The organism is Algoriphagus yeomjeoni, from assembly GCF_003259505.1.
Classification (GTDB): domain Bacteria; phylum Bacteroidota; class Bacteroidia; order Cytophagales; family Cyclobacteriaceae; genus Algoriphagus; species Algoriphagus yeomjeoni.
The window spans coordinates 403,701-448,964 of sequence record NZ_QLLK01000003.1 but is presented as its reverse complement, the minus strand read 5'-3'; the positions used below and the strand labels follow the sequence as shown (position 1 = coordinate 448,964).

41 protein-coding genes, 1 pseudogene and 1 riboswitch (1 of these 43 cut by a window edge) are annotated in these 45,264 nt (G+C 40.5%); of the genes and pseudogenes, 18 read left to right on the top strand and 24 right to left on the bottom strand.

Annotation, left to right across the window (positions count from 1 at the left end; all coding sequences use genetic code 11):
• On the bottom strand, positions 1–2,645 hold a 2,645-nt coding region (locus tag LV83_RS07490), incomplete at its 3' end, for a beta strand repeat-containing protein (RefSeq protein ID WP_146613697.1).
• Positions 2,646–3,117: 472 nt separating this feature from the next.
• A complete protein-coding gene (locus tag LV83_RS07485; protein ID WP_111610912.1) occupies positions 3,118–3,564 on the bottom strand; it encodes a helix-turn-helix domain-containing protein in 447 nt (148 codons plus the stop codon).
• A 923-nt stretch (positions 3,565–4,487) separates the two neighbouring features.
• Here LV83_RS07485 and LV83_RS07475 point away from each other — a divergent pair.
• From LV83_RS07475 to LV83_RS07455, 5 genes are all read left to right on the top strand, one after another.
• Complete coding sequence (locus LV83_RS07475; RefSeq protein ID WP_111610910.1) at positions 4,488–5,729, top strand: GAF domain-containing sensor histidine kinase; 1,242 nt, start codon at positions 4,488–4,490, stop codon at positions 5,727–5,729.
• Between the two features lie 254 nt (positions 5,730–5,983).
• Positions 5,984–6,394: a hypothetical protein gene (locus tag LV83_RS07470; RefSeq protein ID WP_111610909.1), complete on the top strand. Its 411-nt coding sequence runs from the start codon at positions 5,984–5,986 to the stop codon at positions 6,392–6,394.
• Positions 6,395–6,669: 275 nt separating this feature from the next.
• Positions 6,670–7,758, top strand: a complete 1,089-nt coding sequence (locus LV83_RS07465; RefSeq protein WP_111610908.1) for an efflux RND transporter periplasmic adaptor subunit — start codon at positions 6,670–6,672, stop codon at positions 7,756–7,758.
• Positions 7,759–7,787: 29 nt separating this feature from the next.
• Positions 7,788–10,955 carry an efflux RND transporter permease subunit gene (locus tag LV83_RS07460; protein ID WP_111610907.1) on the top strand — a complete coding sequence of 1,056 codons (3,168 nt, stop codon included), beginning with the start codon at positions 7,788–7,790 and terminating at the stop codon, positions 10,953–10,955.
• Positions 10,948–12,387: a TolC family protein gene (locus tag LV83_RS07455; protein WP_111610906.1), complete on the top strand. Its 1,440-nt coding sequence runs from the start codon at positions 10,948–10,950 to the stop codon at positions 12,385–12,387. Before LV83_RS07460 ends, LV83_RS07455 begins: the two co-directional genes overlap by 8 nt.
• Positions 12,388–12,475: 88 nt before the next feature.
• Here LV83_RS07455 and LV83_RS07450 read toward each other — a convergent pair whose 3' ends face one another.
• Together LV83_RS07450 and LV83_RS07445 are read right to left on the bottom strand one after the other, a co-directional pair.
• Positions 12,476–13,588, bottom strand: a complete 1,113-nt coding sequence (locus LV83_RS07450) for a Fic family protein (RefSeq protein ID WP_111610905.1) — start codon at positions 13,586–13,588, stop codon at positions 12,476–12,478.
• Between the two features lie 238 nt (positions 13,589–13,826).
• Positions 13,827–14,521 (bottom strand): annotated as a pseudogene (locus tag LV83_RS07445) (ATP-binding cassette domain-containing protein).
• A 300-nt stretch (positions 14,522–14,821) separates the two neighbouring features.
• Between LV83_RS07445 and LV83_RS07440 the strand changes: the two are divergent.
• Positions 14,822–15,223 (top strand): hypothetical protein, encoded by a 402-nt coding sequence (locus LV83_RS07440; RefSeq protein ID WP_111610904.1) that lies wholly within the window; start codon positions 14,822–14,824, stop codon positions 15,221–15,223.
• A gap of 15 nt (positions 15,224–15,238) precedes the next feature.
• Here the strand turns inward: LV83_RS07440 and LV83_RS07435 are convergent, their stop codons facing one another.
• Positions 15,239–15,934, bottom strand: coding sequence for an ABC transporter ATP-binding protein (locus tag LV83_RS07435; protein ID WP_111610903.1), 696 nt, complete (start codon positions 15,932–15,934; stop codon positions 15,239–15,241).
• On the bottom strand, positions 15,931–17,415 hold the full coding sequence (locus tag LV83_RS07430) for a DUF5687 family protein (protein ID WP_111610902.1): 1,485 nt from the start codon (positions 17,413–17,415) through the stop codon (positions 15,931–15,933). Before LV83_RS07430 ends, LV83_RS07435 begins: the two co-directional genes overlap by 4 nt.
• Positions 17,416–17,573: 158 nt before the next feature.
• On the opposite strand from LV83_RS07430, the gene LV83_RS07425 reads away from it, so the two are divergent.
• A complete protein-coding gene (locus LV83_RS07425; protein ID WP_111610939.1) occupies positions 17,574–17,813 on the top strand; it encodes a hypothetical protein in 240 nt (79 codons plus the stop codon).
• A complete protein-coding gene (locus LV83_RS07420; RefSeq protein WP_111610901.1) occupies positions 17,800–18,150 on the top strand; it encodes a type II toxin-antitoxin system PemK/MazF family toxin in 351 nt (116 codons plus the stop codon). Before LV83_RS07425 ends, LV83_RS07420 begins: the two co-directional genes overlap by 14 nt.
• Before the next feature lie 59 nt (positions 18,151–18,209).
• Here LV83_RS07420 and LV83_RS07415 read toward each other — a convergent pair whose 3' ends face one another.
• From LV83_RS07415 to LV83_RS07405, 3 genes are read right to left on the bottom strand one after another with little or no spacing between them, the layout of a single operon-like run.
• Complete coding sequence (locus LV83_RS07415) at positions 18,210–19,181, bottom strand: ABC transporter ATP-binding protein (RefSeq protein ID WP_111610900.1); 972 nt, start codon at positions 19,179–19,181, stop codon at positions 18,210–18,212.
• A 3-nt stretch (positions 19,182–19,184) separates the two neighbouring features.
• Positions 19,185–20,216, bottom strand: coding sequence for an iron ABC transporter permease (locus LV83_RS07410; RefSeq protein WP_111610899.1), 1,032 nt, complete (start codon positions 20,214–20,216; stop codon positions 19,185–19,187).
• Positions 20,203–21,432 carry an ABC transporter substrate-binding protein gene (locus LV83_RS07405; RefSeq protein WP_245947016.1) on the bottom strand — a complete coding sequence of 410 codons (1,230 nt, stop codon included), beginning with the start codon at positions 21,430–21,432 and terminating at the stop codon, positions 20,203–20,205. The genes LV83_RS07410 and LV83_RS07405 overlap by 14 nt, the downstream gene beginning before the upstream one ends.
• Positions 21,433–21,462: 30 nt before the next feature.
• A riboswitch (cobalamin riboswitch) is annotated at positions 21,463–21,676 on the top strand.
• 113 nt (positions 21,677–21,789) lie between these two features.
• Here LV83_RS07405 and LV83_RS07400 point away from each other — a divergent pair.
• From LV83_RS07400 to LV83_RS07390, 3 genes are all read left to right on the top strand, one after another.
• Positions 21,790–23,646: a TonB-dependent receptor gene (locus tag LV83_RS07400; RefSeq protein WP_111610898.1), complete on the top strand. Its 1,857-nt coding sequence runs from the start codon at positions 21,790–21,792 to the stop codon at positions 23,644–23,646.
• The gene (locus tag LV83_RS07395) at positions 23,643–24,692 is read left to right on the top strand and encodes a YncE family protein (RefSeq protein WP_111610897.1); all 1,050 of its coding nucleotides are present in this window, start codon (positions 23,643–23,645) and stop codon (positions 24,690–24,692) included. The genes LV83_RS07400 and LV83_RS07395 overlap by 4 nt, the downstream gene beginning before the upstream one ends.
• A 235-nt stretch (positions 24,693–24,927) precedes the next feature.
• Positions 24,928–26,046 (top strand): ATP-binding protein, encoded by a 1,119-nt coding sequence (locus LV83_RS07390; RefSeq protein WP_111610896.1) that lies wholly within the window; start codon positions 24,928–24,930, stop codon positions 26,044–26,046.
• Positions 26,047–26,053: 7 nt separating this feature from the next.
• Here LV83_RS07390 and LV83_RS07385 read toward each other — a convergent pair whose 3' ends face one another.
• From LV83_RS07385 to LV83_RS07375, 3 genes are read right to left on the bottom strand one after another with little or no spacing between them, the layout of a single operon-like run.
• The gene (locus LV83_RS07385) at positions 26,054–26,803 is read right to left on the bottom strand and encodes a DUF4163 domain-containing protein (RefSeq protein ID WP_111610895.1); all 750 of its coding nucleotides are present in this window, start codon (positions 26,801–26,803) and stop codon (positions 26,054–26,056) included.
• A complete protein-coding gene (gene meaB, locus LV83_RS07380; protein ID WP_111610894.1) occupies positions 26,804–27,802 on the bottom strand; it encodes a methylmalonyl Co-A mutase-associated GTPase MeaB in 999 nt (332 codons plus the stop codon).
• Positions 27,799–28,206 carry a hypothetical protein gene (locus LV83_RS07375; protein WP_111610893.1) on the bottom strand — a complete coding sequence of 136 codons (408 nt, stop codon included), beginning with the start codon at positions 28,204–28,206 and terminating at the stop codon, positions 27,799–27,801. The genes meaB and LV83_RS07375 overlap by 4 nt, the downstream gene beginning before the upstream one ends.
• 53 nt (positions 28,207–28,259) lie before the next feature.
• On the opposite strand from LV83_RS07375, the gene LV83_RS07370 reads away from it, so the two are divergent.
• The 3 genes from LV83_RS07370 to LV83_RS07360 are packed head-to-tail and all read left to right on the top strand — an operon-like array spanning position 28,260 to position 29,889.
• Entirely contained in the window at positions 28,260–28,793 is a 534-nt protein-coding gene (locus LV83_RS07370) for a CopD family protein (protein ID WP_111610892.1), read from the top strand.
• 14 nt (positions 28,794–28,807) lie between these two features.
• Complete coding sequence (locus LV83_RS07365) at positions 28,808–29,449, top strand: SCO family protein (RefSeq protein WP_111610937.1); 642 nt, start codon at positions 28,808–28,810, stop codon at positions 29,447–29,449.
• Positions 29,449–29,889: a c-type cytochrome gene (locus LV83_RS07360; RefSeq protein WP_111610891.1), complete on the top strand. Its 441-nt coding sequence runs from the start codon at positions 29,449–29,451 to the stop codon at positions 29,887–29,889. Before LV83_RS07365 ends, LV83_RS07360 begins: the two co-directional genes overlap by 1 nt.
• On the opposite strand, the gene LV83_RS07355 is transcribed toward LV83_RS07360, so the two are convergent.
• The gene (locus LV83_RS07355; protein WP_111610890.1) at positions 29,890–30,309 is read right to left on the bottom strand and encodes a hypothetical protein; all 420 of its coding nucleotides are present in this window, start codon (positions 30,307–30,309) and stop codon (positions 29,890–29,892) included.
• A gap of 128 nt (positions 30,310–30,437) precedes the next feature.
• Between LV83_RS07355 and LV83_RS07350 the strand changes: the two genes are divergently transcribed.
• Positions 30,438–31,259: an aminotransferase class IV gene (locus LV83_RS07350; protein ID WP_111610889.1), complete on the top strand. Its 822-nt coding sequence runs from the start codon at positions 30,438–30,440 to the stop codon at positions 31,257–31,259.
• A 298-nt stretch (positions 31,260–31,557) separates the two neighbouring features.
• Here LV83_RS07350 and LV83_RS07345 read toward each other — a convergent pair whose 3' ends face one another.
• The 4 genes from LV83_RS07345 to LV83_RS07330 form a co-directional block, all read right to left on the bottom strand.
• Positions 31,558–31,959 (bottom strand): hypothetical protein, encoded by a 402-nt coding sequence (locus LV83_RS07345; RefSeq protein WP_394335795.1) that lies wholly within the window; start codon positions 31,957–31,959, stop codon positions 31,558–31,560.
• Positions 31,960–32,025: 66 nt separating this feature from the next.
• Positions 32,026–33,291, bottom strand: coding sequence for an ABC transporter permease (locus tag LV83_RS07340; protein WP_111610887.1), 1,266 nt, complete (start codon positions 33,289–33,291; stop codon positions 32,026–32,028).
• Positions 33,288–33,920, bottom strand: a complete 633-nt coding sequence (locus tag LV83_RS07335; RefSeq protein WP_111610886.1) for an ABC transporter ATP-binding protein — start codon at positions 33,918–33,920, stop codon at positions 33,288–33,290. The genes LV83_RS07340 and LV83_RS07335 overlap by 4 nt, the downstream gene beginning before the upstream one ends.
• Positions 33,921–33,922: 2 nt before the next feature.
• A complete protein-coding gene (locus tag LV83_RS07330) occupies positions 33,923–35,098 on the bottom strand; it encodes a hybrid sensor histidine kinase/response regulator (RefSeq protein ID WP_111610885.1) in 1,176 nt (391 codons plus the stop codon).
• A 283-nt stretch (positions 35,099–35,381) separates the two neighbouring features.
• On the opposite strand from LV83_RS07330, the gene sucD reads away from it, so the two are divergent.
• Both sucD and LV83_RS07320 read left to right on the top strand, forming a co-directional pair.
• Complete coding sequence (sucD, locus tag LV83_RS07325) at positions 35,382–36,263, top strand: succinate--CoA ligase subunit alpha (RefSeq protein WP_091697283.1); 882 nt, start codon at positions 35,382–35,384, stop codon at positions 36,261–36,263.
• A 257-nt stretch (positions 36,264–36,520) separates the two neighbouring features.
• On the top strand, positions 36,521–38,152 hold the full coding sequence (locus LV83_RS07320) for an ABC-F family ATP-binding cassette domain-containing protein (protein ID WP_111610884.1): 1,632 nt from the start codon (positions 36,521–36,523) through the stop codon (positions 38,150–38,152).
• A gap of 99 nt (positions 38,153–38,251) precedes the next feature.
• Here the strand turns inward: LV83_RS07320 and LV83_RS07315 are convergent, their stop codons facing one another.
• The 5 genes from LV83_RS07315 to LV83_RS07295 form a co-directional block, all read right to left on the bottom strand.
• Positions 38,252–38,584, bottom strand: a complete 333-nt coding sequence (locus tag LV83_RS07315; RefSeq protein WP_111610883.1) for a type II toxin-antitoxin system RelE/ParE family toxin — start codon at positions 38,582–38,584, stop codon at positions 38,252–38,254.
• Positions 38,574–38,780, bottom strand: coding sequence for a hypothetical protein (locus tag LV83_RS07310; protein ID WP_111610882.1), 207 nt, complete (start codon positions 38,778–38,780; stop codon positions 38,574–38,576). The genes LV83_RS07315 and LV83_RS07310 overlap by 11 nt, the downstream gene beginning before the upstream one ends.
• 144 nt (positions 38,781–38,924) lie before the next feature.
• Positions 38,925–40,220 carry a TRAP transporter large permease gene (locus LV83_RS07305; RefSeq protein ID WP_111610881.1) on the bottom strand — a complete coding sequence of 432 codons (1,296 nt, stop codon included), beginning with the start codon at positions 40,218–40,220 and terminating at the stop codon, positions 38,925–38,927.
• The gene (locus tag LV83_RS07300) at positions 40,220–40,708 is read right to left on the bottom strand and encodes a TRAP transporter small permease (protein ID WP_111610880.1); all 489 of its coding nucleotides are present in this window, start codon (positions 40,706–40,708) and stop codon (positions 40,220–40,222) included. The genes LV83_RS07305 and LV83_RS07300 overlap by 1 nt, the downstream gene beginning before the upstream one ends.
• Before the next feature lie 24 nt (positions 40,709–40,732).
• The gene (locus tag LV83_RS07295; RefSeq protein ID WP_111610936.1) at positions 40,733–41,719 is read right to left on the bottom strand and encodes a TRAP transporter substrate-binding protein; all 987 of its coding nucleotides are present in this window, start codon (positions 41,717–41,719) and stop codon (positions 40,733–40,735) included.
• A 293-nt stretch (positions 41,720–42,012) separates the two neighbouring features.
• Between LV83_RS07295 and LV83_RS07290 the strand changes: the two genes are divergently transcribed.
• Complete coding sequence (locus LV83_RS07290) at positions 42,013–43,659, top strand: UxaA family hydrolase (RefSeq protein WP_111610879.1); 1,647 nt, start codon at positions 42,013–42,015, stop codon at positions 43,657–43,659.
• Here LV83_RS07290 and LV83_RS07285 read toward each other — a convergent pair.
• Positions 43,656–44,696 carry a Gfo/Idh/MocA family protein gene (locus LV83_RS07285; RefSeq protein ID WP_111610878.1) on the bottom strand — a complete coding sequence of 347 codons (1,041 nt, stop codon included), beginning with the start codon at positions 44,694–44,696 and terminating at the stop codon, positions 43,656–43,658. The genes LV83_RS07290 and LV83_RS07285 overlap by 4 nt on opposite strands.
• Positions 44,693–45,264, bottom strand: the 3' portion of a protein-coding gene (yiaK, locus tag LV83_RS07280) for a 3-dehydro-L-gulonate 2-dehydrogenase (RefSeq protein WP_111610877.1). Its footprint extends 442 nt past the window's final position; the window shows 572 of its 1,014 coding nt (coding positions 443–1,014); its start codon lies beyond the right edge, outside the window — the gene reads right to left on this strand; it ends in the stop codon at positions 44,693–44,695. Before yiaK ends, LV83_RS07285 begins: the two co-directional genes overlap by 4 nt.

Sequence of the window (45,264 nt, the reverse complement as noted above, 5' to 3'; positions counted from 1 at the left end):
AAGCCGGAAAGACTACCGTTGGCTACCGTTAAATCAGCACTTGAAAATCCTGTAACCGCTTCTGAGAAAGTAATCGTTACCTGGCTCGTTTCACCAGCTGTCAATTGGGTATCGGCAACCACTATTGTCGATGTCGGAAGCTGGTTATCAACTCTGGCATTGCTGGTATCGGCAGTCGTGGTTGCAAGACTTGAATTATTGGTAGCAGTCACACTCACATTACGGTTGAAGGCATCAATCGCACCTGCGGTAATTGTATAAGTGGCTGTCCACGTATCACTACTATTTGTTGCTGCAACCGCAGATCCACCTCCAAATTGCGAAAAGTCTATTGTGACCGAACTGATAACATCACTGTTGTTGTCACCTCCATTAGTATTGTTCCAAGAGGCAGTTACAGTATCACCAATTTTGAAAGCACCGCCTGTGCCTGATGCTCCGGATATACTGATATTCGAATCAGTTACAATAGGACCAGAACTCGCTGTAATAAAACTCTCCACTCCCCCATAGCTAGTTCCCACACTATTTGTTGCATAGGCTTGATAATAGTAAGTCGTGGAAGCTGTTAACCCTGTGATCGCTTCGCTAAATACACCCGTTCCGCTTCCATCACTTACATTAGTCACACCACTTTCACCGATGGTTGGTGTATTATCTGAGGTAGAATAAACAAAACCTCGGGCTGTGACAGCAGCTCCTCCGTCGGCTGTGACGTTACCACCTAAAGTTGATGAAGTTGCTGTGATTGAAGATGCGGCTGAGGTGCTGAGTGTTGGCGCTGTATTGCTAGTTGCCATTGAGGCCCAATTGATATCATCCATGCCTAAGTTGGCAATATCCGTTCCTGTTATTACTACTTTATCAACATCATCAAAACTTGAGTTGGGAGTAAAAATAGAATTCATTCCTGCCACAGAAAAACTTTGGGAACCTGTTGAACTATTGTTTTTAAAGCCTTCAATTGACAGATTGTACGTAAATGCATAGCAATTAAAAAGGTTGTTAAACTTGATGGTTCCAAGGTCAATTTCATTTCCACTTACGATTTCTATTGTCCAGGTAGTGGCTGTATTAATTCCAGCGGTTAGATCACCAAATCCAGTATTGTTACATCCCCATGTATCAGTAGTTCGATATCTATTACTTGTAGGCACTCCTCCTGAAACTGTAAACTTAAATGTTTCACCATTACTGTCGATGGTATAAGGATTGCCAAGATCTTGATTGTCTATATATCCCTTTCCATCAAAGGTGATTATTGCTGAAGAACTTGATTCTGCACTAGTCCCAAAGCTCTCCACTCCCCCATAGCTAGTTCCCACACTATTTGTTGCATAGGCTTGATAATAGTAAGTCGTGGAAGCTGTTAATCCTGTGATTGCTTCGCTAAAGGTCCCCGTCCCGCTTCCATCACTTACATTAGTCACACCACTTTCACCTATTGTCGGCGTATTGTCTGAGATAGAATAAACAAAACCTCGTGCTGACACTGATGCTCCGCCGTCAGCGCTTACATTACCATTTAGGGTAGCTCCGCTCGCAGTGATGGAAGTTGCTGCTGAGGTTGTGAGGGTTGGCGTTACAACTGTAGATGGTATGACATAAGCCACATTATCTAAATAAAAATTTATATCTGCAGCTTCAATCCATACCTCATCAATATTCGAAAAATTAGGGTTTCCAGAGACATCAATACTTCCGTTAAAAGTCACATTTACTGTACTACCAACTTGTGCCCCATTTCTACGTGCTTTTAAAGTCCCACTGGTGCTTGCTCCTACTCCAGCTTCCTGCAAGTATATACTCGATAAGGTAAATTCACTGCCGTCATGCCTGCTTATGGTCCATTTTGTAATACCACCAATATCTTGGTTATTATCATATAACGCACCTGTTCCTCCAGCCCCTTCGTTTGATTTAAAAGTTATCAAATCATTTGTGGCTGCAGAGTTTATTTCAAAATTCAATGGTCCAATAGCAGTAGACTTACCCAAAGTATTAGAAATAGTATTTGTTATTCCTAAAGCATTAAAATTTAGTGTCGCAGGCCCTGAAGGCACTGCTCCTGAAACTATATTGTTTAATGTTATATTTCTTATAGTAAAAGCATCTACAGAAACGGTGCTTGGATTAATTGTTATTTCAATTTCCGAAACTCCTGTTACCGGCAATGAGGCATTATTATCAAAAAAAGCACCTATAGAAACTCCAGACGTTGAAGATGTAAGCGATTTTGTTGCATTTAATGTCATGGTACGGATAATTGTACCTACAGAATTTTTAAAAACAATTTTTGTGTTGGTTGTGTAATCAGCCGCTGAAGCAGGATCTAAAAAATTAAAAATGCTCATATCGTTTACATCAAAAGATATGGAGTTTACCCCATCGGCCTTTAGAGTGATTACATCTGTGCCTCCTGCAGTGGTTAATTTTGAAAAAAGCTCTGACCCCACTACAGAATTCGTAGTTCCTGTAGCATTATTACTGACCACTAGGACAGAATTTGTTGAAATCGTTTTAAATCCAGTCCCAGCGGAATTATCAGATCCCAACCCTCTAAACTGAGTGAAAGACTGAGCATCGATTTGAAATGCAGAAAGATATAAAACAAAAAATATTGAAAGTTGAACAATTTTTTTCATCAGGGTGATTTTTTTTATTGTTGTGATACAGAATGGAGCACTCGTATTTGTATTATAATCCTCGCTACCATTCTCAAGTCCACGGAGCTTGAATTGGGCTATACAAAGTGAACTCAACGGGGACTTTAAATAGCTAGACATGCGATTGGACCAAAGGAAGAATTTCTCCATATTCTGCTGGGTTATTCGATTTTTTGAAATCAGATTAGGATCGAAAAGTACTCGAAAAAGCCACCTTTGCACACAATATCCTGTTGCAAATACCGTTTTTGAAACAAGAACTTAGTGAACCACGATTTAGGGTTTACGAACTACAAAAAGTAGCCGATCAGTGAACTAGACTTTTTTGACTTAAAAATGATTTTTTGGATTTTTTAGAAAAAATGAACCCAACTTTAGTGAGTTTTGTAAGATCTCAAAAAAAAAATCGATCAGAATTCTAAAAAATCATAAACAAAATTCCGACAGTTTATCACACTTCATTTTCCTGAAAGGCGCGCCAAAAGTCCCTTGGACTTTTGTAGTATTTTTTCTTGAAAGCATTAAAAAATGTGGTCCGGCTACTAAAGCCACACCATCCTCCCAAAGCTTCCAAAGTATAGACGTCTAAGTAGCCTTCTTCGATCATCTCTTTGGCTAAACAAACCCGGTAATCATTTAGAAAACTTTTAAAATCAGTCTCAAAAAAATATTTGAAATATTTCGGCAGCTCTCGTACGGAAATTCCTAACTTCTTTGACAAATTACCAACCGTAAGATTTTGAACCTTAAAAATTTGCTCCTTTTCAAAGAGTTTTAAAATCTGTTCCCTAACTGTTTCGTCCAATTGTTCATCCCTACTAAACGCAAACTTGCCTTGGGAACGAAGTGTTTCCGACTGACTGTCAGGCCTAATATTTGATTTTTCGTTACGTGACATTTTAGAATAAGGTAATTCTGATCAAAAAAACCCGATCTAGATTTAAATAATTGTAAATACTGAGTAAACCGCGGCAACTAGGATCAAAACAAAAGAGCAGGGCGGTAATATAAACTAGTGGGCTTCCTGACAGCATTGAATAATCTGCCCCAAGCCCCTTTTCAAACCAATGGACGATAGCCAAGATATAAAGGCTATAAATAAGCAAAGACCAACCCAAGAAATGGTTTCTTATCCCTCCTAGATTCCCTTTACGGATTAGTATAATGGCATTTACTATCAAAAATGAAAGAAAATAGATTTTTAAAAATAAAACTATAAACATAAAGATAAAACGATTATCTTAAAATAATTGGTACTTTAAGCTATCTGCCAATTCTTATTTCCAAAAAATAGCATTTCTATCAAAGAAATACAATTTTGATGATTTGAAAATCATAAATACTTAATTATGCCACGATTTTAATAGAATGGGTAGTTATGCATTTACAGATTTTTAATAAAAAATATTCAACTACTATTTTTCTGTTATTTTAAAAAAACACTAGTGTTATCTGCGTCTATTACGAGACTATTACTTCAAGAATTAGTGCAGGGTTTTTCAAAACAGGCCCCCAAGATTTCTATGTAATTTAATCCCACAGCTATTCGTCTTCACGCTCCTGAACACTAAGCCAAGACTGTATCGGAGACTAAAAATACTTGATAAATTTAGAAATCAAAAGGCAAATTTATGCTTGAATTATTGATTTCAGGCTTATAAATAAACTAAACAAAAAGTATTACAAGGTGTTGTAAATCACTATTCTGCATTTCATACAAGTAAAAATGAAACTTTTAATTTACAGGAAATATTCGATTCTAATTGTTTGGAAACAAGGGTGATTTAATACTTAATTCGCCAAATAAATCGCCCAAATATCATGATCAATCTCCTAGAAAAAAAAGTGACAAATCCCATCCCAGAGAATGAGATGGAAAGGTTGTTAGAGCTAAGTAACCTAGATTTAGATTATACGGATTTGGAAGAATCCCTATCTGATCTTACTAAGCTTGCTGCAAAAATTGCAGGGACAGAAATCTCTCTGGTCAATCTAATCGATACCTACACGCAATGGACAGTTTCTTCCTTCGGAATTGAAATAGCACAAATGCCCCGTGAAGAATCTATCTGCCAATATGTGATCCAAGGTCCTCAGGTAAATGAATTAGAAATAGATGATTTGGCTGAAGACGAGCGATTCAAAGACAAATTCTATGTCGCAAGCGACCCAAACCTCAGGTATTACTATGGGATTCCACTGAAACTTAATGATGAAGTCAGCTTAGGAGCACTGTGTGTGTTAGACACTCATTATAAGGAGATCAGCCCTGAGAAAAAGGAGATGCTTTCAATTATTGCCAAGGAAGTCGTAAACAGACTCAAAATTTATAAAGCTGTAGAAGGGCTTCAGAATAGGGTTCACGAAACTCAGCAAGTGAAAAACAAAGTAGCGCATGATATACGTGGCCCAATTGGAGGAATAATCGGCTTGGCGGAGATCATCCATGCTCAGGGTGATGATAACAAATTGGAAGAAGTATTGGAATTCATAAATCTGATCAGGAAAAGTGGCAAATCCCTTTTGGAATTGGCGGATGAGATTTTGACTCAGGACTATGAAGTAAGCAAAGGCAGAAAAAAAGTGGCCCCTGCTGAGGGTGAGTTTACGCTGAATACAGTGAAAGATAAGATCAAAACCATGTTTGATCCTCAAGCCTTAGTCAAGCAAATCCAATTTGAAATTGAAGTGGATGCTCCTAATGCAGAAGTACCGATTCCTAAGAATAAAATTCTGCAGATTTTAGGGAATTTAGTGTCCAACTCAATGAAATTCACCCCTTATGGAGGTGAAATACAGGTGAAATTAGACCTTTTAATCAATGATGTTGAAAGAAAACTGATTTTTGAAGTAATAGATAGTGGTGCTGGAATGGAGGAAGATAAAATTCAAGAGATACTCAGTGGAAACTCCACCTCTACAGATGGATCCTTGGGAGAAAAAGGCTATGGTTTTGGATTAAACCTTGTTTTTCATCTAGTCAAGTCTCTGAAAGGAAAAGTGGAATTGGAATCCAAATCAGGCTTTGGAACGAGCTTTAAAGTTGAAATTCCATTAAAGTAATAAACTATCAAGAAATCTATAGTCGATTTTGATATACTGACGCGAGTTCGAATTTAATCTATTCAAATTTTCAGTAATAGCCCTGTAAGCAAATTGTTTACAGGGCTTTATCATTATCAGATTAATTCACCTTTTAGTTGGTAGACACAAAAAGTACACAATTAAATTATTGTCAATAAAACCGATGATTGATTGATAATATTTAAGCAATAGCACTTGAATTCGATGAAAACGTTATATAAGTTTGTGACCAAATGGCAACATATTTAGTTAGATTCCTTTTATCGCTGAGTATTCTTATATCGAGTGGCTATAGTTCAATCTATGCCAGTATTGATACTAAAAATACCTTGGATAGCAACGGTCTCTCCTTTGAGAGTAGCCTCGGAGTCAACAATACAGACCAGCATCCTTTATCCTTTTCTACTACCAAAGAGCATGGTACTGATATCTTCACCGTCAACAATTCGAAGATAGAGGAGGAAGACGATGAGCTTGCCAATAACCATAGTTTTTTAGATGGGTCTCAATTCGACGCCGCTTACTTTACGCGGATTTTCAATTTTCTTTTCCGTGATTCTTCACATGACTTGCATTTCAGCAAGTTCATCCCCAATCCAAACAAACATCGTAAACATATTGTAATTCAGGTATTTAGGATATAATACCTTACTTTTTTAGGCAAAGACTCAACTTTGCCAACACTCCCCCATTTCCAGATTACACCTTAGAACCATTAGCCCAAAGCTTATGCAGTTCGACGGATTCTGTGTATTCCCTATACACAACCAACCAAAATCACCCGGAAACTAGTATCGTTTTTATCAAATCAACCTATGAAATCAACCATGGCTTAATCATACACGAGTATGATTTAAAGCAATAAGAGATTCCTCCCGATAGCTATCGGGATGGCCTTCAAAAGACAACTAATAATTATATGAAAAATCAAATTCTCATGCTCTTGAGCCTGTGCGGCTCATTATTGATTGCAAGCTGTAACTCACACAGAGAAGAGCATCATGAGGCCGAAACCACATTTCTGGTTACCAGCCCTTTAATAATGGATACATTAATCACCAAGGATTATGTCTCCCAAATCCATTCTATCCAACATATTGAGCTACGTGCCCAAGAAAGAGGATACTTGCAAAAAATCTATGTAGATGAAGGCCAATTTGTAAAAAAAGGTCAGCTCATGTTCAAGATCATGCCGAAGCTCTATGAAGCTGAGCAGCAAAGTGCCAAAGCAGAAGTGGATTTTGCTGAGATCGAATACCAAAACACCAAAACGCTTGCCAACAGAAATATCGTTGCACCCAATGAATTGGCAATGGCAAAAGCTAAACTAGCTAAAGCTCAAGCAGAACTTGCTCTTGCAGAAGTTCATTTACAGTTTACTGAAATCCGAGCCCCATTTGATGGTATCGTGGGTCGATTCCTTGTAAGAGAGGGAAGTTTACTCGAGGAAGGTGAATTGTTATCTGATTTTTCTGACAACAGCAAAATGTGGGTTTACTACAACGTACCCGAAGCAGAATATCTAGAATACAAAGCGGAAGTAAAAGGTGATGAAGATGTGATTGTCAAGCTATTGATGGCAAATAACAAGCACTTCCCCTACCCTGGAGTGGTCGAGACTATAGAAGCGACCTTCAATAACGAAACTGGCAACATTGCTTTCAGAGCTACTTTCCCAAATCCTGACGGTCTTTTGAGACATGGAGAAACCGGTAATATCGAGATGGGTATTCCTTTGTTAGGCGCTATGTTGATCCCGCAAAAAGCAACTTTTGAAGTACTTGATAAAAAGTATGTTTTCGTGGTGGATGAGGAAAATAAAATCCGATCAAGAGAAGTCAGCATCGCTGCGGAGATTCCACACATTTTTGTGATTTCAGCAGGCTTGGAGAAGACCGACAAAATCCTACTTGAAGGACTACGACTGGTTAGAGAAAATGAAGAGATTCATTATGAATTCGTGCAGCCTCACACAGCATTGTCTCAGCTAGACTTGTATGCAGAGTAGTCCATTATTTCCTAAAACCAGAAAAACTGATGTTTAACACATTCATAAAAAGACCAGTCCTCGCGATTGTGATTTCGATCATAATCGTATTCGTGGGATCGCTGTCTATTAATCAGCTCCCCATATCGCAGTTCCCTCCGATTGCCCCTACTACCGTAAGTATTTTCATAGCCTATCCCGGATCTAGTGCAAACGTACTTGTTGAGTCCACTTTGATCACCTTGGAAAACGCCATTAATGGCGTGCAGGATATGAGATACATGGCAACAGACGCTACCAGCGCCGGTGAAGCAACGATCAACGTTATCTTCGAACCTGGCACCGATCCTAATCAAGCAGTTATTCGAGTCAAGACCAGAGTAGATCAGGTCATGCCTCTTCTTCCGGAATTGGTACAGCGGGAAGGTGTAATTATTACACCTATCCAACCTAGTATGTTGATGTATGTCAACTTGTATTCTACGAGCGAATCTATGGATGAGAAATTCCTGTACAACTACGCTAATGTGAATATGATCCCTGAGATCAACCGGATAAAAGGGGTGGCAAGATCACAAATATTAGGTAGTCGTACCTATGCCATGCGAGTTTGGCTAAATCCAGATCGTATGCGTGCTTACAATATCTCTGTGGATGAGGTAATGGAAGCGATGCAAGAGCAAAGTATAGTGGGAAGACCGGGTCGAATAGGCCAAAGCTCTGGTATAGAAGCGCAATCACTGGAATATGTACTGACCTATAAAGGGCGATTCAGTAAAGCTGAGGAATACGATAACATCATCATCCGAGCAAATTCAGAAGGTGAATCTATCAAACTGAAAGACATTGCACGTACAGAATTGGGGAGTGAATTCTTTGATATTTATTCCAATTTGGATGGCAAGCCATCAGCTGCAATTGTCTTGAAGCAAAACTACGGGAGCAATGCGAGTGATGTAATAGATGAAGTAAAGGCGAAACTGGATGTAATGAAAGAATCATTTCCTCCGGGGATGGATTACAGTATCAGTTATGACGTATCCCGATTCTTGGACGCTTCTACAGAGCAGGTGATCCATACACTTCGAGATGCATTTATCCTGGTCGCCTTAGTCGTATTTATTTTCTTGGGTGATTGGCGATCGACGCTGATTCCTATTATTGCGGTGCCTGTATCACTGATTGGAGCCTTCTTCGTCCTTCAGATGTTTGGTCTCTCGATCAACATTATTACGCTTTTTGCCTTGGTACTTGCCATCGGTATAGTGGTCGATGACGCGATTGTAGTGGTGGAAGCCGTGCATGCCAAGATGGAGGAAATGCCACACTTGTCACCCTATCAGGCTGTAAAAAGAGTGTTGGGAGAAATATCCGGTGCAATCATCGCGATCACTGCGGTAATGGTATCTGTATTCTTGCCTATCTCATTCATGAGCGGACCAGTTGGTACTTTCTACCGTCAGTTCTCCATTACTATGGCGAGCTCCATAGTAATCTCAGCAATCATTGCGTTGACGCTGACCCCTGTACTTTGCGCGATGCTCTTGAAAAATCACCATGGAAAAGAGCGGAAGAGAAATCTATTAACAAAAGCTTTGGATGGCTTCAATAGCGGTTTTGATAAGTTGACTGGAAAATATGTGGGTTTACTTAGAGCTATGGTTAGCCGAAAATGGCTCACTTGGGCAATTCTATTACTCTTTGGAGCTGGTATAATTTTCGAAAATGAGATCCTACCAGCAGGCTTTATCCCAAGTGAAGATCAGGGAACTATCTACGCCATCATCCAAACGCCTCCAGGCTCTACTCTGGAGCGTACCAACCAGGTTTCCCAGAATCTTCAGAAAATATGTGAAGAGATCGATGGGGTAGAATCTGTTTCATCCCTTGCAGGATATGAGATCATGACAGAAGGTCGTGGCTCCAATGCTGGTACTTGTTTGATCAACCTCAAACCTTGGGGAGAACGCAAGCACACCGTAAAAGAAATCATGGAGGAGCTGGAAGAAGAGTCTAAAAACCTAGGAGCTGTTGTAGAATTCTTCGAACCACCAGCTATCCCTGGCTTCGGTTCATCTGGTGGATTCTCCCTACGACTCTTGGACCAGACCACAACTACTGATTATCAGGATTTTGATAAGATCAACCAGAAATTCATGGATGACTTACGTGCTCGTAAAGAGATTACTGGCTTGTTCACATTCTTTGCAGCAAACTATCCTCAATATGAATTGGAGATTGATAACGACAAGGCCATGCAAAAGGGAGTATCTATCGGAAAAGCGATGGAAAACCTTGACATACTCATCGGTAGTACCTATGAGCAGGGCTTTATTCGATTTGGTAGATTCTTTAAAGTATATGTTCAGTCAGATCCTGAGTTTAGAAAACTGCCATCAGATGTCATGAACTTGTTTGTGAAAAATGAGTCAGGAGAAATGGTGCCTTATTCAGCCTTCATGACTATGAAAAAAACTCAAGGCCCGAATGAGATTACCAGATTCAACATGTACAATTCAGCATCTATTCGAGGGCTTCCGGCTCCAGGCTATACCACCGCGGATGCCATTCAGGCAATTAGAGAGGTATCTGCTCAGACTTTGCCTAGAGGATATGACATTGCATGGGAAGGGCTTTCGTATGATGAATCCAATAGAGGTAACGAAGCGCTTTATGTATTCTTGATCGTATTGATCTTCGTGTACTTTGTATTAGCAGCCCAGTATGAGAGCTTTATTATTCCTCTCGCCGTTGTATTCTCACTTCCGGCAGGGGTATTTGGTTCCTTCTTCTTGCTGAAAATGATGGGACTGGATAACGATATTTATGCTCAGATAGGACTTATCATGCTAGTCGGTCTATTGGGTAAAAATGCCGTCCTAATTGTAGAATTTGCGGTGCAAAAGCGCCAAGAAGGTTTATCCATTTTTGAAGCTGCCATTGAAGGTGCTAGAGTTCGATTCCGACCTATCTTGATGACCTCCTTTGCCTTTATCGCAGGTTTGATTCCGTTAATCGTTGCTTCTGGAGCAGGAGCTATTGGCAACCATACAATCGGAGCATCAGCACTTGGAGGCATGCTATTCGGTACCATATTCGGGGTAATCATTGTCCCTGGCTTATACTTCATTTTCGCTAGTTTGGCTGATGGCCGTCACCTGATCAAGAATGAAGATGAGACTCCATTGTCCGAACAAAAACAACATTCACATGCTTAAGAGAATCCTATATATATGCCTAGGGGCAGCATCTTTAACCCTAGCGGTGTCTGGCTGCAAAACCCCGGAGTTAATACAAAAAGACATTAATAATGAAGTACCTGAGAGCTTTGCAAATGGCTCTCAGGACACTACTAATACAGCTTCTAAAGTTATATGGCAGGACTATTTTACTGATCCATATCTGAAAGCCCTGATTGATACTGCTTTGAGCAACAATCAGGAATTGAACATCACCTTGCAGGAAATTCAGATTGCCCAGAATGAAATAAGAGTTCGTAAAGGTGAAATCTTGCCTTCAGTAAATATTGGTGCAGCGGCAGGTATGGACAAAGTAGGGCGATACACTAGTCAAGGCGCTAATGATGCCAATACGGATATCAAGCCTGGTAAAGAAATGCCTGATCCATTGCAAGATTACATGCTTGGAGCCTACGCCACTTGGGAGGTCGATATCTGGCACAAACTTAGAAATGCTAAAAAATCTGCATTGACCAGATATTTGGCAAGTGTGGAAGGCAAAAACTTCATGGTGACCAACCTGATCTCAGAGATTGCTAATTCTTACTTTGAATTACTAGCTCTTGACAATGAGCTGGCCATAGTTCAGCAAAACATCGAGATTCAAAACAATGCCTTGGAGATTGTAAAATATCAAAAAGATGCAGCGAGAGTTACTGAATTGGCTGTGCGTAGATTTCAGGCTCAGGTGCTTAACACTACGAGTCTACAATATGGTATTCAGCAGGAAATCATAGAGGTAGAGAATAGAATTAACTTCCTGGTAGGTAGATTCCCTCAGCATGTTGATAGAAACCCGAATGCCTTTGGAGAGCTAATCCCAAAAACAATTCAAGCGGGTATCCCTGCCCAGCTGTTGGCAAACAGACCAGATATCAGGCAAGCTGAGCTGGAATTAGCAGCTTCAAAGATTGATATCCAAGTTGCTAAAGCTGATTTCTACCCATCTCTTGCAATCACTGCAGGAGTAGGTTTTAATGCATTCAATCCACGCTACATCTTCACTTCACCAGAATCGTTGATTTATTCCCTTGCTGGGGAATTAGTCGCTCCGTTGATCAATAGAAATGCGATAAAAGCGAGGTATTTGACTGCGAATGCTAAGCAGGTCCAAGCCATTTACAATTATGAGCAAACCATTTTGAATGCCTATATCGAAGTAGCCAATCAGCTTGCTAAAATTAACAATTTGGAACAAACCTATGACTTAAAGTCTCAGGAAGTAGAAGCGCTGACGCAGTCAGTCGATATCTCCAACGAACTCTTCAACTCTGCAAGAGCAGATTACATGGAGGTTCTTTTAACCCAAAGAGATGCACTTGAATCCAAGTTTGAACTGATCGAAACCAAGATGAAACAAATGAATGCAACCGTGAATATTTACCAAGCTCTCGGTGGTGGATGGAAATAAAATTGGTTGATTAAAGGTTGAACATCTATCCATCTAATGGTATAGATAGCTATTTCGAGAGTCCCTCCGAGTGTTCAGAGGGACTTTTTTAATCCCCTAAAATCCTCACCAATTCCTCATTGATATAGTAAACTTCCTTGCCATCTTTTTTCTGGAAAAGGATTTTTGCTTCGGTTAGCTCTGAGAAATACTTGGTCAGCGTCGTTCTTGAGCTCACGCCCATCAGATCACCTAAGGTTTTGGATTTGAGATAGGGTTGGGAAAAAATTAGCTCGTTGACTTCCTTCGAATACCATTTGATTTTTGATTTGCCATGGGCTAGCGTGGCTTCCATTTGGACGATAATCTCCCCGATCAAACTCTCAGTAAGAATGGCCGTTTTCTCCACAGCTTCCAGCATATAGAGAATCCAGGTACGCCAATCTCCGCGCTGAGTCACGGCTCCCAGCTGATAATAATAATCCTCTTTGTAGGTAATGATGTATTTTGATAGGTAAAGTACGGGAAGATCCAACAGTTTTTTATTCACCAGATAAAGCTGATTCAATATCCTCCCAGTCCGTCCATTTCCATCTGCGAATGGGTGAATCGCTTCAAATTGGTAGTGGGAAATGCACATTTTCAACAAAGGATCTGTCGGGTAGGCTATGTCATTTCTCAGGTACTCTATCCAATTTCCCACCAAATCCTGTAGCAATTTTTCACCCCTCGGAGGAGTATAGATCGTTTCACCTGATCGAAATTCACTGTTCCCTCTTTTGATAATCGTCTGGGTAGCAGGAGATCGAAATCCAGAGTTCGTATCTTTCACTTCATGGAAAACGCCTAAAATCACCTCCTCATCTATACTTGATTTTTCCTGTATTTTGGTATATCCTTCCCAAAGAGCCTCCCTGTATCGCAAGACTTCTTTGGTGGCAGAATCCGCTCTCTCTTCCTGAATCAAATCAGAAACGGCTTTGTACAACTCGTCCTCAGTGGTGAAAATATTCTCGATAGCGGTTGAACTTTTCGCTTCCTGCAGCGCAATGGTATTCACCAGCATTGTTGGATTTGGTAACCTCAACACACTGGCATTCACTGAAGCCAATGCCCGCGATGCGGTGACGAGCTTTTTCAGAATGGCAATATCCTCTTCTACTTCTTTGGAAGGAGGAAGAAGAGGTAAGTCATTGTAGGGAATATTCCGATCGTATGGCATGGACAAGTATATTTTACGTGTCCAAATTTAGGAAAAATATGAACATGAAAATAAAAACATGTCCATTTTTAATTAAAAAATGGACATATGGCTGTTATATGTCCACCAAATGGACAGGTTTTTATCATATGTCCATATTTCCTTAAAATCTGGACATATAGCTAATATATGTCCAGATAATGTGAGTTTTTTACTTACAAGTCCATTTTCTCTAAAATAATGAACACGTAATTAAGTATTATCTCTTGAAATAAGCATCCAACTCAGCAAGCATCGCAGATTTGTCCCGCATATCATTAATGATTTTGCCTTTGTCAAGTAAAACAATACAATCACAAATTTCAGTCTCATGATTCAAATCATGGCTGGAGATCGAAAAGGTAACTTGGGAGGTTTCCTTTTCTTGTAGGATCAATTTCTTGAAGCGGATCTGAGAACTTAGATCTAAATTTTCAAAAGGCTCATCCAGAAATACTACCTCTGAAATGTCCATTAAGGCTGCCGCCATACCTACCTTTTTTAGATTCCCCTTAGAGTGGTCGAGGATATATTTCGTTTTCCCGACTATTTCATCGTTGAAAAACTCAGTAAACTTGCCGAGATGAAGTTGTAAATAGGCCTCAGTGAGACCATAGATTTGGCAAAGCGTCTGAAAATATTAATCAGCAGTCAGGTAAGACATTAGCATATGATCATCCAACTAGGCTCCAGTTATTCTTTTCCAGTCTTCAGCTTTACACACTTCCGCGAATCGATTTCCACTTTTCCCTCAGAGGCACGAACCAGATCGAGCATAACCCCAAAAAGGGTTGTTTTTCCAGCCCCTTTGTTTCCCTCTAGACCAAAACATTCTGATTTTGGTTTCTCCAGCATTGCTACGTCCAGGACCACGGCTTTTTTATATTGTTTTTTCAGATTAATAACTTGAATCATAACTCTTGACGAAGTGAAGACGAAATTTAGTTTCGTTTGTCTAAAACCCGATTAATATTACTAGTTGAAAGTTTATTGAAGAAAATAATTCCTTGTACAGCTACTGTGTCAAGTGCTGCCAATCCAGCATAAAAATTAATCAGCATCGAAAATGGTAAATATCAGATATGGTGCCACCATCATAGGTATAATCATAAGAAACAGAGCTGCTACAGAAAAAACCTCTCTCAATCAACGGAGAGTTTTTTTTTGTTTTTACCACAATTCTTATTTCCTTGGTTACCAAATTCACCTTCCTAAATGTTCATCATTTTACGTGCAAACAAGTTTAATTCAAGTCATATCATGGTGAAAATGCTACCTCTTCTTTTTTTAGTTCTATTAGGTTGCAATATTATCCCGCCAGAACCGTCTGATTATACTGTGGAAGAGGTAAGCGTGATTGGAGGGCCAGATCAAAATCTTCAAGACAGTGTTGGACTTTTGCTTGTGGTCAGAGGCCTCCCTCCCACCAACAAATGGGATATGATTTGGGAAGTCAATGGTCAAGTGGTGTTTACAGAGGAGGTATCTGGAAAGGCAGGAAGGATCTCTTCTATTCAGAAATTCAAAGGGAGTCAGCCCGGAGAATATATTTTTAAAGGTTGCATCTTATCCAAGACTATGAAGGTCTGTGACGATGTGACTTTTTTCCTACGGTGACTACTCCAAATCCGCTTATCCAGTAAAATAAGCATCCAGCTCAGTCAGCATCGCTGATTTATCTCTCAGGTCATTGATAATTTTACCTTTTTCAAGCAGTACGATACGATCACAAATTTCGGTGACGTGAGTTAGGTCATGGCTGGAAATCAAAAAGGTTACCTGCGATGCTTCCTTCTCTTGAAGAATTAATTTCTTCAAGCGGATCTGAGAACTTGGATCTAAATTTTCAAAAGGCTCATCCAGGAATACTACCTCTGGGTTGCCCATTAAGGCTGCCGCTATACCTACCTTTTTTAGATTACCCTTAGAGAGGTCACGGATATATTTCTTTTTCCCGACTATTTCATCGTTGAAAAACTCAGTAAACTTGCCGAGATGAAGTTGTAAATCGGCCTCAGATAAACCGTATATTTTGCGAAGCGTCTGAAAATACTCATCAGCAGTCAGGTAAGACAATAGCATATGCTCATCTAAATAGGCTCCAGTTGTTCTTTTCCAGTCTTCAGATTTACTCACGTCCCGCGAATCGATTTCCACTTTTCCCTCAGAGGCACGAACCAGATCGAGCATAATCCTAAAAAGGGTCGTCTTTCCAGCCCCATTGTTTCCCACTAGACCAAAACATTCTGATTTTGGTATCTCCAGCCTTGCCACGTCCAGGACCACGGCTTCTTTATATTGTTTTTTCAGATTAATAACTTGAATCATAACTCTTGACGGAATGAAGATGAAATTTCGTATCGGTTTGCTAAAACCCGATTAATATTGATAGTTGAAAGCTTATTGAAGAAAATAATCCCTACTACGCCTACGGTGCTTAAAGCAGCTAACCCAGCGTAGAAATTGAAAAACATGGCAAATGGCAAGTAGATTACATATGGAGCCACCATCATAGGAATAATCATAAGAAACTGAGCTGCGCCTACTCCTTCATAATTGAACATTGCTCCCTTATTCAGGTCCATGGGTTTTGGCTTCCAGAGAGCCAGATAAATAATCAAATGAATCATCACTCCAGCATTAAATAAGAAAGTAGCCAGGTGAATCAGCAGGAATGACCAACCAAAATACACATAGGGAATTGACAATAAAAAACACAATAAAGAGATGGATAGAAGCAAGAGGTATTTACCTCTTACCAAGTTTTTAATACCATCTTTTCGGTTAAGAAAAAAGTCAAAATATCCGGAGTTCCAGCTTAAGAATAGTTGACCATATTGAATCATAAAAATACCTGTAATAAATATTCCTACGAAAATAAATATGTTCTGCATAGGCCCATCCTTATAAGCTGGGTTGTCATAAAATATAGTACCGTAAAGCAAGAAAAAAGCACTGAGCATCAGGAAAGTACGGCTCTTCTTATGACGGATTATCAATTTCCATTCCAGGTCAGCAAGCTCCCCAGCCATTCCAAATCTTGAAAAGAAACCAACTGACTGATTTACAAATCTAACTTCTTCCTCCTTGGCCAAATCTTCTAGATAAGCATTATTGAGATAGTAGGAGAACGCCATGTAATACCCTACAAAACATAGAACTAACATGATCGCCAATGGTAAAAAACTACCCATCGCCAAGGTGAAGAATGGCGCTACTAGTTCACCCAAATTAAACCACCCCATGTAGGTAGATCCTCCACCTAGAAGTAGAATCACAAACACAATCACTACTCCAATCAAACTATCTTCAAATCGCTGCTTGAACCACAGCATAAACCAATGCAAAGTCCAGCTGATAAATAGGATAGTCCCCAGCCAAGAAATAGCTCCTTGAACTCCATATTGCATAGAAATTTCTGTGAATGCGAATGGACTAAAGAGTATTAAAGCAATGATGCTTAATGGAGAGAAAAATGATCTCCCTAGTAACATATGCATGATTTTCTTTTTGGAAATAGGCAGATGTAGCAGGCTTTCCAACTCTATTACGGGCAGTTTCTGGAGGAAATATCTATACATGAATTCCACCAGAAAAAAGAAGATTAAGCCTGAATTCAGAACCTCTATAGGGTCTTGTCCTTCAGCAATTTCACCCAAAATCCTACTTAGAAATATCCCAGCCATCAGCAAATACCCTAGGAGCATAATCGCCAGAAAGCCGAGGAAAATGGCAACCATTACGCTTTTGGCAAACGATGTGGATCGGAAACTTTTTAGGAATTCCAGTCGAATCAATTCAAATAACATATAATCTCAAAAGTAAGTGGGGTCAAATTTCAGCTCAAAATATAGGGATTCCTAAAGGATTTAGCGTGGTTGGGTTTCAGAAAAAGGGGTTAAATGATTGTAAAATAGGATGAACTTTTTAGAATTAGTATATATTTATGGTATATACTCGTGGAAATATGAAAACGCTCTCTTTAAAACTGGACAAAGAAATCTTCGAAGAAACAGAAGCAATCATTAAGGATACAAAGGTTGCCAGAAATAGGTATATCAATCAGGCACTTGAATTTTACAACAACTATCAAAAACGCAAAAAACTAAGTAGTGAATTTGCATTCGCATCTACCTTATCCAAAGAAAGTTCAACTGAAATCATTGCTGAATTTGATGCTTTAATCGAGGAAGATGAAGCAATATGAAATCTGGCTCGCGAACCTAAATCCCTCAAAAGGAACTGAGCCAGGAAAGATTCGCCCAGTAGTAGTTATTCAAACTAACCTTCTCAACCAAGTTGATCATCCTTCAACTTTGGTTTGTCCGCTTACTACTCAACTTACTCCCAAGAAAAATATACTTCGAGTCCGTATTTCAAAAGGGAATTATGATTTAGAAAAAGACTCCGAGATTCTTACTGATCAAATCAGAGCATTGGATAATCGAAGGTTTTTAGAAAGAGTTGGTAATCTTGGCCAACAGGAAATTGCTGAGCTCAGAAATAAGGTGAAGGCTATTTTGGATCTATACTTGGAGGCTTGAAAAATTCAAAAACTATGTGTCCTATTGTTCCTATGTGGTTAAAACACATATAGAGTTACTTAGGAGCTTGTCAAATCCTCCAATAATCCTTCTACGCTTTTATAAATAATTCCTTTATAACTTAAAGAAAATGGTCCTTCACTAACTTCTACTGCTCCTGACAACTCCTTAACCCCGGATTTTTCAAGTGCTTTTGAAATCCATCTTACCAGAATTTTAGGCCCAGAAATATCAAATTTCAACTCCTCAGTTTTAGACTCAATCCTTCCCTTTTCCACACTAAAATGGAATTTCTTTCCTGGTAACAATTGATTGATCTGACCTGAGATTACCAAATCCTCAGGCAAGCCAGAAATCAATGGAGTTCCACAATTTAATAACCAAAACCTATCGGCTGTCTCCAAAGCTATTTCCAGGTCATGGGTTACCACGAGAATTGCCTTTCCCTGATTTTTGGAGATTTCCCGAAGCAAATGCATGATTTCATAGCGGTTAACCAGATCCAAGTGTGCCGTAGGCTCATCCAACACCATTACTTTTCCATCCTGAGCCAATGCTCTTGCGATCAAAGCTTTTTGTCGCTGACCGTCGCTGATTTCGGAAAGTCGCTCATCACGCAAGTATTCTATTTTCGTAGCGGAAAGGGCATTTTGAATCACTTCTCGATCTCTATCCTCGAGTTTTCCCGTCCAACCCGTATGCGGAATTCGCCCCATCGCCACCAATTGCCCCACAGTCATATTTCCTGGTAAAAATGGCTCAATTAATACAACGGATAGCTCTTTGGCCAGCATCTCGTTAGAATACGCTGACGTGACTTTCCCATTGAGTAAAACTTCACCTTCGAATGGTTTCAATTGCCCCAATATAGCTTTGACCAAAGTAGATTTCCCTACGCCATTAGGTCCTAGTAAACAGGTCATTTCGCCAGAAAGTAGCTCAAAATCCAATCCATGAAGAATCTCCTTTTGGACTTTACCTTTGGTGTAACCCAAGCTTAAATTTCTCCCGATTATTGATGCTTTTCTCATGGCTTAAAATTCCTTGCTGAAGTTTTTACGAAGCACCAAACTGATCACGATCGGAGCACCAACGAGAGACGTCACGGCATTAATCGGTAGCGTCTGCGCAGATCCAGGCAGCTGACCTACGGCATCACATAGAAGCAACAAACTAGCTCCAATCAATGCGGAAGCAGGAAAAAGAATTCTATGATCTGAAGTTTTCCAGACCATTCTCGCCAAGTGCGGAACAGCAATTCCAATAAATGCTATCGGTCCACAAAATGCAGTTACGCTTCCTGCCAACAACCCTGTGCTGAGTATCATCAGCCAACGCAAACGATCAGGATTGATACCCATACTTTTCGCATAGCTTTCTCCCAAAAGCATTCCATTATAGGATTTCACGGAGGCAATCACAGGAATGATTCCAATACAAATCACCAGTCCAAGAACCAAAACCTGATCCCAAACCAAACCACCCAAACTCCCCATAGACCAGATAGTGAAAAGCTTTAAGGCTTCGGCGCCCGAGAAATAGGATAGAACCGAAATAATAGCGGAAACCGCAGAACCAAACATCAATCCCACAATCAACAAGGTCATACTGTCCTTGACTTTCCATGCTGCCAAACTCACTGTTAGCAAAACTAAACTTGCACCTAAAGTCCCAGCAATAGCAATCGCCCAAGGGCTGATAGCTCCTCCAAAAGCTGCCAAACCAAACACAGAGCCAGCCAACATCAAAATCGCTACACCCAATCCAGCTCCCGAACTAATCCCCAACACAAAAGGTCCTGCAAGCGGATTCCTGAAAAATGTCTGCATTTGAAGGCCGCTAATGCTCAGCCCAATTCCTGCTAAGATTGCGACCAAAGCTTTGGGCAATCTATAATTCAAAATAATCTGTTCGCGAGATGCTTTAGTCCATTCTCCAGTGAATAGCCCACTCAAGATTTCACTGGGAGAAATGGATACCGATCCCAAGCTGACATTCAGTAGAAAACTGAAAAGCAGCAGAATCAGCGCGGCCGAAAGAAGAAGAAATGGACTATTTTTTTGCATCGAGTTGTTGATAAAAATACAACTCATAAGCTGGAAGTAAGTCGGGATGAAGGATTTTGATCAGATCTTTTAGAATCAAATCCGGTCGCATATAACCCAACTCAAAGTATTCCAACCCTCCTGCTCTTCCACTTTTCTGTGTATAAGAAAAAACATTTCCTGCTTTGAATGCTTCAAAAGCTTTATATCTAGGCTCAGTATTACCCATGGTTTCTAAGTCTGGAAAATCAGCCGAACCAATCCAAAAATCAGCTTCCAATGCATTTTCAAGCACATATTCATAATTCAATTGAGCAGATCCAGTTCCATTTTGATCTGAGAAAATATAGTCTCCACCAGCATTCTGGAGGATTTTAGCACCCCAACTTTCACTTCCCGGTGCATACCAAATATCCTGATAAAGCACGCCACTAAGCACTGTTGGACGTACAGAGTCAGTAAGGGACGCGCTCAGTTTTTCCGCTTCCAAATAGTCATTTTCTACCTGCTCAAAAGCTACTTTAGCCTCCTCATATTTTCCCAAAAGTACTCCGGTAAACTTGATCCATTCCGCTCTTCCAAGTGGATGCTGCTCTACATATTCTCCATTGATTACAGCCGGAATCTCCGCTTGAGCCAGCAAATCCAGGTATTTCAAATCATCGCCCAAAGTAGAAATCATGATCCAATCCGGCGCCAAATCGATCACCATTTCTGTGTTTGCCGATGGTCCTGCACCCAAGTCTTCCACCTTTCCTGCATCAATTTGCTTCCAGGTTTTTTCTGAAGAAATCAAATTTAAATTGGGAAATCCAATCAACTTTTCGGTGCTATTTAGCAGGTCCAAATGTGGGATTTGTGTGGTAGAAGTAAGCACAATTTTCTCAACCGGAAGTTGAATTATTGCATCATAATTCCCTTCAGGTTTATCTGCATTTTCTTCTAAAACTAAATACCTGAAAATTCTATCCGCTCCCGTCCAAGCCTGGGTAACTTCCACCTCCCAAAAATTATTTCCTCTTGAAATCGTAAATCCAGAGGCATAGGTTAACTCAACTTTTTCAAGCAGGTTCTGCTCATTTTCCTTCTTAGCATTACATGCTGTAAAAGAATACATTACAGTAATTAAAATCACAAAAATGAGTTCCTTGATTTGATGGTTTTTCACAGAAATAATTGGAGATATTGAAGCCCAAAATAAGCTCGGGTTTTCGCCACTTCCAAAATTTGTCTCCAAACAGATTTTTTTTCTAAGCTTTCCCAATCTACTTTTGCAGCCGAAATAGGTTCCCAATCTCGCATCCGAGCTCTTGGGATTAAAAGGGAATTTGGTGTAAAACCAAAGCTGTCCCCGCAACTGTAAGCCTAGCGGATTTTTCCGCAAATGATTTGTCAACCGTGCCATTGTTCCGAAACCAATTCGGGATGAGAAGGCGGCAAATTAGGTGAGCCAGGAGACCTGCCCATTTCTGTTGATTCTGTGCTTTCGGAGGAAAAGCAATGAAGAAAGTACCAGAGCTGAATTATTGGCTTCGTTCCCTTCTTCCCATTTCTCTTTAAGCCTGAATCGGATTTATAACTAATTCGATCAGGGATGTTTTTGCTTTTGTGGGCAATTTCTTTTGTGGCGCCTAGCCAAAATCAGGACACGGTCAAACTCGACCAGGTGGAAGTCTATGCGCCTGCTCTGGATCGTTTTGCTCAAGGGCAAAAAGTCTTAAGCTGGGAAAAAGCGGAATTGAATGACTACCAAGGTCGCTCACTTGGAGATATTCTTCAGGAGCAATCGCCGGTTTTCGTAAGGCAATACGGAGCCGGAATGATCGCTTCCCCATCTTTTCGAGGCACTTCAGCGGGACATACCGCGGTTTTTTGGAATGGCCTGCCGATCAACAGTCCCTCGCTCGGGCAAAGTGACTTATCCATTTTGCCTATTTCCGCCATCGATCAAGTGAGTTTGCAGTTTGGAAATGCTGGAGCACTTTTTGGAAATGAAGCCATAGGCGGATCGATCCATTTAGGAACTCAAACACAATTCGGTAAAGGATTTCATGCAGGTATTTCTCAGCAGATTGGAAGCTTTGGGATGTTTAATTCTTCGGCTTTTGCAGGTTTCTCTTCAAAAAACTTCAGTAGTAAAACCAAAGTTTATCGAGAGTTTTCAAAGAACAATTTCCCCTACAAAGACCTGGGACAGCATGGTACACCAGAAGTCAAACAAGATCATGCTCAGTTTGAGCAAATCGGTATTGTGCAGGATTTGGCTTGGAATCTAAATGAAAACAACCAATTAAAAACAGCTTTCTGGTGGAACAAAACCAATCGTGAAGTTCAACCTGTCATCGGTTCAAATACGAAAGATGAACAGGAAGATCAGGCTTTTCGCGCAGTAATTGATTATTTCCATTTTAAAGAAAAATCTGTCTGGAATCTAAAAACAGGGTTTGTAAGAAATGAGCAAACCTTCAATTCCAGTGAAAATAACAGCACACAATATTTCATAGCTGGAGATTGGGATCATCAGATTTCCACCAAATGGGCTTCAAAACTTGGCGCCAGATATACGCTGACAAAAGGTGACCTCAGCACATACCAAACCGATGATGATCGCATTGAATTATACCAGAGCACGAAATTTTTAGCCTCTGAAAATCTTTCTTTTGCACTTAACCTTCGTCAGTTAGTTTACTCAGGGACATTCGCTCCCTTCACTCCTAACCTTGGAATGGATTGGAGCTTTTGGAACCGAAACTCTCAGTCCTTACAACTTAAAACTTCTATCGGAAAAGGCTTCAAAGTTCCGACGCTGAATGATCGTTTTTGGAATCCAGGCGGTAATCCTGACTTGCTTCCCGAAGAAAGTCTGAGCGGAGAAATTGGCTTGACATGGATTAAAACAGGAAATCTCAACTGGACGCAAGGCCTGACTTTCTACAAAATGTCAGTGAATAATTGGATCATTTGGCTACCAAAAGGAAGTTTCTGGACTCCGGAAAACATCAAAAAAGTCGACAATCAGGGGATAGAATACCAAGGAAGTTTGGATGGATCGTTCGGGACTTGGGATTGGAAATTGACCACATCCTATACTTACTCTAAGGCCGTAACGACCAAAGGCACTGACGAAAATGATCAGTCTGTCAGCAAGCAATTGCCCTATACGCCCCAGCATCAGGCTAACGCAAAAATCAGAATCGAGAAGAACGGTTACTCAGCTATTGCAAGCACATTTTATGTAGGAGAGCGATCTGTCACAGCTGACAATCCTCGCATGATGCCTTCATTTCAGCTCTTCAATTTTGGACTTGCCTACGACAAACTTGAGATCGGAATGCTGCAAGTTCCTCTAAGTTTTCAAATCAATAATGTTTTTGACACCGACTACCAAGTGCTCTATCTCAGAGCCATGCCGGGAAGATCTTTTCAATTTAACTTATCTATAACAATATGAAACTAAACCAACTACTATGGGCTTCTGCCCTGATCTCTGTCTCTTTTGCCTGCTCTGATAGCGGAGAAGAAAAGCCTTTAGGTAAATACGACAACGGTATTTTGATCATGAACGAAGGGAACTTTGGAACAAACGATGGAGAAGTCTATCATTTAAATCAAAATACGGAAGAACTTCTACCTAATATTTTTGAAGCTGAAAATCTTCGTCCATTTGCTGGCTTATTAGAAGACATAGTGCTTGAGGCAGATAGATTATACTTGGTGGCAAACACCGGAAAAGTAGAAATAGTCAATCCAGCTGACTTCAAAAGTTTAGGGGCAGTTTCTGCAGAATTGGACCAACCAAGATCTTTAGCAGTGAACGGAAGTAAGCTTTTCATCAGTGATTATGGTCCTTATAATGCTAGCTATGCTACGCCAGATTCTTATGTAGCCGTGGTAAATGGACTTGACGGTGGAGTCGTTTCAAAGAAAATCGAAGTCTCGAACAAGCCTGAGGATCTTTTCTCACATGGCAATTTCATCATCGTAGCTGGTTCTGAAGAAAACAAAATCGAAATCATCGACGCAACTCAGGAAGTGGTGGTCTCAACAATTGACTTGGAAGCATCTCCAAAACAGTTTTATGCTGTAGGTAATGTGCTTTGGATCTATGCAGTGGCAACCGATGAAGTGATTTTCTATACCGTAAATCTGAGCAGCTTGACTTTAGGAAATACATACACTGTGCCTGTCGCTAATGCTACTAGCAGGATTGCATTCGACGGAGATGACGAAATGTATGTTTTGACTAGCTCTGGATGGCCAGATTACAATGATGCTGTGGTTAACATTGACATAGAAGGAAGCTCTGCTACTTTCACTGAATTAATGACAGGATCAGGGTTCTACGGAATTGGTTACGACCATAACTTGGATCAAGTTTATGTTTCCAATTCCAATGGATTCCAAGGTAATGGAACAGTAACTGTTCTTTCAGAAACTGGTTCTGTGGTTAGAACTTTCGAAGTAGGCAGAGGCCCTTCCGGGTTCTTGATTTATTAAGATTGGAAGATTTTAAAATTGGAAGATTGGAAAATTAGTCGGCAGAAAACGACACGTAAAGCTTTCAATACTCATTTACTAAAAAAGCCGCTGAGATTGATTTCTTAGCGGCTTTTTCGCTTTAATTTCAAAATTACCAAAATTCAAATCCATAAAAAGACGGCTTTTTGTGGACTGTATTCCATAAAAAGATGGCTTTTTGTGGATTATATTCCATAAAAGTCTATATTTGAGAATGAAATTTAATAGAATTCATTTTCATAACCTTTCAGCAAAGCTACAGGACAAGAAAGTGATTATACTGATAGGTCCCAGACAAGTAGGGAAAACTACCCTAATTTATGATTTGCTAGCTGGAAAGGATTATCTATTTCTAGACGGGGATGACCCTACTACCAGACGATTGTTAGATACACCTAACACAATGCAGATCAAATCGATCATTGCTGAATACAACTATGTGTTTATTGACGAAGCTCAGCGGATCGAAAATATAGGAATTACTGCAAAGATAATCCATGATCAAATGTCGGAAGTGAGATTGATCCTGAGCGGATCATCTTCTTTCGAGCTATCAGGATTAACTCAAGAGCCCCTTACTGGGAGAAAAGTGACCTTTCATCTTTATCCTATCAGCTGGAAAGAATTCGAGCAAACCGTAGGATATGTCGCCGCAGAACAGGATCTGCCTAACCGGCTGGTTTACGGCTTTTATCCAGAAATAATCACCAATGTAGCTGATCAAGAAAATCTACTGTATGAATTAACAGAAAGCTATCTTTATAAAGATGTGTTGGCTTTGGGGATCATCAAAAAACAGGATGTAATCTTCCGCCTTTTGCAACTTTTGGCTTTTCAGATGGGGAGCGAAGTGTCTTACAATGAACTTTCCAGATCATTGCAGATCGATGTAAAAACCGTCATTAGCTATATAGATCTCCTCGAACAAGCCTATGTGATCTATCGCATGGGAACTTTCAGCAGAAATCTTCGCAAAGAAATAAAGATGAATAAGAAAATCTATTTCTATGATAACGGAGTCCGGAATGCACTAATCAAAAACCTTCAACCACTTGCCTTAAGAAACGATATTGGAGCGCTTTGGGAAAATTTTCTGATGTCCGAAAGACTGAAGTATCTAGAATATCAGGGAATAAAAGTCAACAGCTATTTTTGGCGTACCAAAAACCAACAGGAGCTGGACTATCTCGAAGAAAAAGACGGGAAATTGAAAGCCTTTGAATTCAAGTGGAATCCAGATGCAAAATTCTCAATTCCTTCTGCATTCAAAGAGACTTACACAGCTGATTACAATTTAGTTCACAGGGAAAATTTCAGAGAATTCATCCTCTAAAACCCCATCACTTCTGCCTAACAATCCCTTCTAACTCGTTCAATTCAAATTCAAGGTCCGTATATCCCAGCACATACGGACCTATTTCATAAGGTATGTAAGTCAGTACAAACTTCCCATCCTTGTACCCGATTGCGTTGGGAAGAAAAAAACCAGTTTCAGGCAAAAAGAACCCTGCTTCTTCTAATGATTTTCCTTGTTCCACCTCATGATATTTTCTGAAAGCAGTTTCTGCCAATTCCAGCATTTTATCCTGATCCAAAACTACTCGATCAAAGCTTAAGTACTCTCCCGTTTGCTTATCGAAATTCATATAATAAACACTGGAATTTGGATGAGCTCCGCCAGAGAAATTGTATTCGCTGAATTTAATACTCAACGTACTGTCTGATTCATAGCTTTTCTCTGCTTTCACTTCGATAGACCACCCACCTGGGGCATCTGGAAAATCGTTAATGAAATTTTCGTAAGAAGTCAGATAATCTTTGGCGGCAGAATCCAGGTTATCATAGGTTTTATCTTGTTGAAAGTAAGCAAGCAATTGATGCTCTATTTCTTCATTGATTGTAGAAGCCGCCGGTACATTTTCAGCGATTGGCCAACTCAATTCAACCTTGGCACAATTATCATCACTACACCTTTCAGAAGTAAAGGTTTTTGTGCTGAAACTAATATCCTCCACGATTTGCTCTTCATCTTGTGTTGGTCTTCCACAAGCTACACCTAGGAATAAAAATATAATTAGCAGGTATTTCATTTATAGTTTTTGGTTGGAATGAAAAAAAGTACTTATCAAATCCCTCGCCAAAGCCAAAGGACTGAGCTCTCCATTTTCAACTCGCGAACGATTTTGAGTGAGCATTTTCTGGACTTGCTGATGTTCCAAAAAGAATTTACTAAGTAAAAATTGTAGGTTTTCATCTAGCCAGTTCAACCTCTGCTCAGCACGATTTGACTCCCAAAAGCCTGACCTAAGCATTTTGCTTTCAAAGTCTAGAATCATTTCCCAAATTTCCATCAAACCTACCCCGTTTAATGAAGATGCCGTCATCACTGGCGTTGACCAGTTATTTTCTCCAAGCGGAAAAAGATGAAGGGCATTTTCATAAGATGATTTTGCTTTCTTGGCACTCGTTTGATTATCGCCATCAGCTTTATGAATTACGACGCCGTCAGCCATTTCCATAATTCCTTTTTTGATTCCCTGCAGCTCATCTCCAGCACCAGCTAGCATCAGCAAAAGAAAGAAGTCAACCATGCTTTTTACAGCAGTTTCGGACTGCCCCACTCCCACCGTTTCTACAAGAATCACATCAAAACCCGCGGCCTCACAAAGCAACATAGCTTCCCTTGTTTTGGAACTAACACCACCTAGGGTACTGCCAGTTGGGCTAGGGCGAATGAATGCACGTTTGTCGCCCGCCAACTTTTCCATTCGGGTTTTATCCCCAAGAATACTCCCTTTACTTTTTTGACTGGAAGGATCCACTGCCAAAACAGCCACGGATTTACCAGAATCTAAAAGCAACTGACCAAAAGTCTCTATAAAAGTACTTTTCCCAACTCCAGGCACTCCAGTGATTCCAATTCTGATAGACTTCCCTGTATAGGATAAAACTTCCTGCACCAGGTCAGATGCCAATGCAAAGTCACTTTCCAAGGAGCTTTCCGCCAAAGTAATTGCCTGGCTAAGCTTCGTTCTATCCCCAGAAAGAACGCCTTCTTTGTATTCCTGTAGTGTAAATCGTTTTCTCATTTTGGATAGCCATCGGTAAAACTCACATCCCCCATCGGGCTCTTTTGGTACGTAGCAATCACATAAGGTTGCATGCCTTGAGAGAAATATGGATCGTTCGGAGACAGCTTGATCTCCTGATCTATCCCATCATTGAAAAAGAACACGACTGTACGTCCATATTTCGTATGTGGCATCGCATCTCCGTATTCACGCATCCATTCCGTCGAACTATCCAGAGCCTTTACCGCATATACCCGCACCACTGGGCCGGTATTGTTTTCATTTCTATAGGTCGACAGCTCTTTGTATTTCCCATCGAATCGCTCCATTCCTGGCTGAGAGAGTGAAGCCAAGGAGATATAAACTACAAGTCCTATCACCACAAGTGTGATAATCCAGAAAATGATTTTAGAGCTTTTCAAAATTTAGGTGCGGTTATAAAGATTAGGCCTTAATTTAGCCGAAAATCCCGAGAATGACCTTCGAGTACCTCAAAGCACTTCATATCATTTTTGTAGTCACCTGGTTTGCAGGGCTATTCTATATCGTCCGATTATTCATCTATCAGACTGAAGCAATGGAACGCCCAGAGGCCGAGCGATTGATCCTCAAACCTCAGTTAGACCTGATGGCCTCCCGCCTTTGGTACATCATCACTTGGCCATCTGCAGTACTGACGTTGATTTTTGGGACTTTAGTTTTGACCTACCGTATCGAGTTCTTGCAGCTGCCTTTTATGCATGCAAAATTAGCTTTCGTCTTTCTCTTGTACTGCTATCATGGCTGGTGTCACAAACTCTTCAAAGAATTGCAAGCTGGTCGAACCAGATGGACCTCAACACAGTTGAGGATATGGAATGAGGCGTCCACGCTTTTACTCTTTGCTATTGTCTTTTTGATTGTATTGAAAAGCACTTTGAGCATGGTTTGGGGTTTGGCTGGATTAATCACACTTGGAGTAAGCCTGATGCTCGCCATCAGACTCTACAAAAAATTTAGAAAAAGCTAATGAATTCTGTGAAAATGAAGTTTTCAATCTTCTCCCTTCTTATTATTTCAATTCTATTTTCTCAATGCAAACCTGCCGGAGAAAAGAACACACCACTTCCAAAACTTGGCAACTGGCATGTGGATGAAAAAACTGTAGATGGGAAGCTCGTTCAGGACACAGTTTATCATACGATTGCAGACTTTTCATTTACAAATCAAGAAGGAGAAACCATCACTAATGCATCTGTAGATGGTAAAGTTTATGTAGCGGATTTCTTCTTCACTACTTGCCCAACGATCTGCCCGATCATGAAAAAAGAAATGATTCGTGTGTATGAGAAATTCGGTGACAATCCAAATTTTAAGATTCTGAGCCATACCATTGACCCTAATCACGATACAGTCGAGGTGCTAAAAGATTATGCTCAGAAACTGGGAATTGAAGATGCAAAAACATGGAATTTTCTTACCGGAGAGGCTGAGAAAATCTACGAACTTGGACAAACTAGTTACATTACCACTGCCCAAGTTGATCAGAACGAAGCAGGTGGATTTCTTCACTCGGGCGCTTTTCTACTTATTGATGATGCGGGGCACATTAGGGGTGTTTATGACGGCACCAAGGCTGATCAAGTAGATAAGTTAATTTCTGATATCCCAAAGCTTTTGGAGTAATGAAGAGATTTCTAATACTACTATTTTTTGCGGCAGCATGTAGTCCCAAAAGCTCCAATGAAGAGAATACACTGGCACAAATAGAAGATCCCGAAGTAATGAAATATGCTGTGGAAGGAAAAACTATCTACGAAAACCACTGCGGGAATTGCCATCAGGCAGACGGTCTGGGTTTGGGTAATTTAATCCCCCCAATAAAAGATTCAGATTATTTCAAAGAAAGTATTCACCGAACTGTTTGGATTATGAAATATGGGCAGGAAGGTGAAATAATGGTGAATGGGCAAGTTTATAATCAACCCATGCCAGCAAGCCCAAAACTTACTCCTTTAGAGATTTCACAGATAAGTACCTACTTATATAATATCTGGGGAATGAATGAAGGGAAAATCACTTCAAAGCAGGTGGAGAAATACCTTCAGGAAAAGCCTGAATTTTAATTAATTCAGAAGTTCATCGGCTTTTGCTAGCACCTCTTTCATTTCTACATTAACAGCAGATACAAGGACCATTTGCTCTTCCAGATACTGTTTAATCTCTTCAGGTGATTGTTCTCCATCCTTAGGCTCATATTGACGCATCCACTTGAACATGGCTTCATGAGCATGATTCAGATCGTAGGCAAGTGCTTTATATTCTTGGATTTTAGCTGAATCTTGAGGACTTCCTTTCTCGAGTTCACCTACTTTTTCTAGAGCTCTTCTTTCCAAAGATTTCAGATTACCCATTTTTGGCATAACTTCATCATGAACGGCAATTACTTCTTCACGAAGTATTTCATTCTCACTTGGACTCTTTGGACCGCAAGCATTTACCAATAAAAATGAGGAGAAAATTAAAAATAGAATTGTACGCTTCATAAATACTATAACATTAGGCCGTAAAGTTACTATTAAATCTATAAATAGTGGTATAAAGTAAGATCATAATAGAAGGTGATTTATTCAGCTTAAGCTATTATTTTTAGATGCTCTTAAACTAGAAAAGAATGAAACCATTTTGCTTTGCCGATGGGCAAATTATCTCCTCAGAAAAAGCCACCCTACATCCTATGGACCTAGGGCTAATTCGAGGCTACGGGATTTTTGATTTTTTCCGAACAGTTAACTTTAAACCTCTTTTTCTCGAAAGTTACTTGGATAGATTTTTGGCATCTGCTGAGAAAACCTTTCTTCCGATGGATTATTCCCGAGCAGAGTTAAGGGCTATAATCCACGAATTGATTGAGAAAAACAATCTCAAAGAAGGAGGAATACGAATGGTATTAAGTGGTGGCGTTTCTCCAAATCACTTTTCACCTGCCAAAGGAAAGCTATTTATCTTCGCAGAATCACTGATTTTCCCTGCTCAGGAAAAATATGACAAAGGCATCAAATTACTCTCTCTGGAGTATGTACGCCCTATCGCCGAAATCAAAACAACGAATTATGCATACCCCGTTTGGGACAGCATGCGGTGGAAAGATGCAGGCGCTGAAGATGTGATCTATCATATGAACGGCATACTAAGCGAGAGTTCCCGAAGCAATTTCTTCATAGTAAAGGATGGGATTATTAGTACTCCAGACTTGCATGTGCTGATGGGAATTACACGAAAGCATGTGATAGAGTTGGCTGGCGATGTGCAAATCAGGCCTATTAGTATGCAAGAGGCATTGAATGCTGACGAGGCTTTTATCACCAGCACCACCAAGGTCTTGCTTCCAGTAACTCAAATCGATGAGCACGAAATAGGGACCGGAAAACCTGGGTCTGTGTCCCTTGGATTGTTGGAGAAATTCCGCGAGTTGGAAAAGGAGATTTGTTTCTAGAATAGAAATGAAGTCAGAATATTGAAAGGTTTAGTCTTAATTAAAAGACTAGTATCTTTTAATAAACAAATCTGAGATTGGAAATAAGCAATGATCGTAGCGAAGAAAACTATGAAATCTATGATCCTATATGGTCATAAAACATTTAACCATATAGTCACATAGAAAAACATAGAAATGCGATCACTTCATCTGCAAAACATATATTAGTTAGACTTTGGTCCTTTTGTCACTTTATGGTAAAAAAGGCAGGTTGTTTGCCCTTTTATCGAAGTACAGACCAGAGAATCTATCTCGCTTAATTCACCAGGGTAGCGTTCTTCATAATGTACATGAGTTTCTCAGGATCTTTACTATTTAGAGTAAGTGTACCTCGAACTCGAACTCTATTGGAAGTGTATTTGATGGGCGAAGCCATATCTACTTCCATCACAGTTTCCGGACCGCCAGATCCGCAGAAGAAGCATTCTGCCAAAGGCAAACTGGAAAGAATAATATGCTCCGGCTTGAACATTCCCTCAAAAGGAATAATGTAGCCATCAGCCTCCACTACCTTACCTTCCATTTTGGTGATATTTTCGGAAAAGACAGGAACATAGAGCTCGCCATATTCATCTTCAGAGATTTTATAGGTGACTTCAGAAAGGTTTTTCCAGACATTGGTGCTTTGTGCCAAAAGAGTCACTTGTCCCACAATCATCACTAGAACTGCCAAAAAGGCTATTTTTAACTTTCTCATATATTCGGGTTTTAAATCAGCCGCTAGTTAAGCCTTTGTCAATTGCTTTGCAATACTTGTTTGATAAGCAGCAAATGCTGGGATAACCGAAGCCAAAACTCCAACCACTAACGCATAAACTACTATCCAAAGTTCTTGTTTGAGGAAAACCCATGGCTGAAGAGAAGCAACAACGCCTTGCTCATTCTGAGAAATAATTACAGAAAGAAAGGAATGCCCTAATAAAATACCGAGAATTGCACCCATAAAGGTTAGCATAATCCCTTCTAAGAAAATCAGGAGTAACAGTTGAGCTCTAGACGCTCCAATTGCTCGTAAAATCGCAAGGTCATATTTTCTCTCTTTAAGTGAGTTAAATAGCGCAATGAAAATCCCCAATCCAGAAATCCCAATTATCACCACTGCAAGTCCCTGAAGTAAAGTAATTCCTACACCCAGTAATTCGAATAATCTGGACATCTCAAAAGAAGGAGAAGCAGCCTGCATAGAAGTCCCCGAATTGATCAATCGCGGGAGCTGAATAGCCGCCATGGGATTCCTATATTGGATCAAAAGAGTAGTTAAATCTCTGGATTCGCTGGTCTTTGGGAAACCTTTTACGGCAACTGAATCGGAAAGGCTCATTTGCTGATGTTCTTGATGATTCGCTGTAGAATCCTCTACATCAACTTCTGATCCTTCGTCATGGGTGTACCAAATAGATTCCACACTCGTCAGGATCAATCGGTCGAGCACATTGCCTTTTCTATTCAATACCCCAACAACTTTGAATTTATTTGCATCATGCTCATGACTTCCAACACTAATGCCATGACTTCCCACGAACTCATCACCTACTGAATAACCTGCTTTCTCGGCTACTTCTGCTCCCAATACCACCTCAAACGGTTTAGCCCAAAGCACACCACTGTGAAGTTGGGCTTCGTAAAGCGCTGGATAATCGTGATTCGTCCCAACGATTCTAAAACCTAGGTAATTATCTCCCAAAGCCATTGGGATAATATTTTTCACCAATCTATTTCTCGAAAGCTTTTGTGCTTCTTCCATTGGGATATTTCCGGTAGGAAAATCAATGTGATACACACCAGCGAGAATCAATTGTAACGGGCTTCCCTTTGCTCCTACAACCAAGTCAATTCCGGCTGCATCCTGGTTCATTTTCTTTTCAAATTGATCTTGGATAAGTAACAGCACCGTAATGATAGCCAATCCAAGAGCAAGTAAAAACACATTCAACCCTGTAGAAAGTGGTCTGAAAGTCAAATATTTCCAACTTAGTTTAAATAAATTCATGCCGCTTTCACTTCTACAAAATTTGGAATATGAGCCTTTACACGTTGGTCATGAGTGACAATAATTAAAGCCGCACCGATCTTGGCAGCTTGAGTCTTGAGAAGGTTAATGACTTTCTCCGTATTTTCATCATCTAAGCTGGAAGTTGGCTCATCTGCCAGAATTAATTTCGGACTATTTGCAAGCGCTCTAGCAATAGAAACACGCTGAGCTTCTCCCTCACTCAATGTTAATACTGAAGATTTAGCTTTTGTCGCCAGCCCCAATTCCCCGAGTAGGTCTTTAATATTCTGCCCCTTTTTCTTACCGAAAAAGTGAGCCATTTGGAGATTCTCTTGCACATTTAGAGCTGCTAAAAGATGTGGTTTTTGGAAAACGATTCCTATTTCCTTTCCACGAAACAAGTCCAACTCCTGCCCTTTCAAACTAGCCAAATTCTTACCTAACAATTTTATTTCTCCTGTCTCAGGATTGAGTAATCCAGCAAGTAAATTCAACAAGGTAGTTTTCCCAGAACCAGATTTTCCTAGCACCAAAAGACTTTCGCCTGCTTCTAAAGAGATATCGGGGAAAATCAATTTCTGTTGCCCAGGATGCTTGTATTCTATGTTTTTTGACTCAAAAAGCATAATTAACTAACGGGAATTTCCACTTTAAAAATTGTGCCGTTTTTGGTATCACTTTCAAAGCTAATCTGCCCTTTCAGCACATCTATACATTTTTTGACAATCGATAGTCCCAATCCAGATCCTTCTACAATTCCCACATTTTTCGCCCTGAAGAAGCGTTCAAAAAGCTGGTCTTGCTCTGCTTTAGGGATACCAATTCCCTTATCTTCAATCGTTCCTACCAATTTTTTACCATCAAATTCCAATTTGAATACCACTTCCTGACCATCCTTGGAGTATTTCACGCTGTTGGACAAGAGGTTTTCGAAGATCTGATAGAGAAGCTCACTATCGGAGGTGATCACCTTCGGAAGGTTTACCAATTCAGTCTTGATTTTCACATCATTTTCCTTGCTCGCACTTACGGTATCGAGAACTTCCTTTACAAATGCACCTAAGAACATCTTTTTAGGTCTGAACTCTATTTTATCTGCATCTGCTTTTCCAAAAAACAATACGCTAGTCAGAAGATTGTTCAGTGCTCTTACAGAATTCTCAATTTTGAAGGCATGCTTGGTGATCTTCGGCTTGAACGGATGATCTTTCTCGGCATAAAGCTGAAGCAATTGCGCAGAGCTCAAAATCGAAGTCAGTGGAGTTTTGAATCCATGAGAAACGTTCAGTACGATTCTAGATTTCAATTCATTGATTTCCCGTTCTTTTTCCAAAGCCTTCATCAGCTCCTTGTTGGCATTATAAAGCTCAATGGTACGCTGTTTTACTTTCTCCTCCAGCTCATTATTGAGCTTTTGCAGTTCCTTTTCTTTACGGTCTTTATAGATTGCCAATTCTATCACCATGTTTAACTCACGGATATTAAACGGCTTGATCACATAGGCACTTGGATTGGTACCAACCACCTTGTTAAGTGTCTCAGCATCAGAGCTTGCACTCAAATAAACAACAGGAACATCGTAAATTTCATTGATGATCTCAGTAGTTTTTATACCGTCTAATTCTCCTGCCAAATTGATATCCATCATCACCATATCGGCGTGATTTTCAGCTAAAATCTCAAGCGCTTTTTCTCCAGAATCTGCTATTCCAAGTATTTCGTGTCTGTTTTTCTCTAAAGCTCGCTGAAGTAAAAGTGCTGAAACAGGATCATCTTCAACGATGAGAATTTTAAGGCTAAACATAGATGATGTTGGATGTGATAAATCTATTTTGAACCGAAAATATAAAAAATATGTGTGTACCAAGTGTAAATAGTACAATTGCTTCGCAAAAGCCCCTATTCTTCTATCTCACTTTATTAAATCGCCAATGTAAAAGAGATAGTCTTTAGGCTATTCCCTTGCTGTAGAACTCAAGTTTGTCAGGATTCTTAAAGATTCAAGGAATTCCCAGCATATTGTCACCCTTTTCTTTTGTGGGTGGTGGGTTTATTATATTTTTGTGCCAAACTATAGAAATCGCATCATGAGTGTACTAGTAAATAAAAATTCCAAGGTGATCGTACAAGGATTCACCGGGTCTGAGGGTTCTTTTCACGCACAGCAAATGATCGAATACGGTACAAACGTAGTCGGCGGTGTTACTCCTGGTAAAGGAGGCTCGACTCATTTGGAAAAACCTGTGTTCAACTCTGTAGAAGAAGCTGTTCAAAAAACTGGTGCAGATACTTCCATCATTTTCGTGCCACCGGCTTTCGCTGCTGATGCAATCATGGAAGCTGCTGATGCAGGTATCAAAGTAATCATCGCTATCACTGAAGGTATTCCTGTAGCTGATATGATGAAAGCTAAGCCATATATCATTGAAAGAGGTGCTACGCTTATCGGCCCTAACTGTCCAGGTGTAATCACTCCAGGAGAAGCAAAAGTTGGTATCATGCCAGGCTTCGTCTTCAAAACAGGTAGAATCGGTATCGTGTCTAAGTCTGGAACTTTGACTTACGAAGCTGCTGATCAAGTTGCAAAAGCTGGTCTAGGCGTATCTACTGCTATCGGTATCGGTGGAGATCCTATCATCGGAACTTCTACTAAGCAAGCAGTACAGTTGCTAATGGAAGATCCTGAGACTGACGCGATCGTAATGATCGGTGAGATCGGAGGAAATTACGAAGCTGAAGCTGCCAAGTGGATCAAAGAGAACGGCAACAAAAAGCCTGTTGTAGGATTCATCGCCGGTCAAACAGCTCCTGCTGGACGTAGAATGGGTCACGCTGGTGCGATCATCGGTGGAGCTGACGATACTGCTGCTGCCAAAATGAGAATCATGAGAGAAAACGGAATTCACGTAGTAGATTCTCCAGCGGAGATCGGCGCTACCATGGCGAAAGCTTTGGGTGTGAATGCCTAATAAATATGTAGGGTGTCCGATGCTAGATGTCGGATGTTTAGAAACCGCTTCGATTAAGTTCGGAGCGGTTTTTTTTGTTTTTGGAAGCTAGATGTAAGACAAAAGTATCAAGACCCGAGACTTGTCATTAACCTATAAATTCAAAATAAGCAAACTTCAAATTTGACTAGCTACAATGGTGAAGTGGGGAATATCAAATTTTCAATTACAAATTTCAAATCTGAAACCTTACCTTTGCCGCTTCAATTCCAAGACTTATGATTTCAGTAGATAACGTAGGCGTCATTCATAGCGGCTCCACTCTTTTCAGTAATGTTTCTTTTGCCATAAACGAAACCGACAAGATTGCCTTGATGGGTAAAAATGGCGCGGGAAAGTCCACATTACTCAAGATTATTGCCGGGGAAACCAAGCCTAGTTTGGGTTCTGTTTCAGCTCCCAAGGACTTCGTGGTCGCTTACCTTCCACAGCATTTGCTGACATCGGATGACTGCTCAGTGATGGAGGAGACTTCAAAAGCCTTCGCTAGCTACCTGAACATGAAGACAGAGATCGAGCGAATCAATGAGGAATTGACTGTAAGAACTGACTACGAATCCGATGAATATTACAAGCTGATTGAGCAGGTTTCGGAATTGAGCGAAAAATTCTATGCGATCGAAGAAGTGAACTATGAAGCTGAAGTCGAAAAGGTTTTGCTTGGATTAGGCTTCGAAAGAGCTGATTTAACACGCTCTACGTCTGAGTTTTCCGGAGGATGGAGAATGCGAATTGAGTTGGCAAAAATCCTTTTGCAAAAACCTGATTTGATCTTGCTTGATGAGCCTACTAACCACTTGGATATTGAATCCATTCAGTGGCTGGAAGACTTTCTTTTGAACAAAGCCAAAGCAGTAGTGGTGATTTCCCACGATAGGGCTTTTGTAGATAATATAACTACCAGAACTATCGAAGTAACGATGGGTCGTATTTACGACTACAAAGCGAAGTACAGCCATTACCTAGAACTCAGAAAAGAGCGTCGCGAACAGCAGCAAAAGCAATACGAAGAACAGCAAGCAACGATTGCAGACATTCAGGGATTTATCGACCGCTTCAAGGGGACTTATTCCAAGACGTTACAAGTGCAATCTCGAGTGAAAATGCTCGAGAAAATGGAAATCATCGAAGTAGATGAAGTAGACAGCTCAGCATTGAAACTTCGATTCCCCCCTTCTCCTAGATCTGGAAACTATCCCGTGATCGTAGAAGATATGAGCAAAAAATACGATGATCACGTGGTCTTCAAAAATGCTTCTATGACTATTGAGCGTGGACAGAAAGTGTCTTTTGTCGGTAAAAACGGTGAAGGAAAATCCACCATGATCAAGGCGATTATGGGTGAGATTGACTTTGAAGGTAAATGTGAATTGGGTCACAATTCCATGATTGGCTATTTCGCTCAAAACCAAGCTTCCCTGCTTGATGAGAACTTGACAATTTTTGAAACGATTGACTATATCGCCGTTGGGGAGATCCGAACAAAAGTGAAGGATATTTTAGGCGCATTTATGTTTCAAGGAGATGCCATCAATAAGAAAGTGAAAGTACTTTCCGGTGGTGAGAAGACACGTTTGGCGATGATCAAGCTTTTGCTCGAGCCAGTGAACTTGCTTATTCTCGATGAGCCCACCAACCACTTGGATATGAAAACCAAGGACATCATTAAGGACGCGTTGAAAGCTTTTGACGGTACATTGATCATCGTATCTCACGATAGAGACTTCTTGGACGGGCTGGTAACTAAAGTGTTTGAGTTTGGAAACAAGCGAGTGAAAGAGCACTTTGAGGATATCAATGGATTCCTGAGAAATAAAAAAATTGAGAATCTGAAGGAAGTGGAGAGGTAGGTTGATATTTGTTTAGTGACCGATGTCGGATTTCAGATTTCACATTCGCCGCTTTAAATCAGGTTTCAATATATTTATGAAAAAGTAATTTTTCCAATACTATTTTATTGAAATCTGGCTTATCAGAAGCTTCAATTCTTTATCTGATAGGGAGGATTTTTCTGATTTGTCATAAATATCCAGCAGGTAAATCTGGCTTTTTGTTACTTTTAAAAAAGTGATTATTCTCGCTCCTCCAGATTTACCTTTTCCTTTTGAAGATATAACAAGCCGTATTTTGTAACAATCTTTACCAAGAGGCTTACCTAATCTGGGGTTTTCCAGTAGTTGTGCAGCCAACAGCTTTAGATCTTCTTTAATTGATCTGTGTTTCTTTGCGATTTTTTTAAGACTTCTCTCAAATATATCTGTCGCTAGAATCTCAAAGCTCATTTAGAACATCCGCTATTTTCTTAAGTTTTTTCCCACCTTTTTCATGAGCTTCAACTTCAGCAAAAGAATCCAAGATTCTCTCAATCATTTCATTTTTTGATTGGATTTTGATGGATATAAGCTCCAAATCAGCCAAATCCTTTAAGATGCTTTTGACCTTAGGGTTTAATATTTCAATAGTTATCGATTCCATCATATATTATTGTTTAGCTACTTCTAATTTACGCAAATCTTCCCCATAAGATCAAAACAGCCTAAAACAAAAAACGGCAGTCATAAGACCACCGTTTTTTGTCTACTTGTTAACATCGGTCACCCGACATCAATCACCAGACTATTTTTACACCCCAAATACTCTCGGAAGCCAAAGTGTAATCTCAGGAAACATCATGATGAGTATCAATGCCAGCACCATGGCTGCATAGAAGGGCAACATGGGTTTGAGGATCTTTTGAATCGTTGTATTCGCCACACCTACTCCTATGAAGAGAATGGAACCTACTGGTGGCGTACAAAGGCCAATACACAGATTCAGCACCATCATAATACCAAAGTGAACAGGATCAACTCCCAATGCTGTCACCACAGGCAAGAAAATCGGGGTGAAAATCAATACCGCTGGAGTCATATCCATGAAGATACCGACGAAAAGCAATAGTAGGTTGATCATAATCAGAATCACAAAGATATTGTCACTCAAGCCAAGCAACGCATTCGAAATATTCTGAGGAATCTCCTCACTGGACATTACCCATGACATTGCCATAGAAGTTGCAATCAAAAGCATCACCACAGCTGTGGTTTCGGCAGATTTCAACAATACTGAGGGCAAATCCTTCACTTTCAATTCTCTATAAATCAGCGATAATACCAGTGAATAAACCACGGCTATAGCAGAAGCTTCAGTAGCTGTAAACACACCTCCGATAATCCCTCCGATTACAACGATCAACAGAAATAAACTTGGTACTGCTTTCCAGAATGTACTCAAAATCACTCCAAATGAAGATCCTTCTCCCGCAGGAAGCTTATGAACCCTTACCATAATGGCAGCAGTTACCATCAATAATAATCCAACCAAAAGGCCCGGTAAATATCCAGCTACAAACAACGCTGCTACTGAAACCCCACCAGAAGCCAAGGAGTAAACGATCAACACATTGGATGGAGGAATGATCAAACCAGTCGTAGAAGAAGTGATATTCACAGCGGCCCCGAGTTCCTTTGGATAACCTTCCTTCTCCATTCTTTTTCCCAAAATACCTCCCATTGAAGATGCCGCCGCTACAGCAGAACCTGCAATCGCTCCCATCAGCATGGCAGCAATGATATTCACATGGAGCAACCCGCCTCGCATTCTGCCCGTGAGGGCTTTTGCAAATTCTATCAGACGATTGGCAATACCACCTCGGTTCATCAATTCCCCTGCAAGAATGAAGAATGGAATTGCCAACAAAGAAAAACTATCTAATCCTGTTCCCATACGTTGGGCGATGGTAGTAATTGCCGGCATAGTTTGCACGGTAACCATCAGCGTCAGCATGCTGGAAAGTCCAAGGCTCCAAGCAACTGGTACTCCGATACCTAAGAAGAAAAGAAAAGAAAGTACTAATACTAAAACGCTCAACACCTCCATTACACAGCAGATTTTAAAGTTGTCAAAAATTTGATTGAGACTACTTGATAGTAGATCACTAATAACCCGCTAAAAGGGATAATGCCGTAGATATAAGCTAGAGGAATCTGAAGTACAGCTGATTTTTGTTCCAAGATAAAAGTCAAATAAACGAGGTTTGATCCTCCAATGACCATCACCACAAGTGCGAAAATAAAAATGCAGGTGTTGATCAAAATCATCAATTTGTCCTGCGCCTTTTCTTCGAGCTTTGTAAGCAAAATATCAATTGCCAAATGCTCATTTTTTCCTGCAACATAAGCAGCTCCCAGCATTCCTACCCAGATCAGCATGTATCTGGACAATTCATCCGTAAATGAACTTGGGCTTTGGAAAATATAACGAGAAACCACCTGCCAGGTCACATTGACCACCATAAGTGACATCAAGATGACTAGTAAATAGGCAATCCATTTATCCAGGATTAGCTTGGTTTGGGGTGAAAACATAGGATTGAAACTTTGGGTTAACAGTTATTTTACAGCGCGAATTTCTTCTACAATTTTATAGATTTCTGGTTGCTGAATTTTGAGTTCTGAGTACATCGGCTCGACTGCCTCGCGGAATGGCTGCTTATCTGGGTAGGTGATAGTTACGCCTGCCTTTTTCAATTCATCCAACGACTCCTGCGTAGCTTCTGCCCAGATTTTGTATTCATAAGTTGCCGACTCATCAGCCGCCTCTTGCAACCACTGCTGTTCTTGCTCAGTTAGACTTTCCCATACTTTGGTGCTCACGATCATCACATCTGGCAGAGCTGTATGTTCGTCTAAGCTGTAGAATTTACACACCTCGTAATGTTTTGAGGTATAAAGGCTTGGAGCATTATTCTCTGCACCATCCACTATCCCTTGTTGCAAAGCGGTGTATAGCTCTCCAAAGGAAACTGGCGTAGGTGAACCGCCTAAGCTTTTCACCATATTTGAAGCGGTGTTACTTTCCATCACCCGAACCTTCAATCCTGCAAGATCCGCTGGCGTCTCTATTGGTTTATCTTTGGTATAAAAGCTTCTTTTCCCGGAATCATAATAGCACAGTCCTCTCAAAAGATACTTCTGCGGGTCCAATAATAGTTTTTTTCCAATCTCCCCCTGCAAAACCGCCAACTGATGTGCATCATCTCTAAAAAGGTATGGCATCCCAAAAACTTGCATGGTAGGAGCAAACCCTTCCAGTGCAGCTGAGGACACCTTTGTCATACCCAAACTACCAATTTGTAGGAGTTCTACCAATTCACGCTCACTGCCTAATTGCTGATTTGGATAAATTTTCACGACCATTTTGCCGCCTGATTTCTCCTCTACTTTTTTAGCCAAAAAGAGCATGGCTTCATGTACTGGGTGTGTGATGCCTAGGCCATGGCCAAGCTTGATTATTCGCTTTTCCCCTGTGGCCTGGCAGGATACGAAAAGTGCTAGCACAATACAAAAGGAAAGGGTTTGAAGTTTTTTAAATCTCATGGGTTTATTGATCATAAAACATACTACACAATAATAGGTGTTTCTAAGCTGAAATGTCAGGTTGATTTACGGAAACGATTTAGTGAACTGTATAAATGGTAATTCCTTTGAGTGATCAAGGTTCTAGGGCAGGTAGAAAATTCCAAAAACATTCTATTTTCAAATTATGAGAAATGATAAAATTCATTTTAGTACATCTGCACAAATATTTTAATTTTCATTAAGGATTTTCGTTATTGCAAATGAATAATATAAATTGCGCAATCGATTGCGCAATATAATGATTAATTCTAATGAACCATAAGACATTATTAATTCATCCTAAGGACAATGTTTTAGTCGCTTTACAAGACCTTAAAGCAGGCGAAATAGTTGAACACAATGGCCTAAAAATAACCCTCAAGGACAGTATTCCTGCGAAACATAAGTTTGCAATAAATGAATTGAATACTAACTCTCAGGTCTTTATGTATGGCGGAATTGTGGGTAAAACTCTTTCTACCATCCCATCTGGAGGTGCCCTCACCACTCAGAATGTAACGCACGAAGCCGAAGATTTTGGTAAAAAATCAGGCGTTTACCAATGGGATGCTCCAGATATCAGCAAATTCATTGATAAAACTTTTATGGGTTTTCATAGACCAGATGGTCAAGTGGGAACCGGGAATTATTGGTTGGTGATTCCAATGGTTTTCTGCGAAAACAGAAATGTGGATATTATCAAGGATGCTTTTCTTGAAGAACTTGGCTTCGGCAAACCAAACCCGTTCAAAAAGATGGTTCGGGAAATGGCAAGTCTTTATAAAGCTGGACAAAAAGAATCTTTTGACTCAGTTGCGGTAGAGACATTTGCTGAGAAAGCCGAAGAACGTCTTTTTGAAAATATCGATGGAATCAAATTCTTAAATCACCAAACTGGCTGCGGCGGCACTAGGACTGATTCTCAGGCACTTTGTGCGCTTATCGCTGGCTACATCAACAATCCAAATGTTGCAGGCGCTACCATCTTGAGCTTAGGTTGTCAAAATGCCCAGTCTTCTTTTATGGAAGAAAAACTTCGCCTAATCAATCCTGACTTCAAAAAGCCTTTGATTATTTTGGAGCAACAGGTAGAAGGAACCGAGCAGCAGATGCTTACCCGTGCGATTAAAGAGACCTTTATTGGAATGGCTGATGCCAATACCCAAACCCGTCAGCCTGCTCCTTTGAGTAAATTGGTGGTAGGATTAGAGTGCGGCGGATCGGATGGATTCTCTGGAATCTCAGCAAATCCAGCTGTGGGTTATGCCGCTGATTTGGTTGTAGCGCTAGGTGGAACAGCCATTCTCTCTGAATTCCCTGAGCTTTGCGGTGTAGAGCAAGAATTGATCAACCGTTGCGTTTCGAATGACAAAGCCGAGCGTTTTTCTACGTTAATGCGACTTTATGCTGCTGCTGCGGAAGCCTCAGGTTCTGGATTTGACATGAATCCTAGTCCGGGAAACATTAAAGACGGCCTGATCACAGATGCAATGAAATCTTCTGGAGCTGCCAAAAAAGGCGGGACTTCCCCAGTAACTGATGTGCTGGACTACGGAGAATACGTAAACACACCAGGCCTGAATTTACTATGCACTCCTGGAAATGATGTGGAAAGCACCACCGCAATGGCAGGCGCTGGCGCAAATATGATTTTGTTCACCACTGGTCTAGGCACTCCTACCGGCAACCCAGTCACGCCTGTGATCAAAGTTTCCTCCAATCACAAACTAGCCGAGCGCATGCCTGATATTATTGACATCAACACAGGCTTTGTGATCTCTGGAGAGAAAAACATCCAACAAATGGGTGAGGAAATCTTGGAGAAAGTAATCAAAGTTGCCAGTGGCGAAGAGAAATCCAAAGCCATGATCCTTGGTCAAGATGACTTTATCCCATGGAAAAGAGGCGTTTCGCTTTAAGAGTGATCAAGAAAAGGTAACTCTACCTCTTTTTCCAATTCTGAAGATTTATAAATGGCTCGGATCAGCTCCACTGATTTCCGGGCCATATTTCCTTCTACCAAAACCGGTTCATTGTTGTCAATGGCATTCAAATAATGCTCCCATTGTGCTTTGTGCAATGCATGTCCAATTGCCATTGGATCAGCAGCTCCTGAACCAGCACTGGTATCTGCAACGATTGGCTCGGGTTCTTCCCCCTGAATACTCCATTGAATAAGCTTTCCAGCCTCCAAAACTGCAGACCCACATTTTCCAAAAATCTCCAAACGCTCAGGTAAGCCTGGGTACAATGCTGTCGAAGCAGTAATATTTCCCATTGCTTTATTTTCAAAAGTCACTAAGGCAGCACCCAAATCTTCCCCTTCAATCGGATGAAGCGCTGTTTTCACTTTTGCAAAAACGGACTTCACATCCCCCATTACATCCAGCAAAAGGTCAAAGGTGTGTATCCCTTGATTCATAAATGCACCACCCCCATCTCCTTCTAAAGTGCCTTTCCAAGGACTATTGCTGTAATATTCTGGAGCTCTGTACCAATTCACATGTGCGTTTCCCATCAGTAGCTTCCCAAACTTCCCTTCTTGAACCGCCGCTTTGAGTTTTAAATAATCCTCCGAAAATCGGTTTTGAAAAATAACTCCGAGCTTTACACCATTTTCTTCGCAAGTATCAATCAGCTGGTCAGCTCTTCTAAGATTTATCTCGATTGGCTTCTCTATTAACAAGTGCTTACCCGCTTTTGCTGCCAATAAACCCGCTTCCATGTGATGTCCGCTAGCCGTGCAAATGCACACAATATCAAGCTCGGGATGAGTCAAAAAAGCAGAAACGTCGGAGTAAGTATCAACTCCGAATTTCTCTTGAGCTGCCTTTGCTCTTTCAGCAGAAGAACTGCAAAGCGCAACCAATTCAGCATTTTCGATTTCTGCGATCGCATCTGCATGCTTTCCAGTGATCGCACCTGTTCCCACTATTCCTATTTTAAATTTTCTCATTTTTTCAATTCATTTTGAAGTTCATCCCATAGTTTTTCTGAAATCGGAACTCCATTCTTGAGGTTTCTATTTCGGGTTTCTAAGGTACTTTCTCCCGGGTATCTGACTGACTTATCAGCAAAAGTTGTTGAGCTTTTCAAATCGCCGATCAGCGCATCTGACTTGGTTTCTATCCAGTCTGTAAGTTCAAGTTTGGTAGGATCAAAGCAAAGGAAAACCTGCGAAACAGCACTTTCATGGCCAGATTTCCCTATTTCATAAGATGCATTTCCTCCAGAAAGAACTGCTGCCAGCAAATCCAAAACCATACTCAGGCCTGAGCCTTTCCACAGTCCAATTGGCAAGCCCAGGTGATTATCAATCACTGTTCCCGGATCTTTGGTGAGGTTACCTTCCTTGTCAAAACCTGCTTCATAATCCATTTGCTCACCTTTAGCTCTTGCTATGCTCAATTTCCCATAAGCGAATTGGGTAAAAGCCATGTCCAGCACCACCGGGCCTTTTTCTCTGGGAATTGCAATCACCAGAGGGTTGTTGCCGATTTTGGGTTCGCTTCCTCCCCAAGCGG

Bases quoted from the DNA above. Each gene is read 5' to 3' on its own strand.
- LV83_RS07485 (WP_111610912.1), bottom strand. From the start codon at position 3,564: ATGTCACGTAACGAAAAATCAAATATTAGGCCTGACAGTCAGTCGGAA.
- LV83_RS07475 (WP_111610910.1), top strand. From the start codon at position 4,488: ATGATCAATCTCCTAGAAAAAAAAGTGACAAATCCCATCCCAGAGAAT.
- LV83_RS07470 (WP_111610909.1), top strand. From the start codon at position 5,984: ATGGCAACATATTTAGTTAGATTCCTTTTATCGCTGAGTATTCTTATA.
- LV83_RS07465 (WP_111610908.1), top strand. From the start codon at position 6,670: ATGAAAAATCAAATTCTCATGCTCTTGAGCCTGTGCGGCTCATTATTG.
- LV83_RS07460 (WP_111610907.1), top strand. From the start codon at position 7,788: ATGTTTAACACATTCATAAAAAGACCAGTCCTCGCGATTGTGATTTCG.
- LV83_RS07455 (WP_111610906.1), top strand. From the start codon at position 10,948: ATGCTTAAGAGAATCCTATATATATGCCTAGGGGCAGCATCTTTAACC.
- LV83_RS07450 (WP_111610905.1), bottom strand. From the start codon at position 13,588: ATGCCATACGATCGGAATATTCCCTACAATGACTTACCTCTTCTTCCT.
- LV83_RS07440 (WP_111610904.1), top strand. From the start codon at position 14,822: ATGTTCATCATTTTACGTGCAAACAAGTTTAATTCAAGTCATATCATG.
- LV83_RS07435 (WP_111610903.1), bottom strand. From the start codon at position 15,934: ATGATTCAAGTTATTAATCTGAAAAAACAATATAAAGAAGCCGTGGTC.
- LV83_RS07430 (WP_111610902.1), bottom strand. From the start codon at position 17,415: ATGTTATTTGAATTGATTCGACTGGAATTCCTAAAAAGTTTCCGATCC.
- LV83_RS07425 (WP_111610939.1), top strand. From the start codon at position 17,574: ATGAAAACGCTCTCTTTAAAACTGGACAAAGAAATCTTCGAAGAAACA.
- LV83_RS07420 (WP_111610901.1), top strand. From the start codon at position 17,800: ATGAAGCAATATGAAATCTGGCTCGCGAACCTAAATCCCTCAAAAGGA.
- LV83_RS07415 (WP_111610900.1), bottom strand. From the start codon at position 19,181: ATGAGAAAAGCATCAATAATCGGGAGAAATTTAAGCTTGGGTTACACC.
- LV83_RS07410 (WP_111610899.1), bottom strand. From the start codon at position 20,216: ATGCAAAAAAATAGTCCATTTCTTCTTCTTTCGGCCGCGCTGATTCTG.
- LV83_RS07400 (WP_111610898.1), top strand. From the start codon at position 21,790: ATGTTTTTGCTTTTGTGGGCAATTTCTTTTGTGGCGCCTAGCCAAAAT.
- LV83_RS07395 (WP_111610897.1), top strand. From the start codon at position 23,643: ATGAAACTAAACCAACTACTATGGGCTTCTGCCCTGATCTCTGTCTCT.
- LV83_RS07390 (WP_111610896.1), top strand. From the start codon at position 24,928: ATGAAATTTAATAGAATTCATTTTCATAACCTTTCAGCAAAGCTACAG.
- LV83_RS07385 (WP_111610895.1), bottom strand. From the start codon at position 26,803: ATGAAATACCTGCTAATTATATTTTTATTCCTAGGTGTAGCTTGTGGA.
- meaB (WP_111610894.1), bottom strand. From the start codon at position 27,802: ATGAGAAAACGATTTACACTACAGGAATACAAAGAAGGCGTTCTTTCT.
- LV83_RS07370 (WP_111610892.1), top strand. From the start codon at position 28,260: ATGACCTTCGAGTACCTCAAAGCACTTCATATCATTTTTGTAGTCACC.
- LV83_RS07365 (WP_111610937.1), top strand. From the start codon at position 28,808: ATGAAGTTTTCAATCTTCTCCCTTCTTATTATTTCAATTCTATTTTCT.
- LV83_RS07360 (WP_111610891.1), top strand. From the start codon at position 29,449: ATGAAGAGATTTCTAATACTACTATTTTTTGCGGCAGCATGTAGTCCC.
- LV83_RS07355 (WP_111610890.1), bottom strand. From the start codon at position 30,309: ATGAAGCGTACAATTCTATTTTTAATTTTCTCCTCATTTTTATTGGTA.
- LV83_RS07350 (WP_111610889.1), top strand. From the start codon at position 30,438: ATGAAACCATTTTGCTTTGCCGATGGGCAAATTATCTCCTCAGAAAAA.
- LV83_RS07345 (WP_394335795.1), bottom strand. From the start codon at position 31,959: ATGATTGTGGGACAAGTGACTCTTTTGGCACAAAGCACCAATGTCTGG.
- LV83_RS07340 (WP_111610887.1), bottom strand. From the start codon at position 33,291: ATGAATTTATTTAAACTAAGTTGGAAATATTTGACTTTCAGACCACTT.
- LV83_RS07335 (WP_111610886.1), bottom strand. From the start codon at position 33,920: ATGCTTTTTGAGTCAAAAAACATAGAATACAAGCATCCTGGGCAACAG.
- LV83_RS07330 (WP_111610885.1), bottom strand. From the start codon at position 35,098: ATGTTTAGCCTTAAAATTCTCATCGTTGAAGATGATCCTGTTTCAGCA.
- sucD (WP_091697283.1), top strand. From the start codon at position 35,382: ATGAGTGTACTAGTAAATAAAAATTCCAAGGTGATCGTACAAGGATTC.
- LV83_RS07320 (WP_111610884.1), top strand. From the start codon at position 36,521: ATGATTTCAGTAGATAACGTAGGCGTCATTCATAGCGGCTCCACTCTT.
- LV83_RS07315 (WP_111610883.1), bottom strand. From the start codon at position 38,584: ATGAGCTTTGAGATTCTAGCGACAGATATATTTGAGAGAAGTCTTAAA.
- LV83_RS07310 (WP_111610882.1), bottom strand. From the start codon at position 38,780: ATGATGGAATCGATAACTATTGAAATATTAAACCCTAAGGTCAAAAGC.
- LV83_RS07305 (WP_111610881.1), bottom strand. From the start codon at position 40,220: ATGGAGGTGTTGAGCGTTTTAGTATTAGTACTTTCTTTTCTTTTCTTC.
- LV83_RS07300 (WP_111610880.1), bottom strand. From the start codon at position 40,708: ATGTTTTCACCCCAAACCAAGCTAATCCTGGATAAATGGATTGCCTAT.
- LV83_RS07295 (WP_111610936.1), bottom strand. From the start codon at position 41,719: ATGAGATTTAAAAAACTTCAAACCCTTTCCTTTTGTATTGTGCTAGCA.
- LV83_RS07290 (WP_111610879.1), top strand. From the start codon at position 42,013: ATGAACCATAAGACATTATTAATTCATCCTAAGGACAATGTTTTAGTC.
- LV83_RS07285 (WP_111610878.1), bottom strand. From the start codon at position 44,696: ATGAGAAAATTTAAAATAGGAATAGTGGGAACAGGTGCGATCACTGGA.